We start from the raw sequence: 57,671 nt of genomic DNA, 5'->3' as shown, positions 1-57,671 counted from the left end.
GGCAAGTCTTTCGGTGGATGGGGTCTCTAAAACTCTATAATGAACTCTGTGATTTGTTTTTTGTTGGTTACTCCATCTACGTTTGTCTTTTAATCATCGTTCTTGCTCTTGCTCTTGCTCTTGCTTGCCCTCGTGATAGCGAAACGGCTGTGTCAGCAGCTTATCCAATCTTTGCTCGATCGCTTCCCTGATCTCAGGCACGCCAATCACGACATCGTTATGTCCAAGCGCTGGTTGTGCGCGATACGTTCCAAACCATCTATCCCAAACGGAAAGGAAAAAACCAAAGTTCGAATGGGTTTCCTTCACAATCACCGAATGGTGCACGCGGTGCATGTCTGGTGTCACAATGACTTTTCGCAGTTTCTTATCGATAGATAACGCAAGTTTTGCGTTACTGTGATTGAACATCGCACTCGCATTTAGAATGATCTCAAACACCACAATCGCGAGAGGTGAAACGCCAAGAATGAATACCGAGGCGATTTTGACAACCATCGAGATGATGATTTCAATTGGATGAAAACGCGCGCCAGTTGTGACATCGATATCCAAATCGGCATGGTGCATACGATGAATTTTCCATAGCGGTTTAACGCGATGAAAAACCAAGTGCTGAACATAGATGATGAGATCGAGAGCAATCACAGCAAGCAACACATTTAACCAACCGGGCAGGGACAGAAGATTGAATAGTCCCCATTGCTGATCATGAGCAATGGTCGCAGCTTGAAACGCAGCGATAGGCATCACTAATGCAATGATCGCGCTATTTAAGGCGACCAAAGAGAGGTTGTTTAACCAGCGAAAGGAACGTTTGACGGTGAGCGTCTTTCTTGGGAGCTTGTTTTCCCAAAGAGTACACAGCAACAATACGACAATAAAACAGCTAAGTCGCAACCAAGATGGGTCGGTAAACGTGTTTTCAGTCACTGATCTTTCCTTCTTCTACGCATTTGTCGCAATAGACCTTAACTAACGTGAGATTCTTTCAATGTTTGGTCTTTAGAGTAATAACGCTGCCGCCTTGTGAGCGAGCGGTTATACCAGTAGAATCGCGCTCTCGTTTTTATTTGGCATTTCCTTCATGAGAATCCACGCTTTCCATCGTTTATATCAGTATCGTCAATCCATCTCAACGAAGCCTTTCAATGCTCGTGGATGCAAAGTTCAGCGCTGCCCATTCTGTCAGGTTTCAGAGCAGCATTGTTTATGTGAATTGCAACCTGATATCGATAGCAATGTCGCGTGCATGCTGATTGTGTCTGAGAACGAAGTGTTTAAGCCAAGCAATACAGGCCGTTTGATTGCTGATACGGTGAAAGAGACTTACGTGTATCAATGGAATCGCACTGAACCTTCACAAGAGATGCTTGATCTTTTGTCCAACGATGACTACCAGCCTGTCATTGTCTTTCCTGCCGATTACGTTGATCAACCTGAGCGATTGCTAGATGGATTACACGCTGAGCACTTACATCACACTGATGGTAATAGCAAAAAGTGGTTGTTGATTTTTATCGATGGTAGTTGGCGTGAGGCGCGAAAAATCTTTCGTCGCTCTGAGTTTTTACAGTCTCTACCAGTCCTATCTATCGAGCCGGAGTGTTTATCTGAATACATCATGCGTCGTTCTGAGAACGAGCAGCATCTTTCAACAGCTGAAGTTGCGACTTTAGTTTTGAAACAAGCCGGTGAGAACAAAGCATCGGAATGCCTTCAATTGTGGTTTGAAGCCTTTAGAGAAACCTACATGCTAACCAAGACCCGAGTCAAAAACGATCCTAATCGACCGCATTTGAAACGTTTCAAAGAGTGGGTGAAAACCGAGAGCTGACTCTAAGGAATGAACTTTTGTTGATGGCATGTTGTTCAACTGACTTCAGCGAGGGGATAAATCTGCATTCGGTCACGGTTTGCAGGCGTACAGATATGGATAATGCCACTAGTTTATACTTTTGACTCCAGCCATTTTTGGAGTCGTTTAAGCATTTTTTAGGAGAGAAATACATGTATTACGGCTTTGATGTCGGCGGCACTAAAATTGAATTTGGTGCATTTAACGAGAAGCTTGAGCGTGTAGCGACGGAACGTGTACCTACACCAACAGACAACTACGAGCTGCTGGTTGATACCATTGCGGAATTGGTTAACAAATACGATGCAGAGTTTGGTTGCGAAGGCACCATTGGTCTTGGTCTACCAGGCATGGAAGACGCAGACGATGCAACGGTATTAACAGTTAACGTTCCTGCGGCGAAAGGCAAACCACTGCGCGCGGATCTTGAAGCGAAAATCGGTCGCAGCGTAAAGATTGAAAACGATGCGAACTGTTTTGCGCTATCAGAAGCATGGGACGAAGAGCTTCAAGATGAGCCTTCTGTACTTGGTTTGATCCTAGGCACTGGTTTTGGAGGCGGTTTTATCTACGATGGTAAAGTTTTCTCTGGTCGTAACCACGTAGCAGGTGAGGTGGGCCATACTCGTTTACCTATCGATGCTTGGTTCCACTTAGGCGAAAACGCACCTCTATTGGGCTGTGGCTGTGACAAGAAGGGGTGTTTAGACAGTTACCTTTCTGGTCGAGGCTTCGAGCTGCTCTACGCCCATTACTACGGTGAAGAGAAGAAAGCGATCGACATCATTAAAGCGCACGCAGAAGGTGAGGCGAAAGCTGTTGAGCACGTTGAGCGTTTTATGGAGTTGCTGGCTATCTGTTTTGCAAACATCTTTACAGCGACTGACCCACATGTTGTTGTGCTGGGTGGTGGTCTTTCCAACTTCGAATTGATTTACGAAGAGATGCCAAAACGTATTCCTAAGTACCTGCTTTCTGTCGCGAAGTGTCCGAAGATCATCAAAGCAAAACACGGTGATTCAGGTGGTGTACGTGGCGCTGCGTTCCTAAACATCAAGTAGTGACTGAAACCTTACTCGATATAAAGTAAGAAGAAATTTAAAGCCCCGTTTAGACCATCAAGGTAAAACGGGGCTTTTTACTTATATATCGAAGTAACTCATATACCTAAGTAATTTCGGTATGCTCGGGTATAGAGCACGAACAAAAATAGCATGTATAAAAAAACTCGCGACGAATCGCGAGTTTTCTGTTTGTAGCTAAGCTTATTTATTCTTTTTACCTACGCCTAGGTTTTCTTTTTGAGCTAGGGTAATTTTGCTAAAGCCTAATTTTCTGAAGTAGTTATCGCGGTAGTTGCGCACCGCTTTAGTGTCAGACACTGCTTCGATTTGTTGCTCCATCTTTAGGAACTCAGTGATATCGATACCTTCTGCTTCTGCAACCGCTTCTTGAATGTTGCGGTGCTGCTGGTATGAGAACGTCAGTTCTTTGTCTTGGTCTTTGTAAGTGTAAAGAATGGTGCGAGCCATAGCTGTCTCTCTGAAAAGGTTTCTGTATTAAACAAAAAGGCCAGACTCGCTGACCTTTGAATTTCTAGTTTGGGCTAGATTCTGCCTTGAAGTGGGATAATTGTCACGCTTTCTCCCGCTTTTACTGTATCAATAGCTGGGGAGATTTCGATCAAACAGTTCGCCTCACTCATTGAGCGCAAAATACCAGAGCCTTGCTTGCCTGTTGTGCGAACGGTTAAACGGCCAGTGTTATCCAGTTCATAGATTCCTCGACTAAACTCGGTACGACCTTGGCGAGAGCGAAGATTCTCAGTCGCGATGGCATTCACTTTCAGCGGCTTCCAGCCTTGTTCGCCTTGCATCTTACGCAGTGCAGGCTCAACAAAATTAATGAAAGAGACCATCACGGCAACAGGGTTGCCCGGCAGACCAAAGAACGGCTTGTTGTTGATTTGACCAAACGCTAATGGACGTCCCGGACGCATGTTGATTCGCCAAAAATCGATTTGACCAAGTTTATCCAAGGCAAGTTTGATGTAATCCGCATCACCAACGGATACGCCACCAGAAGTCATAACCACGTCCGCTTGCGCCGATGCGTTTTCCAACGCTTCAATCATTAACTGTTCGTTGTCTTCCAGAATACCGAAATCCAAGATCTCGCAGCCGAGCTTTTCAAGCATGCCCATGATGGTAAAACGGTTGGAATCGTAGATAGAATTCGCTTTTTGCTCTGTTCCCGGCGCTTGTACTTCGTCACCGGTGGAGAACACGGCAACTTTCAATTTGCGGAACACATTCGCTTCACCAAAACCAAGCGAAGCGATCATGCCCATTTCTGGAGAGGCTAGGCGAGTGCCTGCGGTAAAGACGTCACTGCCGATAGCGAGATCTTCACCTGCTTGACGAACGTTTTGGCCTGCTTTGATATTCGAACCGTTAAAGGTGACCTTGTCACCTTCTTGAGAGGCTTGCTCACGCATGACTACTGTGTCGCCGTTAAGTGGTGTTGGTGCGCCGGTCATGATTTTCACCGCTTGACCAACTTCAAGAGGCTGATCGTAAGCATGGCCCGCCATCACTTCAGCAACCACTTGGTAGCTATCGCGGTCTACATCATCACTGCGGATGGCGTAACCGTCCATCGCGGAGTTGGTGTACTGCGGCACGTTTACTGGTGAAATGATATGTTCCGCGAGAACGCGGCCATAGGCGTTTTCAATCTTGCATACTTCTATTTCCGAAACCGTGTTCACCAAAGAAAGGATTTTTTCTTGGCCTTGAACTACAGAAAGGAAAGCCGGAGAAAGTGTGTCGCAACATGCGGCGTCTTTCTCTTTAGATTTTGGTGCTTTTGCATCTTGAACGTATTGAAGAACAAATTGAGCGATGGCATCCAAATCATTGATGTTCATTTGAGGGAGCTCAGAATCTAACTCCGCAGTGTCGGAAGCGATAGCAATGATGTTGTCATCGTGAGGGTAAAGCCAAGGTTTGCCCACTTCTTCACGGTGCAATTCAATTTTAGGAAACGCGATGTTTTTACAGCCTTCGACCAAAACTACATCGAGCTTGTCTTCATCGAAACGTGTTAATAGGTAGTCAAACTCCGCTTCGGCTTCTGGCGTTTCTGTCATTAACGCAAAACGGTTGCGAGAAGCAATCAGCATTTGAGACGCGCCAGCTTTGCGTAAACGGTAGCTGTCTTTACCCGGCTTATCGACATCGAAGTTGTGGTGAGCATGTTTTAGCATGCCAATGCGTAAACCTGCTTCAGTCAGTTTTGGCAATAGGGCTTCAAGTAGCGTGGTTTTGCCTGTGCCTGAATAAGCTGCAAAACCAATAATAGGAATGTTTAGCGTGTGTTTCATGATTCTAATTGTCCAAATTGCGCCAGTTCTTCCGGAGTGTTCAAGTTGACGAAACAGTTTGGTGAGTCGCTAAAGTCAACGTAACTGGTGTTGCACTCTTTGTAGAGCAGAATGATTTTGCGGTCGCCACGTTCTAAAAATGCGGTGAGTTTTGGCAGTACGCGCTTGTGGTAGAGCGTGAAAACAGGTTGCTGATGGTCACCATCATGAGCGACCAAAATATCGCTGTCTTCTTTGACGGCCTGGCAGAAACGCTCGACAAGGTCGGTGTTAATTTGTGGACTATCGCAAGGTACAAATCCGACCCAGTCAGTTTCAGCATGCATCAAACCCGCGTGAATACCGCCCATAGGTCCAGGGAAATCTTTGAATTGATCACTAAATACGAAACCAAATTTGCTGTACGCATCTTGGTTTCGATTGGCATTAATTAAAATGCGTGGTGTTTGTGGAGATAAACGTTCAATAACGTGTTCGATGAGTGGCTTCTGATTTAATTCAATCAGACCTTTATCTTTTCCACCCATACGGCTGGCTTGGCCACCAGCCAAAATGACCCAACTAGTTTGTGTTGGTTGAAGCATATGCATTCTCTTGGGATGTTTCTTTTGGTATGACATACAACAGAGGAGACTCTATCAAAGTCTTGTCTTTAATCCACCACTGTTTTTTACATAAGTCGGTCAGTGCGTTGGTTTGATGGCTTGTCACCACGATACTGGAACCACGATCCAAAAGATCTTTCGCCATCACCACCAATCGCTCAATGGACTCTTGGTCTAAAGACGCACTTGGCTCGTCCATCAATAAAATCGACGGTTTTAAAATCCAAGCTCTTGCCATGGCAACACGCTGTTTTTCACCGCCGGACAACACGGAGATATGTTCGTCCGCTAATGTTTCTAAACCTACCATGCGTAGTGCGTGAATAACTTGAGCTCGCTTATCTTTTGGTGTGTCTTGTTGATATTTCACTCCATAGACTACGTTCTCATAAACAGTGCCGTCAAAAAGGTAAGGAGATTGATGGAGATAAATCACATCGACACGGCCATTGCGGCGCGTCAGTCTTTTTAACCAAGTATCTTTTGGCGCAACAACGTCGCCAGTAGAAGGTTTTAGCAAGCCAGCAAGGATTTTGAGTAGGGTAGTTTTGCCCACACCATTGTCACCCTTGAGATAAATGGCATCATTTGGGCCGATGGCTAACTCAGGGATGTGGAAAAGCACACGCTCTTTAAAGCGCATGGATAACTGCTCGGCGGTGATTTTTATAGTCATAATGCGCCTCTACATGGGGTTAATGGTGAGTCGTTTGTTTGCTTCATGTTCTATGTTCTGAGGTAGCCTTTGCCTCTCATGCTTGATAAGAAGAAGTTTAGTGCCAACGCTAAAGATAGTAATACAATTCCTAATGCAACTCCTTGCGCAAAAGCACCTTTGCTGCTTTCCATTGCGATAGCGGTCGGAATATTGCGCGTCACGCCCATAATGTTTCCGCCTACCATCATTGAGCAGCCCACCTCGGTTACGATACGTGAGAACCCGGCAATGATAGCTGCAAGTAGAGGAAAGCGGGTTTCCCAAATCATCGTAGCGGCCACGCGCGGAATGGAGACACCTAGGGTGATGGCGGTTTCCACTGCGCGACGGTCGCTAGATTGCAATGCGCCATGCATCATCGATACCAAAACAGGGAAGCAGATCACCATTTGGCCGAAGATCATCGCCTTCTGAGTGAACAGCATTTGCCAGTCTCCCCAAGGGCCAGCGCGTGATAGCAACATATACAGCAAAAGGCCAATCACAACGGTAGGAACCGCTTGCAGCGTATTCACGATCGACAGCAAAAACCATTTACCGCGAAAGTCGGTATACGCCAGTACAAAGGACATCAAAATAGCCGGCAAGACCACTAAGGATATTGCCGTGATAGAAACACTAAAGGAGACCGCAACGATCTCCCATAGGTCTGCATCAAAATTCACCAGTAAGCGAAGCGCTTCCAGTGTTGTATCAGCAAGATTCATATTGCGTTATTTGCTCTCAGCATTCGCAACAAACAGTTGTTTACCGTTCAGGCGGAAACCATTGATAAGTTCCTGACCGCGAGGGTTCACCAACCAATCACTGAAAGCTTTCGCGCCTTGGTAGTTGATTGTTGGGTAGCGCTCAGGGTTAACAAGAATAACTTGGTACGGGTTAAACAGTTTTTCATCGCCTTGGAACAGAATTTCTAGATCCAATTTGTTTTGGTAAGCCAACCATGTACCGCGGTCTGACATTGTGTAGCCTTGCATTTCAGACGCCATGTTCAGAGTTGGGCCCATACCTTGACCTACGCTGCGGTAGCCACCAAAGTTTGGTTCGATTTTAGTTTGAGCCCAAAAGCCCATTTCTTTTTTGTGCGTACCAGAATCATCGCCGCGAGAGATGAACGTTGCGTTTTTGTTCGCGATCTCTTTGAACACATCTAACACGCTTTCGTCATCTTTGATTTTTGCTGGATCTGCTTTAGGGCCAACAATCACAAAGTCGTTGTACATCAGCTTACGAGGTAGAACGCCGTAGCCTTTCTCAACGAATGTGCCTTCGGCTTTTGGTGCGTGAGTCATCACCAAATCTACGTCACCGTTTTCGCCCATTTTTAGCGCTTTGCCAGTACCGGCAGCAATAACATCGACTTTGTAGCCAGTGTCTTTTTCAAATTGTGGAAGTAGGTAGTCAAGCAAGCCCGAGTGGTAAGTACTGGTTGTAGTTGCTAGGCGGACGTGTTCAGCGTCTTGAGCAGAAAATGCAGAGTAGCTTACAAGCGTGATTGACGTTGCGGCCAATGTTAGCGCAATTTTTTTCATTTTTATGTGTTTCCTTTCCAATGATTCTTTGGCTTCTATCCGTCTAGGTGACAGCGAAGTCTCCGGAGCGATCTTGATTGCTCAAATCACAAGTTGCCTTAGGGTGTTGGAATAGCAAGTTCTCCAACATCCTGAGATCACTTGGATACCCCTTATAGCAAACAAGATGCCAACATTTTACAAGCCGAAAATGTTTGATTTATGCGCGGATTCATGGAGTTATTTGCACAAAAGTTTGCGTTGGTACAAAATGTCGCACTTTTTGTAGGGTATATCGTTTCAAACTTGGTACACTCTGTCCCATCCGAATCCATCTGGGGTAAATATGTCTACTCAATCCCATATTAGTACAAACCAACAATATAACGCCTTTTCCGTACTGGTCGTTGATGATGAATTGGGCATGCAAGCCATTTTAAAAAAGGCATTGGGAAAGCTTTTCTCACATGTCGACACCGCAGGCAGCATCGAAGAAGCAGAACAACTGCGCAATTCTCGCCATTATGATTTGATTTTGCTGGATATTAATCTGCCGGGGCGTTCTGGGATTGAATGGGAAGAAGCGTTTGAAGATGATGAAAAACGCGCCGATGTGATTTTCATGACGGGTTATGCGGATCTAGAAATTGCCATTCGAGCGCTGCAGCTCGGTGCTTCCGACTTTATCCTCAAACCATTTAACCTTGAGCAGATGTTAAAAGCGGTCAGCCGCTGTATGGATCGCCGTTTGAACGAGCGCATGCAGTACGCTATGAAGCGTGATTATCAGCGTCACAATACTTCCGAGATCATTGGTGGTTCAGAAAAAACGCGTCAGCTCAAACAACTTATCACACAGTTTGCTCCATCACGTGCCTCAGTATTGGTTGAAGGCGAATCAGGTACGGGCAAAGAGTTGGTCGCGCGAGGCATTCACCAAGCAAGTGGGCGAACGGGCCCATTTGTGCCTATCAACTGTGGGGCGATTGCGCCAGAGCTACTCGAAAGTGAGTTATTTGGTCACACATCAGGTGCGTTTACTGGAGCGAAAAAGTCACGCGAAGGTTTGTTCCGCGTAGCGAATGGCGGCACTTTATTCCTTGATGAAATTGGAGAAATGCCGCTTTCCATGCAGGCATCATTATTGCGCGTGTTAGAGCAGCGTACAATTCGTCCTGTCGGTTCAGAAAGAGAGATCAGCATTGATGTCCGTATCGTGGCGGCAACCAACCGTAATCTGCAAGAAGAGGTTAACCAAGGCAATTTTCGCAGTGACCTGTATTACCGTTTAAACGTTCTGAAAATTGAAGTGTGTCCGCTACGAGAGCGCAAAACCGACTTATTTGAGTTAGTGCCATTTTTCAGCAACATGCTGACGCGCGAGCTCGGTATGCCTGCGCCAAAATGGGCGCACGAAGACATGGAAGCCATGAGTGAATACGATTGGCCGGGCAACATTCGTGAGCTGAAGAACCTCATCGAGCGCTGCATTTTGCTTGGTAAGCCACCAGCACATTACTGGCGAGAGCTGAACGGAGGTCATTCTCTGCCTAATGTTTCGATTACCGTTTCTCACTCCGCCGAGTTACCAACTTTTAGAGAAGGCAAAGAATTTACTGGCGAAGGCTACCCAAACAATTGGACTTTAAAAGAAGTCGAGAAAGCGCACATCAAACAAGTTGTTAATTTGCATGAGGGCAATAAATCGGCAGCAGCGCGCGACTTAGGCGTTGCACGCAAGACGTTAGAACGCAAGTACAAAGAATGGGATTCTGAGGATGAGGGATATGCCGACTAACTGGCAGCAGCACAAAGGATTGTCGAAATGGACGCACCGTTTTAAAACCATGGTGCGTTATCGCTTATTGATTTTAACCTCTGCACCGATCTTCCTTACGTTGATAGCGCTGATCGGTATTACGATTTATTGGTCTATCCATTACACGTGGCAAAACGCGCTGCTGGATGTGTCAGAGCGTTTGGGTGTAGCAAATAACAGCGTGACGTTGTTACAACAAAAGCAAGCCAATTACGTGCGAGCGTTTGCTGACTCCTACGACTTCCGAACCCGAATCAATCAAGGGACACCACAAGACGAGCTACAAAAGTGGGTTACTGAACAGAAAAAACGTTACTCCCTAGACTTTCTCTCTTTCCAACGCGTTAATTCGATGGAAAACAAATTCCGTTTTATGGATCTCACCAAGCGCGAATCGTTTTTTGATGTACTCAATCGGGAACAGCTCGAACAGCTCGATCCGGAACTCGCCAAACGGGCCGAAGTGCCCATTCTGGCTGACGGTGGAATGGAAGCGCGCGGCTTGGTGAGCCGTACCGTTATTCCGGTATACAGCCAAGCGAACGATTTGATCGGCTTCCTTGATGGTGGTTTGCTCCTCAACAACAGTACTGTGCTGGTGGATCAAATCCGCGATCTCATTTATCTCAGTGATAATGACCGCCTTCGCCCTGTGGGTACGTTGACCGTGTTTCTTGATGATTTGCGTGTGAGCACCAACGTTCCTCTAGACAGCGACCATAGGCTAGGGCGCGCTATTGGTACGCGAGTGAGTGCAGAAGTGTATAACCAAGTGCTCTCTCAAGGTCAGCAATGGGTCGACCGCGCGTATGTGTACGACGCCTGGTACATCACCGCTTATCAACCAATCAAAGACCAGTACGATAACGTCATTGGCATGCTTTATACCGGCTACCTGATGTGGCCATTTGTGAAAGCGTACATGACCAACATCGCCGAAATCAGCCTTATTACCTTAATGCTATTACTGGTTTCTGGCGTCATGGTTTATCGTGGTTCGCGTGATTTGTTCCGGCCAATAGAGCGCATTCATAAAGTCGTTAAGCTCGTTCAACTTGGCAAAGAGAAACGTATTGGTCCACTGGGGCTGGATGATCATCATGAGTTGGCGCAGTTGGCTAGACAGTTCGACAATATGCTTGACGCCTTGGAAGATCGCAAAATCGAACTCAAAAATGCTGCGGCGCAGTTGGAGTGTAAAGTTCAAGAGCGAACGGCTAGCTTGCGAGAAAAAACTGAGGAACTCGAACTTCACATTCAGTTGCTCAACCAAACCCGCGATAAATTGGTAGTGCATGAAAAACTAGCGGCGCTCGGTGAGCTGACCGCCGGGATTGCACACGAAATCAATAATCCAACTGCGGTAATTCTTGGTAACGTTGAGTTGATTCACTTTGAGTTGGGTGAAGATGCGAGTCGAGTTCAAGAAGAAATTGATGCAATTCACGCGCAAATTGACCGTATCCGCAATATCACTCGCAGTTTATTGCAATACAGTCGCCAAGGCGGTGTTCAAGATGAAATCACTTGGCAACATGTCAACCCGATCATTGATGAGAGCATCACATTGGTCAAAACCGGTACTAAGAAGCGCGACGTCGAATTTGTTACCGATTTACAAGCGCATACGCCAGTTGAAATTAATCGCCATCACTTGCTACAAATTTTGGTTAACCTGCAAATGAACGCCATTCATGCGATGAACGGCAAAGGAAAACTGATCGTAATGAGTGAAGATTGGATTGAAGAAGGTGAAATAAAGGGCGCAGCGATTCATGTTATCGACGATGGTTGTGGTATCAAACCAGAAAACTTAAATCGAATTTTCTCACCGTTTTACACGACGAAACGCGACGGCACCGGATTAGGCTTGTCGGTTTCGCAAAGTATTCTTAGTCAAACCGGTGGCGAGCTGAAAGCCGAATCGGAGTGGGGTAAAGGAAGTACATTCAGCATCTATTTACCAAAGAAAGCCGAGCTACTGCTGGAAGTGACGAACATCGCGTAATGTAAACCAACGCCAGTTCCATCAAAAAAGGTCAGTGAAGACTGGCCTTTTTCTTATCTACTCATCTTATCCTTCGTTGCCACTTTAAGTACGACAAATGACATGGATTTTTCGCCTTTTCGTACAGAAAAACACAGGTAACGAAACATATTTCCCATTAATTAATAAAAACAAAACTTGAAGTATGTAGCTTGAAGCAGTACCGTTGCCCGGTTTTTTCTCAATACACTTAAATTGCTAAGGTAAAGGTTTTGATCTCCACAGCGAATATCACTCAACAATTTGGCGCTAAGCCGTTATTTGAAAACATCTCAGTTAAGTTTGGCGAAGGTAACCGCTACGGCTTAATCGGGGCTAACGGTTGTGGTAAATCAACCTTTATGAAGATCTTAAGCGGTGAGCTTGAGCCAACAGGCGGTAACGTAAGCTACGATCCAAACGAGCGTGTTGCAAAGCTAAACCAGGATCAGTTCGCGTACGAAGAATTCACGGTTATCGACACGGTAATCATGGGTCACAAAGAGCTTTGGGAAGTGAAGCAAGAGCGTGACCGTATTTACTCTTTGCCAGAAATGAGCGAAGAAGACGGCATGAAAGTGGCTGACCTTGAAGTTCAATTCGCGGAAATGGACGGCTACATGGCAGAAGCAAAAGCGGGTGAACTGCTTCTTGCTGTAGGCATCCCAATGGAACAACACTTCGGTTTAATGAGCGAAGTGGCTCCAGGTTGGAAACTGCGTGTGCTTCTAGCGCAAATCCTGTTTGCTGACCCAGACATCATGCTACTTGACGAACCAACCAACAACTTGGACATGGATACGATCCGTTGGTTGGAAGACACGCTAAACGCGCGTAACTGCACGATGATCATCATCTCGCACGACCGTCACTTCCTAAACTCAGTATGTACGCACATGGCTGACTTGGATTACGGTGAACTACGTGTTTACCCAGGTAACTACGACGAGTACATGACCGCGGCTTCTCAAGCTCGCGAACGTCTACTTAGCGACAACGCGAAGAAGAAAGCTCAAATCGCTGAGCTACAAACTTTCGTGGCGCGTTTCTCTGCAAACGCATCGAAAGCAAAACAAGCTACGTCTCGCGCTAAGCAAATTGACAAGATTAAACTGGACGAAGTTAAAGCGTCTAGCCGTCAAAACCCATTCATTCGTTTCGAACAGTCGAAAGAACTGTTCCGTAACGCTCTGATTGTTGAAAACCTAAGCCAAGGTTTTGAAGAGGACTTGTTCTCAGACTTCAATGCAATTTTTGAAGTGGGTGAGCGCGTTGCGATCATCGGTGAGAACGGTGTGGGTAAAACAACTCTTCTAAACACGCTTGCTGGTGTACTTGAACCTCGTGCGGGTGAGTTCAAATGGTCTGAAAATGCAAACATCGGTTACTACGCGCAAGACCACGCGCATGAGTTTGCAGATGACATGAACTTAACGGATTGGATGGGTCAATGGCGTCAAGAGGGCGACGACGAGCAAGTGGTTCGTGGTTTCCTAGGTCGTATGCTGTTTGGTCAAGACGACATTAAGAAGTCAGTAAAAGTGCTATCTGGTGGTGAGCAAGGTCGTATGTTGCTTGGCAAGCTGATGATGCACAAGCCAAACATGTTGCTAATGGACGAACCAACCAACCACATGGATATGGAATCGATCGAATCTTTGAACACTGCGCTTGAGCAATACAAAGGCACGTTGTTCTTCGTATCTCACGACCGTGTGTTCGTAGACTCGCTAGCAACACGTATTATCGAAATTCGCGATGGCAAGATTTCAGACTTCAAAGGTACTTACTCTGAGTTCTTGAAATCTCGTGGCGTTGACGCGTAATCACTCATACAGCGCTTGAAAAGTAAAAGCCTCGCTATTTAGCGAGGCTTTTTTAATTGGTCTTAATCCTTAAACTGACCGGTTAGATACGCATATATGCCGACGACACCAAATGTAATGATCATTGAGAGCATAATGCCACTGGGCGTGAGCAAAAAATTCCACAGTTGGTCATTGTCCATAGTTCACATCCTTTGTGAATGAGCTGTAGTTAGCATCAATTAAAACAAGTGTTGTTATTGCTACAACAAACGTTGCTATTTCTGGCTTATATCGCTTAGTTAAGCCTTCATAACGTGATGATTTACTTATCCCAATCGTTATAAGTTTACACTAATCGGCGGTTTTGTAATATGTTCTCGTTAACGAGATGCGCTTTCGCCTTTCACATCAAACTCAATCTTGTCCGCTCCGGTAAATACTTGGAATCGCAAACCTTTCGCACGCGCAATGGTCGTAATGCCAAATTGCTTCGCTAGATCTAACCCCATTTGAGTAACGCCAGAGCGAGAAAGTAGAACAGGAATGCCCATTTGAGCTACTTTAATCACCATCTCTGATGTAAGGCGACCTGTTGTGTAGAAAATTTTATCTTCACCTGTCTCTTCTTTGAGCCACATCTCACCTGCAAGCGTATCCACTGCGTTGTGACGGCCGACATCTTCCACAAATGACAATACCTCATTGCCTTTGCAAACCGCACAGCCATGCACCGCGCCCGCTTTTTTGTAGGTGTCGTTGTAATGAGTCAACGCTTCTAGTGCGGAGTAGATTTCTGATTGCTTAAGCGGAACTTGAGGCACTTGGTAGTTCTCAAGTTGTTTCATCACGTTGCCATACATGGTGCCTTGACCACAGCCAGATGTGACGGTTTTCTTTTTCAGAGCGCCTTCTAAATGTTCGGTATTTTCTTTAGTAATCACCGCTGCGGAATGCGTTTCCCAGTCAATAATGACGGATTCAATCGCTGCTGGATCGGACAGGAAGCTTTGGTTTTTTAAATAACCCAGTACTAGCGCTTCTGGACGCGAACCTAGCGTCATGAGCGTGACCACTTCTTTCCAGTTCAGCATGACCGTAAGAGGACGCTCGCAAGCGATTTGCTTCGTGAGCTTTTCGCCGTACTCGTCGTACACATCGACTTCAATGGTTTGCAGGGGATTTTCACTGGTTTTAATAATATTTGGTTTCAGCACAGTCGTGTCCTAGTGATTAAGAGCGTTAGGTTGCTACGCATTTAGCTTGCTAAGTGGTTAGCAAAGCAAATCTCGTTCCAAAATAGCGGTTCCCATAAAAATTGCGAGGTTTTATGTCAACAATGCATTAAAACTGCGATATCGCAGTAATGACACATCAATAAATTTGAGTTTCAACTACTTTGGTACTTGAGTATAGCGCTGCGTATAGGATTGATTTGGCGCGGTTATTGCTTTGTAGCGATGAAATGGATGAAAGCCAAGGTCAAAATGTCCTGTGAGTTTTCAGACCAAAATAGAAAAACTGGGTGAGTTATGTCGGATAAGAAAGATTTCGAGAACAATTACGAGAAGACTGAAGACGCATGGCCAATTGGCGTAGAGCTTGTTGAGCATGAGATCAGTACAGGGATTTGGGTGACAACCCAATGGCAGTTGACGGGATTTGCGCTAAATCCGACGGAAGAGACTCCAGATGTTTGTCTGTTGCAATTGCACAAAGACGAGCGTACAGACTACCGCTTTAACTTAAGCTCTCAGCAACCTAAACTTTTTTTAGTGATGGATAACGTCGAGTCTGGTGAAAAACCAGCGATACAGCTACTAACGGCTTCACAATCTGTCGCGGCGCAATATATGGATGGCGACAATCTTGTACTATCCAACGATATGCCGTTAGCCGTTCAGGCTTGGATGGAAGCCTTTATTGGTCGTCACGGTGAGTTATTAGAAGTAAGACGTAAGAAACGCAAAGGAGCGGGCAGAGCAAATGGCAACTAGTTTTTTAAGCCGTTGGTCGAAACGTAAATTAGAAGAATCTTCCCAACAGGATGAAGAGATCACGCCGATAGCAGAGACGGAGCAATCCGAAGATTGTGTCACAGCGCTTTCAAACGCTGACGAAAGCTCAGACGCTTTGAACGTCAACGAGGTTAGTCAGTCACCAGACATTACCGCGAGTGTAGAGACTGAAAAGCCCGAAGAAATGTCTGTGGCGCAACTGCTGGTTTCTGAAGCTTCAGAAAGCGTTAAGAAAGCCGCGCTGCGCAAAATGTTCTTGTCCGAAGAATTTAACGTGCGTGATGGCCTAGACGATTACGATGATGATTACAGTAACTTAAAGTCACTTTCTAAAGACGTCGCAGAGACGCTGCGTGATTGGGTTAAAGAAAAAGTGGAAGAAGAACCAGACACTGAAACGGCGCAAGGATCTGAACTTAACGCTGACCATATCGCATCTGAAGTGGTTGAAGACGCAGAACCAAATGCCGAAAAAAGTGCCGGAATTACCCAAGATGAAAATGAACTGTATATAAATACAGTGTCTGGTGAAAGTGATACTTTTGCTGAGGAGTCACCGCCTAACGAGGTGAGACAAAATATACCACACAAAGAATAGGTACATTTTGACTAAACACTCAATGAACCGGCTGGGACAAAATGTCTCAACCGGTTTTTTTATCCCTACTATTTGTCGGTAAAATATCTAAGTGATTGAATTTTAGTTGATATTTTATTGGCATGACATTTGCTATTTGTTGCTCAATACCAATCTGGTTGAAGTTAGTCCGGACGCACTGCGTAGTATTCATCGCCTATAGATGGCGGAATAAGAATGCTCATTGATAAGTTAATCAGCAGAATCTCCGGCGCTAACTACACTAAGAGATGGAAAAGACTATCCATGTTCATAAATGGAATTGAGCAATGCTGAAACAATTATTAGAACAAGCAACTTCCAATAACGGTAAAGCGAGGCTGTACGCTTTCGAAAATACCGTAGAGTTGACCAATCTTATTCCACCAACCGTAAGCTATGAAAGCGGCGGTAATACTTTGATTGTGGGTCCAACGGCAATCATCGAAAGTGCGGCAGCGCAATTGTCGCAAATGAACAGCCTAACGCTGCTTTCTACCGATGGCGAAAAGGGAACAAATCCCGAGCTTTACTACGCCAATTCGGTTCAGGTTTCAGGGTTCTTAGGTACGTTTGAAGTTCTCATTGAAAATCATGGTTCGACCAACAATCTTGCCAAGGTCGCGATCAATAGCGATTGTTTCGATATCGTACTCGATCTTTGCCTAAACAGCTGCATGTCGGAAGAAGTACCAGTACCGGGCTACTACCCAGTTGGTCGTGGCTATCCGAAACTGGCTGAAGCGTTGGAAGAAATTCCAACCTTGATGGGGACGTTCGATAAACCGAAATTCTTCCGTTTAGATACCGATCTATGTGCACACAGCTCTCGTGGCGTAAAAGGTTGCGAACGTTGTGTGGATGCTTGTCCGGCAGGGGCACTATCGAGTGAAGGCAGCGACAAAACGGGCCATCGCATCGAGATCAACCCATACCTGTGCCAAGGCGTGGGTACTTGTGCTACAGCGTGTCCGACAGAAGCTATTCATTACGCATTGCCAAACCCCGAAGATACGCAAAAGTTTATTGAACGTACGCTAGCCAACTATGAGCAAGCGGGTGGTTTAGATCCTATCGTATTGATTTGTAGTTCACGCCACGAGAGCTATAACGTGATGGCACTAAAAGCACTGCCAGATAATGTGATTCCAATTGTGGTGGAAGAACTGCCTTCGGTTGGTATAGATACTTGGTTTGCCGCGCTTGTGAACGGTGCCACTCAGGTGCTGTTTGCGGCTTCGCGTTTTATGCCTCAAACCATTATTCGTGTGCTTAATAGCGAAGTAGGTATTGCTCAAGAGCTGCTCGACCAGCTTGGTATCGCTAAAGAAACCATCGACATTTTGTATCTAGAGTCACTACGTGAAGGTGTTCCGACACTTTGTACCGAGTCTTTTGATTTGGCTTTAGGTGATTTGCAAGGTAACAAACGTCAGCGTCTATTTACGGCGTTGGATGCGTTGTCCGCATCACGTATTCCAGTTGAAAACATTGTTGAACTGCCAGCGAACGCACCTTACGGCACGGTCTCTTGTGAAAGCAAAGATTGTACGTTGTGCATGAGCTGTGTGGCAGTGTGTCCAACACGTGCATTGCATACGGACGGCCAATCTCCGTCACTTAAATTCGTCGAGCAAGACTGCATTCAATGTGGGCTGTGCGAGAAAGCGTGTCCAGAGAAAGTGCTGACGCTTACTCCTCGTATGAACTGGGTGAAAGAAGAACGCCAGAAAGCGGTTGTGATTCATGAAGAAAAGGCAGCCGAGTGCATTCGCTGTCACAAGCCTTTTGCTCCGCAATCGATGATCGACATGCTGCAAAACAAGCTTCGTGGTCATTCTCATTTCTCTGATGAAGCCGCCATTAATCGCATCGCCATGTGTGAAGACTGTCGTGTGATCGACATGTTTGAGTCGATGGCTGCTGATCCAATGAATCAATTGAAATACTAGGAGCTCGCAGTGGATACACAACAAGAACAAACACTGAGAACGGACATTTATCTCGTTCTATCCGCGCTTTTTCGTAGTGCGCCAAGTGAGGAAATGCTGGCGTTCTTGAAATCGCTAGAAATTGAACCGTCTGAGAGCGCGATGCAAAAAGCTTGGCTCGCACTGCAAGAAGCCGCGAACGAAGCGCAGCGAGAAGCGTTAGAAGAAGAATATCAAGATCTGTTTATTGGCATTGGACGTGGTGAAGTTGTGCCATTCGGGTCTTGGCATCGTACGGGCTCGATGATGGAAAAACCGTTAGCGGAAATTCGTCGCGATTTGGAACTTTTAGGCATCGAACGGGAAGAGAACGTGAAAGAGCCTGAAGACCATATTTCTGCACTGTGCGAAGTGATGGCAATGCTGACGGGTGAAGAGGAAGAACTTCAACAAGCGGTGTTTAACAAACACATCGCCCCTTGGTTCCAATCTTTTACGCGCCAACTAGAGAATGCAGAAAGCGTGAACTTCTACAAGCCAGCTGCGCAGCTTTGCGATGCGTTTTTAACGTTAGAGCAAGTGCGCTTTAGCGTGAACACCAAAAGCAGTAAGAGCAAATTAAAAATTGATGTGAAAAACGTCACTGATTACGAGTAATCGAGCAGTACTTGGTCATATCGATAGAGAGGCATGAGTCTCCAAAGATCTACCGTAAGGTAAGGAAGCAATGATGAAAGATAATAAAGAAATAAACACAAGCCGTAGGGATCTCCTAAAAGGCTTCACAACCGCTGCCGTTGCTGGTGCTGTTGTTGCGGGAACCACGAAAGTGGCCGTTGCTTCAGAAACGGTTGAGCCTTCTGAGAAAGACGTGAAGAAGAAAGGGTATCGTGAAACTCAACACATTCGCGATTACTACGACACACTTTAGGAGATAACGGATGAAACTTGTCAAACGCTCCGACAGTGTGAGCAAAGAAACGAACCAGCTTGGCGTATCTCGTCGTGCATTCATGAAAAACACTTCGCTTGCCGCTGGTGGCGCAGTGGTTGGTGCTAGTCTATTCGCACCGGGAATGATGAAAAAGGCGCAAGCAAAATCAGTCGATCCAGAAGCGAAAACAGAAGTAAAACGTACTATCTGTTCTCACTGTTCAGTGGGTTGTGGTATTTACGCAGAAGTTCAAAATGGTGTTTGGACGGGTCAAGAGCCTGCATTCGACCACCCATTTAATGCCGGTGGTCACTGTGCAAAAGGCGCAGCACTGCGTGAACATGGCCATGGTGAGCGCCGTCTTAAATACCCAATGAAGCTTGAAAACGGTAAGTGGAAAAAGCTTTCTTGGGATCAAGCGATCGAAGAAATCGGTAACAAGGTGATGGACATCCGTAAAGAGTCCGGCCCTGATTCGGTTTACTTCTTGGGAAGCGCAAAGCACAGCAACGAACAAGCGTACTTGTTCCGCAAAATGGCATCACTTTGGGGCACTAACAACGTTGACCACCAAGCGCGTATTTGTCACTCAACAACCGTGGCGGGTGTAGCAAACACTTGGGGTTACGGTGCGATGACCAACTCTTTCAATGACATGCACAACTGTAAGTCGATGCTGTTCATTGGTTCAAACCCAGCTGAAGCACACCCAGTAGCGATGCAGCACATTCTGATCGCGAAAGAGAAGAACAACTGTAAGATCGTCGTAGCGGATCCTCGTCGTACACGTACGGCAGCAAAATCGGATCACTATGTATCACTTCGTCCTGGTTCTGACGTAGCATTCATTTGGGGTGTGTTGTGGCACATCTTCGAAAACCAATGGGAAGATAAAGAATTCATCCGTCAACGTGTATTCGGTATGGATGAAATCCGTGCTGAAGTAGCGAAGTGGACGCCAGTAGAAGTTGAGCGTGTAACAGGCGTAAGCGAAGAAGACGTTTACCAAACAGCAAAACTGCTTTCTGAAAATCGCCCAGGCTGTATTGTTTGGTGTATGGGTGGTACTCAGCATACTACTGGTAACAACAACACACGTGCTTACTGTGTGCTTGAGCTAGCGCTTGGTAACATTGGTAAATCAGGCGGCGGCGCAAACATCTTCCGTGGTCACGATAACGTACAAGGCGCAACCGACCTTGGCGTACTTTCTGACACACTACCGGGCTACTACGGCCTTTCTGAAGGTGCTTGGCGTCACTGGTCAAAAGTGTGGGAAATCGATTACGAATGGATTAAAGGTCGTTTCGATGACAACGCTTACGGTGGTCAAAAACCAATGAACAGTGCAGGTATTCCTGTATCTCGTTGGGTGGATGGCGTACTGGAAAACAAAGACAACATTCGTCAACGCGAAAACATCCGTGCAATGTTCTACTGGGGTCACGCAGTGAACTCTCAAACACGTGGTGTTGAGATGAAAAAAGCGATGCAGAAGTTGGACATGATGGTGATTGTGGACCCATACCCAACTGTTGCTGCGGTAATGAACGACCGTACCGACGGCGTTTACTTGCTTCCTGCAACAACGCAGTTTGAAACATACGGCAGTGTTACCGCTTCTAACCGCTCTCTACAATGGCGTGATCAGGTGATTGAACCTTTGTTCGAATCAAAACCAGACCATGAAATCATGTACCTGCTTTCGAAGAAACTGGGCTATTCAGATCTTCTGTTCAAAAACATCCGTGTTGAAAACAACCAGCCGGTGATTGAAGACCTAACGCGTGAATTCAACAAAGGCATGTGGACGATTGGTTACACAGGCCAAAGCCCAGAGCGTTTGAAAGCGCACCAACAAAACTGGCATACGTTCCACAAAACCACATTGGAAGCGGAAGGTGGCCCTGTCAACGGTGAAACCTACGGTCTACCTTGGCCATGTTGGGGTACACCGGAAATGAAACACCCAGGCACACACATTCTATACGATACGTCTAAGACGGTTGCAGAAGGTGGCGGTAACTTCCGTACGCGCTTTGGTGTGGAATTCGAAGGCAAGAGCCTTCTTGCAGAAGACAGTTACTCGAAAGGCTGTGAAATCAAAGACGGTTACCCAGAATTCACTGACAAGTTGTTGAAACAACTTGGTTGGTGGGACGATCTAACGGCTGAAGAGAAAGCGGCAGCAGAGGGTAAAAACTGGAAGACTGACCTTTCTGGCGGTATTCAGCGTGTCGCGATCAAGCACGGTTGTATCCCATTTGGTAACGCGAAAGCGCGTGCGATTGTTTGGACGTTCCCAGACCGCGTACCACTGCATCGTGAACCACTGTACACACCACGTCGTGACCTTGTAACGGATTACCCAACTTGGGATGACAAAGATGCAATCTTCCGTGTTCCTACGTTGTATAAATCAATTCAAGAGCAAGACAAATCGGGCGAGTACCCAATCGTTCTGACTTCTGGCCGTCTGGTTGAATACGAAGGTGGTGGTGAGGAGACGCGTTCAAACCCTTGGCTTGCCGAGCTTCAACAAGAAATGTTTGTTGAAGTGAACCCGAAAGACGCGAACGATCTTGGCTTCAGAGATGGTGATGATGTTTGGGTTGAAGGTGCAGAGAAGGGACGCATCAAAGTGAAAGCGATGGTAACACGTCGTGTGAAACCTGGCTTGGCGTTCATTCCGTTCCACTTTGGCGGTAAGTTCGAAGGTGAAGACCTACGTCCTAAATACCCAGAAGGCACACAACCTTATGTTGTTGGTGAAGCTGCCAACACGGCAACCACTTACGGTTACGACCCTGTTACTTTGATGCAGGAAACCAAAGTAACCCTATGTAACATTCGTAAAGCGTAAGGAGTCTGACAATGGCACGAATGAAATTCCTATGTGACACCAAACGCTGTATCGAGTGTAACGGCTGTGTTACTGCATGTAAGAACGAAAACGACGATGCGCTTGAATGGGGCATCCAACGTCGTCGCGTTGTGACACTTAATGACGGTGAACCGGGTGAAAACTCGATCTCTGTTGCTTGTATGCACTGTACAGATGCGCCTTGTATGGCGGTTTGTCCGGCTGACTGTTTCGAGCATACAGAAGACGGCATCGTTCTTCACAATAAAGATCTGTGCATCGGCTGTGGTTACTGCTTGTTTGCTTGTCCGTTTGGCGCTCCGCAGTTCCCGAAACAAGAAGCGTTCGGTGAACGTGGCAAAATGGACAAATGTACGTTCTGCGCAGGCGGTCCAAACACTGAACCTGGTTCAGAAGAAGAACGCCAAAAATACGGTGCGAACCGTATCGCAGAAGGCAAACTACCGATGTGTGCATCGCTATGTTCAACAAAAGCACTACTTGCGGGTGACGCAGAGAAAGTCTCTGATATTTTCCGTCAACGAGTGGTAGAACGCGGCGCGAAAAACGCAGGTTGGACAGACGGAAACGATCTTTCTTACGATGCGACGAAAAGCTAAGTAAGGAGAGGCACATGTTAAACACTCTTAAACGTGCGTCTCTAGCAATGCTGTCAATGATGACGGCATTGCTGCTGACTTTCGCAATGCCTGCTTCAGCAGAGGAGCAATCTTCTAAAGTGGTTCAACAGGAGATAACGCAACTTGCAGGTGCAGATTATTGGCGTGAAGTCAGAGAGGGGCAAGAAGGTTATACCACGTCTAAATCGCCAGAACATGGCGTATTAATCAGTAAACCTGGTGAGACTTGGTACATTCTAAAAGAGAAATGGATGTCTCCTGCTGGTGCTGTCGCGATTTTCGGCAGTATCGCGATGGTTATCATGGCTTACGTATTTGTTGGCCCTTTGATGCTAAGTAAGCCTCGTACAGGCAAAAAGATGAAGCGCTGGTCTCGCTTGGATCGCGCTCTCCACTGGAGTATGGCGTTTACATTCTTAACGCTTGCATTCAGTGGTTTGATGCTGGTTTACGGTAAGCACTTTTTAAAACCGTATGTTCCTACCGAGTTTTGGGGCTTTATCGTCATGTTGGCGAAGCAGTACCACAACTACATGGGACCACTGTTCTTCATTTTGCTGATGTTTGTACTCTTGAAATGGTGGCGCAAGTCGATTCCAAACATGACAGATATTCGTTGGTTCATGAAAATGGGCGGCATGGTTGGTAAGCACAAAGGAACGCATCCATCGGCAGGGTTCTCAAACGGTGGTGAGAAAGCCATCTACTGGTTGTTGATTTTCTTTGGCGCTATTGTCGCGGTAAGTGGTTTAGTTTTGGATTTCCCAATCTTTGGGCAAACTCGCCGAGATATGGAACTTTCTAACCTAGTTCATGCCATTTCAGCCCTGATTCTGATCTGTGGCTTTATTTTCCACATCTATATCGGTCTATTCGGTATGGAAGGTGCGTTAGAAGGCATGGTGACTGGTGAAGTCGATGAAACATGGGCGAAAGAGCATCACGATCTTTGGTATGAAGAAGTGAAGTCTAAAGAAGCGATGGGCGAAACAGAATCAAAACCAACGACAGAGAAAGGAGCGAAAGCGAATGAACAAACATCATAACGGGATTTGGATTGCGTATATCCTGAGTTGTTTTACCCCGTTTACGTTTTTGATCTCAGGCGTTATCGCAATTATCTATGCGGGTTACCGTTTGGATAAGGGGGAAGACAGCGACGTAGTGATTTCTCATTACTACGGTCTGATTCGTACCTTCTTCCTCTACCTGACGTTTTTTGTGGTGCTGATTGTCACCGTAGCGACCTCTAACGGTGTGCTCGTCGGGGTAAGTGACTATTGGGTGAAAAGTACGTTGATCGAAGACATCGCTTACTTCATCCCTTGGGTCGGAATGGTATTCGCTGCGTTAGCTATTTTTGTCTGGTTCATCCGTATGTTCCAAGGCATGCAGCAACTGCGTAACAATCAACCTCATACTCCCTCTACAGGTCCAAACCTATAATTGAACCTCAACAACATCAAAGCCGCCTTATTTAGGGCGGCTTTTTTATTGCTTCGGTTATGCAATGGAGAGCCAGAAGCTTGTCGTGACACGCTGGACATGAGCATAACGTTCTATAGTTTGAGTCAACTTCTCTTGTGTGAGACACGGTATCTCAGTCATGCGACTATTGTGAATTTTCTTGGTGAATTTTGTTATCTGGGGAGCGAATCAAATTAACAAAAGAAATTGCTCTCTAAAAGGCAAATCGCTGAGACCTCAGTCTCACTCACACTATTGTTCATTTACTCAAGGCATTTTTAGCCGCTAGAGTACGCGACGCTCAGCAATTCTTTTTTAAAGAGCATCAAATTCGCCTTAGTGCATTCAAGTCAAGGAATAGTCGAATTCTGAAAAGGATCCGGCTTTCACACGTTTGCTTTGTATTCTCAGTACCTGCTAGATGAAAACAAAGCAAACTTGTGAAGTCAGTGGTAGGCAATAGGAAAGGACACACTCGTTACAACTATGATTCCTCAATTTGTTATCCCTCTCACCAACTGCCTTGGTCAAAGCTTTCATTTTTCCAGTCAGCCAATCCCAAAAGGTGAACACAAAAAGTTTGACTCAGAACAGAGTGCGAAGGCGTTTCTAGATGACTTCGTACCGCTTAGCTCAAGCCGTGTTGAAGAGTTGTATCATCTACTTGGTCAGTTTCCCCCAAACGTACCGGATGAAGAACTGACACCAGAGCTTTATGCGCCTGTATTTGCAAAAGCACTTGTGAATGGTTCTCTTTATGTCGCTAGTTTCCCTAAAACAAAGAAAAACGCGACAATATCCAGTGAACCAACACCGGTACCTAAGCAAGTAAAAGCAAAGTCTAAGCAGAACAAAGCACATACATCTTCTAAAACCCAAGCTAAGAATTCAGCCTCTGCAAAGCCTTTACATACGGGCAGCGAATGTCATGAAAAAGCGGGAGATCCGGTTTCTCTAGTAACGGGCGAAGAAATATTAACACTCAATGATGTAGAGCTTCCCAATGGCTTCGTTTGGTCAAGAACCTATCGTTCATCCAAAGCTTCCCGAAATCAAGGTCTTGGTTACGGTTGGCGACATGCTTTTCAATTTGAACTGAAAGAAGTCACAGATGAAAAGCACAACGTCACCTCATGGGAATTTATAAGCGATTCTGCAGACGAGATTGAATTTGAACCAGTTGAGCATGGTTCAACAAGTTATCAAGTCTATGTCGGAGCAAGCTGTCATTTCCTAAACCCAAATACACGAATTGTCACTCTCTCTAGTGGTGATCAATATCGTTTTGAGTTGGTAGAAGACATTTGGCTATTAAAACAAATCCGCAATGGAATCTTTTCGACGTTCCAACTTCGTTATTCGAGAAACCATCGTCTAATTGAAGTTGCACATAACAAGCGACCAGTTCTTGAGTGTCAATATGATAAACAAGGGCGCCTTGTTGAATTGTTGAACACAAAGACAGAACAAGTATTAACAACATATATCTATGACGAGCAAGACGATCTTGTTAGTGCGACGAATGATTTGGGTTTGACTGAGCGATATGAGTATCAAGACCAACATTTGATAGCCAAACGTGTTCGACCAACAGGGTTTACGCATCACTTTGAATGGTCGGGAGAAGGCTCGAGTGCTAAGTGCATTAGAAACTTTGGCGACTTAGGTATTTACGATTATCGATTCCATTATGAGGGCGCAAAGTCCTCTTATTCTGACTCTTTAGATAATGAGTGGACTTTCATTCATGATGAGCAAGGTCATCTGCTTGAAAAATCGAGCCCGACAGGAAGAACGTGGCAATGGCACTATGATCATTTAGGGCGTAAAGAGAAAGCGGTATTCCCAGATAACTCGACAACACAGTACCAGTACAATCAGCAAGGCCAATTAATTTCCAAACTGCACTCTTCCGGTGCTCAAATTCAATATGGTTATGACAGCTTAGGTAAGCTTGTAAAAACGGTATCTCCTGATGGTGATCTTGAAAAGGCCTATTACAACAGTCTTGGCCAACGAGTGTGGGATATCGATGCTCTAGGCTGCGTAACGGAGTATGAATACGATAAACATGGTCAAGTCGTAAAGAGAGAGTCTGAAGATGGTAAGAAGAGCCGTTGGTGGTGGGATAAACAACAAAGATTAGTCGCTCATGAAGTAGATGGCACTTTACTTCGCTACAGTTATGGCGCTACCGATTTAGTTAATGGGATTGCGTATCCCGATGGATGTGTTGCCCAGATTTCCTATGATGATTACGGACGCCGCACATCGATAAGATATTTCAACGACGAAGACCAAGTCGGTTACAGTGAAGAGTACGCTTATGACGAGTTTAGTCGTGTTGCACAGATACAGACACCAGAAGGTGTCACGTCTTATCAATGGGGAGCTTTGGCTCAACAAGAAGCGGTAATCTTCCCTGATGGCAGCCATATTTCCTACGAGTACGATCAACAACGTAACCTAACGAAATTAGTTCGAAGTGATGGTCTAGCGTTTGAGTTTTTGTACGACAGTGAAGGTTTACTATCAGGTACCGTTGGATTTGATGGGCTACACAGCCAATTCAAATACGACTCTATGGGAAGAATCATCCGAAAAGATGTTGCAGATAGGACCGTTTTATACCGCTATGACGATGCTGGCTTTCTTCAGCATATTAAAGCGGGAAATGGAAAAAATATTGTTGAGAATCACTTTAACTATACGTTAGGTGGAAGACTGACTTTAGCCTCTAATCGTCATCAAACTCTACAGTATCAATATTCCTCATTTGGACATTTAACTAAGCGTATTCAAGGTCAATTTGAAATCGGTGAAGAGTTTAACCGAGTCGGACAGCGTGTTTCGCAAACCTTACCTGACAAGACGTCACTTAACTTTTCATACGACACCAATGGTAGGCTTTCCGAAATCCGGTTTAGCGATGACTCATTACCAAAAATTGAGTTCCAATATGATGTTATGGGGAGGCTTTCTGTCACTGAAACTGAGAGTTTTAGAGAGAGCAAACTTTATGACGGTGTCGGTCGATTAGTCGAGCAGCAATGGTCAGGTAGAGAAAAAAAATACATATACAATGCACAGAACCGAATCTCTTCAATTTTAGATAATACTGCTGGGGCAACTCACTATCAGTACGATACCCTCGGGCACCTTACAAAGGTTAGTAAAGCCGGTTCGACTTCAACATTTGAATCAGATAGCTTTGGAAATCCTGCTTTGGCTGATTCTAAGGTAATAAGTGACCGCATTGAAGCTTATGCAGGTGTTCGTTACAAATACGACCAACAAGGTAATCAAGTTAAACGAGAAGGCGATGGCACGGTTCAAAAACGTGTGTTTGACGCATTAAATCAACTGGTAGAAGTACATGGTGATTCGAGTATTAGTCACTATGAATATGATGCATTAGGCCGTAGAACAAAGAAAATTACTCAAAATGGTATCACCGAGTTTCTTTGGGAAGGTGAGCGTTTGCTCGGAGAACGCACGGCCGATGGCTTTCGTTGGTACTTATATCAACCAGAAACCTACATCCCATTGGCTGTGTTAGAAAATGGCTCAATTTATTTGTATGAATGTGATCAGGTAGGTAAACCGGAGCGACTAAAAGACAGTGCCGGAAATATCGTTTGGAGTGCAAGTTATGATGTCCATGGATTTGCTTCTATAGACGTTGAAGAGGTGAGAAATCCACTGCGTTCTCAAGGGCAGTACTTCGACCAAGAAACCAACTTACATTACAACCTCGCTCGTTATTACGACCCTAAGCTAGGACGCTTTATCCAACAAGACCCGATATCTATTGCTGGTGGTATTAACCATTACCAATATGCAGTGAACCCTATCCAGTGGATTGACCCAACAGGTTTTCTTTGTGAAGAAGGGCTAAAACGCTTGCAGAAAATGCTGGCAGAGTATCAGGCGCAAAACAACGTTCCCCAAGAGGTTTGCGATCAGATTTTAGAGGCGGCAAAAGAGTCATCTGTCGGAGAAGATGGCGCTCGTTCGCAAGTCAAAATCCGAAAACCCAAAGGTAAAAATCATATTCGATATGAATACGACCTAGACCATATTGATTGCGAGAAAAACGAGATTACTTTTTATCGTCATATCAATCATTCAGATGGCAGCAGACACGAAGTGCAGTATGTTGTTGGGATTGAGGAATTTGTAAATGCGCATGTTTTTGACTCAGAGAAAGTTGGCGGGGAAGAAGGTTGCACGATCTTCACTGAGGATCTTGTGTTGAATAAAGCTGAGTATAAAGAAAACTCAGAACTCAATACGAGTGGTTATGAGCTAACAGAAAGAAACAAAGCAAAAATTGATGAATGTTTGAAAGAGCGTCAAAAGGCAATGGACGCTCGAACTGGCGAAGAGGGATATAACGCTCAAATTGGCAATATTAACCAACAGTCTGCAAAAATTGGTGAGTTGGCCGCGGATGACTTTGTCCGGAGTAAACGTCCTAATGCTAAGCTGCTTCATCCCAAAGATATTGGAACATCAATTTCGAAGCCGGGCGACTTTGATATGGTTTACGAGGTGGAAGAGCCACCACCAGGTGAAATTATCATTGTTGAGGCCAAAGGAGGGAGCAGTCCGCTGGGCACCCGCAAGATTGGAAATATGGCATATCAGCAAGGGACAACGGAATACACTGCAGAAATCACCAACCTAATGTCTGAAAAAAAAGAAGGAACGACTGAAAAAATAGCAGCAAGAAAAATTCAACATGCAGCTTCGTTCGGTATACCTATTCGATATATACATACTCAAGCGAACATCCCTGAAAGTGGGAATGTCACAGATGTAAGAGTAGAAGTGGCAGAATTTAAAATTAATTCCAAAGGACTAATTTAAAATGCAAAGTAAAGTTGTAGAACGCAAAGCAAATCCTGAGTTGAGTGAAAGTGGAGTTTCTTCTGAGAAAGAATTTATCAATAAGATATTAGATCAGCGCAAAGAAGGTCTTAAAATCAGGCGAGAAAACCTAGTTAGTTTTGGTGATTTTGCCATTGAACAGGTTCGCTGGTATACATGGTTTCAAACTTCACATGAAGATGAACAAATTTGTACATTACGTCTTTACGAAACTTCATTAATGGGGGCTTGTTATCATAGACTTGCTATGAATCCCAATGATGAATTAACTATAAAGATTCTCGACTATCCTGAAGTAAAGTGGGATGGGGAAGGTATTTTAAAAACGGGGTGCATAAATCCTAATAGATGGATTGATATTTATTTTATATCGACAATTGTGCGTGATAAACCAAGTTTAGACGCATTGGCAAGCTTTCCTATTTCTCTAATGAAGCAGAGCTCTACCAAAGCGGGTGAGCTGTCTTATATGCTAGTAGACGTCATTCAGTCGTTCCACAACCGTACATCGGATTATCCTGATAAGCTGGTTGCAGCAATGGACGCAGCGGTAGCTCAAGGAGATAACTGGGCGTTGGAAATTGCGATGGGGATCCTAGAAACCTTCGCTGCGCTAACTACTAACATTGGCTATGACTTTGAGGAAGTGCTAGTCAAAAACCTACAGTTCCAAGAGAAATATCATCTTCGAGAATTAGGACCAGATAGGATAGGCATCCGCACTTTCATTAATTTCCCTCTGCTTGGCATGGCTTGTATGTGGTACGACAAAGGTCATCGTTTATCTATTGAAACCGGTTGGCTTCCTCCATATCTCGTTGAAGGACGTTGGCTAGAAGATGTAAAAGCAGGGAAGATCACACGATAAATTATCATTTAGTTAGAAATTTAATGTATGAGCCATCTCTATATGAGGTGGCTTTTTTGCGTTTATGGTCAGAGTTTACTAATTAAACGCGTACATGTTGTGCGCATTATATTGGTGCATAAACCCTACATTGGTGCATTTAAATAGATAAAATCAATACAAATAAATGTTTTTGATTTTATTTAAGGCTTTATAAAACAATGAATTAAATCCTAATTGTTAGAAGAGTAAATTATGGAACGGTAATTGCTGTATTAGACGCTTTGTGAATTTCATTCACCAAATTGGTGATGACTTTAACTTTGATGCACAGGATGAGTGCGCTACAAATAACGGAGATAAACATAATGAGTGTAACTGCCGATCAGGTACATGGCGTTGTACAAACTCTCACACAAAGTTCCGATACACTTTTTCTATTATTGGGTGCCATCATGGTTTTTTTGATGCATGCTGGTTTTGCTTTTCTTGAAGTGGGAACCGTGCGCCAAAAGAACCAAGTAAACGCACTCGTTAAAATTATTGCCGATTTTGGTATTTCTGCGATTGCTTACTTTTTTATTGGTTATTGGGTTGCTTATGGCGGCACGTTCTTTTCTGATGCTCAAACCTTATCTCAAGATAATGGCTACGAGTTGGTTAAGTTCTTTTTCTTACTGACCTTCGCTGCGGCGATTCCTGCTATTGTTTCTGGTGGTATCGCGGAGCGAGCTCGTTTTTATCCGATTCTAATCGCAACATTTTTCACTGTCGGCATAGTATATCCGCTATTTGAAGGAATCATCTGGAATGGAAACTTTGGTGTTCAAGCTTGGTTTGAAAGTACCTTTGGTTATGGTTTTCACGATTTTGCAGGTTCGGTCGTTGTGCACGGCGTTGGTGGATGGATTGCGCTGGTGGCTGTTACTTTTTTAGGGATGCGTAGAGGTCGTATCCGCGCAGGAAAGCATACGAACTTCGCTCCATCTAATATCCCATTTTTGGCACTTGGGGCTTGGATTCTCTGTGTTGGTTGGTTTGGTTTCAACGTTATGTCCGCTCAAACTCTTTCTGGAATCAGTGGCTTAGTGGCGATGAACTCGTTGATGGCAATGGTTGGAGGTATCGTAGCTTCATTACTTGCGGGTAAAAATGACCCTGGCTTTATTCACAATGGCCCTTTGGCCGGTTTGGTTGCGGTTTGCGCGGGGTCAGATTTAATGCATCCGCTTGGTGCATTAGTGACAGGTGCTGTTGCCGGGGTTTTGTTTGTGTATCTGTTTACATACCTGCAAAACCGAACCAAAATCGATGACGTACTGGGTGTGTGGCCTTTGCATGGAGTATGTGGTGCTTGGGGCGGGATCGCTGCAGGAGTTTTTGGTCAAAGTGGATTTGGTGGAATGGGCGGTGTTAGCTTCGCGGTTCAAGTTTTAGGGACATTTCTTGGCATTTCCATTGCGGTTTTAGGTGCTCTTGTGGTCTATGGCGCAATCAACGCTCTAACAGGTTTAAGGCTCTCAGAAGAAGACGAGTTTAATGGTGCGGATTTAGCGATTCATAAAATATCGTCTACTAACGAAGATTAAATTAATCGAAAAAAGAGCGGCATCAAACCGCTCTTTTTAAACTATTTGCTTCAAACCGATATACAAGCCGTTTTAGCAGTTGCCTTTTTTAGCTTGACCAGGAGGGCAAAAGCCACCATTGCCGTGCGGCCCATGACTATCATCATTTGTGCTGACTTTTACTTTTACGTCGTCAATTTCACCTTCCACATTTGTCAGCTGACAGCCTGCTAAAGTCGTAAGTAATATAAGCGCCAGAGATACTTGTCTCATTGCGATTCCTCTCAAAATGTAATTCTAATAGTGACCATTACGACCATGGTCTAATCCATACTACTACAGTTGCTATTCTTTCAGTGTTAAGCTAATGAAAAAGAACAACAAGGATAAGTTATGAATTTCCCTTATAGAAATATTGTAGTACTTACTGGAGCAGGTATCTCGGCTGAATCTGGTATTCAAACATTTCGAGCCCAAGATGGCCTGTGGGAGAATCACCGAATTGAAGATGTAGCAACACCTGAAGGTTTTGCTCGAGATCCAGACCTTGTTCAGAGTTTTTATAATCAACGCCGTCAAAAGCTTCAGGATGAAGCGATCAAACCGAATGCTGCGCATCTTGCTCTTGGCCGTCTTGAAGCGGAATTAAAGGGAAAGGTGACGGTTATTACGCAAAATATTGATAACTTGCATGAAAGAGGTGGCAGCCAAAATGTGATTCACATGCATGGTGAGTTACTTAAGGCGCGATGTAGTGAATCTAACCAAGTTATTGAACATACCGAAGATATAAAAACTGGTGAGCTTTGCCATTGTTGTCAGATCCCATCACAAATGCGCCCACACATTGTGTGGTTTGGCGAAATGCCACTGAGAATGGGAGAGATATACGCAGCACTGGAAGAAGCTGATTTGTTTGTCTCTATCGGTACTTCGGGCGTCGTCTATCCGGCCGCTGGGTTTGTGCATGATGCTAAAATGCATGGCGCTCATACTATAGAAATTAACCTTGAGCCAAGTGCGGTTGAAAGTGAATTTGAAGAAAAACGCTATGGTAAAGCAAGCGTTGAAGTACCGAAGCTTGTTGATGAAATTCTTGCTTTGGACACGAAAGCATAAAAACTTAAACCCAACTATCAGATACAAAAAAGCGGCTCATGAGCCGCTTTTTCACATCTTTAAAACTAACGAATTAGTTGTTTACTTTTAGCTTTTGGAAGTACTCATCGTACATTACGCTCGCTTCGCCAACTTCATCTTGCCATGTACCGCTGTCCATTACTTCTTGCGGAGGGAAGATGCTTGGGTCGTTAGCAAACTCTTTTGGTAGCAGTTCATGTGCCGTCTTAACTGGAGTAGGGTAACCAATCTCTAGTGCAATCTTAGCTGCGTTCTCAGGGCGTAGTAGGAAGTCGATCATCTTATGAGCAGCATCTACGTTTTTCGCGCCAGCTGGAATTGCTAAGCTGTCCATCCAGAAAATGGTGCCTTTTTCAGGCCAGATGATGTCGATATTCGCACCTTCTTGACGAGCCATGTAAGCAGAGCCGTTCCAAAGCATACCAAGAGACACTTCACCTGCAAGGTAAGGGTTTGCAGGGAAATCAGAGTTGAATACCAATACGTTTGGCATTAGCTTTTTCAGCTCTTCATAAGCAGCTTTGATTTCATCTGGGTTCGTTGTATTTGGCGAGTAACCAAGCTTTGTTAATGCAATGTGGAAGACTTCACGAGAGTCATCCATCAGCATTAGTTGGCCTTCCCACTTGCTATCCCAGAAATCGTCCCATTTAGAAACAGACGATTTATCTAGCATATCTGCGTTGATACCAATGCCCGTCGCACCCCAAATGTAAGGGATAGAGTAGTTGTTGTTTGGATCAAATGGTTTATCTAGGAAGTTGGTGTCAAGATCGCTAAAGTGAGAAAGTTTCTTTTTGTCGATCTCTTGCAGCATACCTTCTTTACGCATTTTAGAAACGAAGTAGGTAGACGGTACTACCAAATCGTAACCAGAACCTTGCGTTTTTAGCTTCGCGTACATACTTTCGTTAGATTCGTATGTAGAGTAGATAACTTTGATGCCAGTTTCTTTTGTAAAGTCTTCAAGAACTTCGTTTGGAATGTATTCCGACCAGTTGTAGAAATACAGTTCTTGATCAGCCGCCATTGCAGGGGTAGCGATTAGCGTCGCTGCACATAGAGCGCTTGCGTAGAATTTACTTTTCATTTGTTTTCCGTTTTGTTTAGCGATTGGACAAATCAATACTAGTCGCAGTTATTAAGTTGAGCCAAATCGCAATAAGCACAATCCCGTTTATTTAAATCAATTTATACCGAGCCTTTTTAGAGAAGCGATAATTCTGTGAAACTGAGCTAAATAAACCTAGCAACGCATAATTATATCAGTCAATTACAAAAATAGGCAGCGTATCGCTGCCTATTTTCAGTTAGTCGATGCCTTAGTAGGCAAGATCAGATTATTGACCCGCTTTCAGCTTCAAGAAGTAGTCTTCATATTTCACTGTCATATCACCAACCGAGTCTTGCCATTCAACACGGTCAAGATCTTCTTGAGAAGGGAACAGCGGTGCTACGTCTTTAAACTTCGAGTTTGATTCTGTAACGGCGGTTAGGTAGCCAGTGTCACGAGAAATTTGCTCTGCGATTTCAGGGCGTAGTAGGAAGTCGATCATTTTGTGCGCTGCTTCTACGTTTTTCGCGCCAGAAGAGATTGCGAAGTTATCAACCCAGCCAATACCGCCTTCTTTAGGGAAGACTAGCTTAAGGTTTAGGCCTTCGTTTTGCGCCGCAGCCGCACTGCCGTTCCAAAGCATACCAACGCCAACTTCGCCAGACATGTATGGTGCACCCGGGTTATCAGAGTTAAATACTAAAACGTTTGGCATCAGCTTTTGCAATTCAGCGTATGCTTCGTCGATTTGCTTTGGATCTGTAGAGTTACCTGAGTAACCCAATTTACGTAGGGCAATGTGGAATACTTCACGAGTATCGTCCATTAGCATTACTTGACCTTCAAGCTCAGGCTTCCATAGGTCTGCCCAGCTTTGGAAGTCGTTTGGATCGTACATATCAGCGTTAACTGCTAGACCTGTAATCGCAACAACGTGTGGAATAGAGTAGTCGTTATTTGGATCGTAAGGCTTATCTAGGTAGTTCTTATCTAGGTTGCCGAAGTTTTTCAGCTTAGTCTTATCGATCTTTTGTAGCATACCTTCATCGCGCATTTTTGCTACGAAGTAAGTTGAAGGTACGACTAGGTCATAACCTTGGTTATGAGTTTTTAGCTTTGCGTACAAAGTTTCGTTCGACTCGTAAGTCGAGTAGATCACTTTGATACCTGTTTCTTTAGTAAATTGCTCTAGGATATTACTGTTGATGTAAGGACCCCAGTTCATAAATACCAATTCTTTATCGTCCGCTGCCGCTGAACCTGAGAACAGAGAAAGCGCACATGCACTACCAGCTAATAGAGTAGCCCATTTTTTCATTGACGTTAGCTCCAAACCAAACGTTGTCCAAATCATTTTGGACGGTAGATAGAAAAACAGAATGGCATGTAACCATTCTGTTTCGTGATGTTAACGGATGCGGATTTTACTTTACTTTTTCTCTTGCTAGCAACTGAGAAATTACTACAAGAACCAAAGATACAATCAACATGACCGTTGCTAAGGCATTCACTTCCGGTGAAATACCCACCTTAACCATCGAGTAAATTTTCAATGGTAGGATTTCGTATGTTGGGCCTGTTACAAACGAGCTGATAATTACGTCGTCTAAAGACAGAGTAAAGCTTAGTAACCAACCTGCAGCAACCGCTGGCTTCGCAAGAGGAAGGATGATCTGTTTTAAGATAACCCATTCACTTGCACCAAGGTCTTTTGCTGCTTCCAACATTTTCACATCAAAGCCGTTCAAGCGGCTGTAAACGGTTACCACAACAAACGGTAAACAGAATGTGATGTGTGCAATCAATAGAGTAAAGAAACCAAGCTGCGCGCCTAAAACTAAAAACAGCGCCAACAATGAAATTGCCATCACGATGTCTGGTGACATCATTACAACAAACAGCATGCCGTTTACCGCACCTTTACCTTTAAAGGAGTAACGGAATAGGGCAACGGCCGTCAAACTACCAATAATAGTAGCAGCTGTTGCAGAAAACACCGCGACATTAAGTGAATGCCACGCTGCTTGCATAAGGCTGTCATTGTTAACTAGGGTTTCGTACCATTTGGTTGTAAACCCGCCCCATTTCATACCAAATTTGTTGGCATTAAATGAGTTTACGATCAATACGATGATTGGTAGATACAAAAATGCATATACCAGCGCCATAAAGCTAAATCTAACTGTACGTCCCATTAGTCTAGCTCCACCTTCTTATTCAATAGTTTGCCTGCTCTGTAGTAGGCGTACAGCATGATTGCCATTGCAATAGTAAGTGCGATACTGGTTGCCGCACCGAATGGCCAATCACGAGCGTTTAATACTTGGCTCTTAATTACGTTACCAATTAATAGGTTCTTCGCTCCGCCTAGAAGGTCGGAGATGTAGAACATACCTAACGCAGGAAGAAGTACCAACAAACAACCACCAATAATGCCAGGCATCGTTAACGGCAAGATCACTTTTGTGATGGTTTGCAGTTTGCTTGCGCCTAAGTCTTTTGCAGCCTCAATGTAGGTGTTGTCTAGCTTCTCGATTGCCGAATACAGAGGCAGAATCATAAACGGAAGCAAAATGTAGACAAGACCAATCATTACCGCTGTTTCGGTATACATAAGACGCAATGGCTTATCGATAATATCCATTGCCATTAATGACTTGTTCAAGATGCCCTGTGTGCCAAGAACAATCTTCAAACCGTAAGTACGGATAAGTGAGTTTGTCCAAAATGGTACAATCACAAGAAACAGCATAAACGGGCGCCATTTCTCAGGCATTTTCGCCACGATATAAGCAAATGGGTAGCCGATGATTAAACACAACAACGTCGCAATGATTGCCATGTAGAAAGAGTGCATCAGCACTTTTGCGTACAATGGATCAAGTAAGCGAAGGTAGTTGTCGAAAGTAAAAGTCAGTTCAATTAAGTTCGCTTCATCACGCGTTAAAAAACTTGTACCGATAATCATTAGGTTTGGAACCAACACGAAAAGTGTTAGCCAACCAACAATTAGGGTAATGATTGCGTTCTGAAGATTAATCTTCTTGCTTATCATTGAGTACTACCTCCCAGCTCTCAACCCAAGTGATAGCGACTTTTTGGCCGAGAGAGTGGTCCACATCTGGATCATCTTCGTTAAAGAACTCGCTAACCATCACGCGCATGCCTGAGTCCAGTTGGACAACAGAGTCTAGCGTCATACCTTTATAGGTACGTTCAGTGACGTGACCAACAATGCCTTTTTCTTCAGACTCTTTGATCTCTTCGATACGTAAGTCTTCAGGGCGAAGCAGCACTTGTAGTTTGTCACCTGCTTGTGCTTCTTTGTCGTAGTAAACGACGGACTCAACACCTTCGATTTCCGCACGGATGCGTTTTTCATCAATGCGTTCAAGCATTGTTGCGCTGAAGACATTAATCTCGCCGATAAAGCGAGCAACAAACAAGTTTTTAGGTTCTTCGTAAATTTCACGTGGTGAGCCATCTTGTTCGATAACACCATCGCGCATAACGATAATGCGGTCAGACATCGATAGAGCTTCTTCCTGATCGTGAGTAACAAAGATAAAGGTAATACCAAGTTGACGCTGAAGTTGTTTCAACTCAATCTGCATTTGTTTACGAAGTTTGTAATCAAGAGCAGAAAGCGATTCATCAAGTAGCAGTACTTTTGGCTTATTTACAACCGCACGCGCGATCGCGATACGTTGTTGCTGACCACCAGAAAGTTGGTGTGGCTTACGCTGCGCCATTTTTTCTAGACGGACCATACGTAGCGCTTCCATTACGCGTGGTTCGATTTCTGCCGCAGGCGTTTTTTGCATGCGTAGGCCAAATGCCACATTTTCGAATACGGTCATGTGAGGGAATAATGCGTAACTCTGAAATACCGTGTTGACGTGCCTATGCTCTGCAGGAACTTGCGTTACATCTTGGTCATCTAATACGATTTGACCGTTATCTGCCGTTTCAAAACCAGCGATCATGCGTAAAACCGTCGTTTTACCACAACCAGATGGACCAAGAATCGTCAGAAACTCACCATGATTAACATCAAGATTTAAATTACCGATGATTTCCTTTCCATCGAAACTTTTGCTGATACCAGATAAACGAATAACTGGCTTTCCTGCTTGCTGTTTAGCGTTCAACGTCTGTATTTCTCCCACGTTAAAATTGGGTTTACGCCAATTAGTGTGACATAAGTCATTCACTTTTGAGGCGCGCATCATAATCACCAAAATTGTGAAATTAAAGCATTTTCTTATCTTGAAACAGAAAAAATTTTGCAGGCAAAAGTAATCATTCCTTACCATACTGTTTTTAAGAGGTTATTTGCCTTTTAAACACAGTTTGGTAGGGCTTTGTCATTAGCAACAATTGCTTTCAATTTCATAGTTTTGTGAGTGGTCAATTATCAACCAAATAGTAGATATTGCAAGGATAGAACGTCAGTTCTGATTTTAGACGTGGAAAGATTTCTTTATAATGTTGGCCACTTTAATTGACTGGTATACCAGTAAAAAATTCACAAGTTAATCTTGGATAATATATGAATAACGATTTTGAAAAAGATTTCAATCTTGGGGGGAGTGTAGAGCGAGCTTTGTCTGGCGACTACGAACTAAAAGCGAGTGCTGTATTTAGTGAAGCTTGGCGCGCAACCATTCAACACTTTTTATCGTTCTCACCAGCGATTATTCTTTTGCTTTTTGTCCAGTTGGGGATTTTCTACATTGCACTTCAACTTCAATTGGGCGACCCAAGTGTCATTCTCGAGGCGATAGAAAATCCGGAAGTATTCACCGCTAATATCGTTTCTGCTATTTATATCGCTAACTTTAGTTATGAAGTGATCAGCGCACCAATTTATGCTGGGATCAGTTTGATGGCGATGAGTCACGTAGCAGGGCTAAAAACCAAAGTTCGTCATGTCGGTAAAGGTCTGCAATTTACCGTCCCTGTTATTATTGCAACGCTGTTCAGTTTAACGTTGCAAGGTGTCGCGGGAATGATCCTTCCACCGCTTTCATTATATTTAGCAATGGCGTTTAGTCACTCTATCTTACTGATTTGCGAGAAAAGAGTGCCACCTATGCAATCGTTATTATTATCACTACGTGCGATCAATAAGAAGATTTTTGTTGTGGCAGGGCTTTACATGGGCGTTATGTTGATGTTTATTGTTGCGGCTATGTTCTACGGTATTGGCTTTATTTTTGTCTTGCCATTCTTCTTCCATTTGAAGGGCATCCTTTATCGAGAAATGTTTGGCATCAAACTTAAGATCGTAGCAACACAAAAAAATGATAACGATCACGATGGTAAATCTCAGGTGTTTAATGCCTAAATCTTTAAAATTAATGACTTTACGAGTGGCGGCTGCCTGTATAGCCGCCACTTTTATTTCGGTAGGTCCATATTTGCATTACGACCGCCAGTTCAAAAGCGCGAATGATCCTAATGTTGTTCAAGGTCCGGTGAAACATCCTGATTTGTCGCACTTGCCCTACATTGGGGACATTCCAGACTTTAACTCTATCAAAGACGCCAAAGAAAAAAAGGCGGCATTTTTCGATTTCTTACGGCCTAAAATCGCACTAGAAAATCACAGGATTGAAAAAGAACGTGCTTTTCTAAGCTCTCTTGAGATTGGAGAAGTGTCGCCGGACGAAGAAGCTTACGCAGAAAGATTAGCGCAGTTATATGGGTTTCCTCTTCATGATGGTCATGTTGATGAAGCTTGGCTGACTGAAATGTTAAAGCGAGTCAATGTTTTACCAGAAGCATTAGTGCTAACTCAAGCTGCCAATGAATCCGCGTGGGGTACTTCTCGTTTTGCTACTCAAGCAAACAACTTGTTCGGCCAATGGTGTTATAAACAGGGTTGCGGAATTGTGCCTGCTCAGCGTGCTGCAGGAAAAACTCACGAAGTTCAAAAATTCGATTCAGTTCAGCAGTCAATTCATGGCTACTTTATGAATGTGAATCGCAATCCAGCTTACGCTGACTTACGTGATATCCGAGCTATGTTGGCAGATAAGCACAAAAACTTGTTATCCGTGGCGACAGCATCAGAACTCACTCATGGACTGTTGTCTTACTCAGAGAGGGGCATTGCATACGTTAATGACTTACGCTCGATGATTCGTCACAATAACGCCTACTGGACTCAATAAAATAATAATCGAATGAAAAAGTTAAGCTTAATTTTAGGAAGTGCAGCACTCTTGCTCTCGTCACCGATAACGCATGCTCAAGAGTATATGTTTACGTATTCCAAACTGTATACTCAGTTAAAAAATAACACTAAAGAAGGGCATGATGACGTTAAAGTCGGTGTGTTCTTCGTCGATGCCAGAACTAAGCAGCTGTGTACGATTGAAAAAGCGTGGATGGAAAAGGAAGAACACTACGAAGAGTTTGTGATTCCAGCGTCGAAAGAGCTGCCATTACCGATCGACAAAAATCTAAAATCCGCAAATCCTTTGGTATTCGTACATACCCCTAAAGATAGCCGATGTGATTATTCTTTAGTTGTTATGACGAAAGAGCCGTTACAGGGTAGCGTTTCTTACGAGCAACTGAAGCCATTAATGCCTCAAATGCAAAGCATGTTAGAGGATTTAGGGGGGATGTTTGCTGGATGGTTCACACCTGAAGTGCAGGGCGTCACAATGGAGTTTGACAACGAACTGAACGGTAAGATCGTTTTTTCAAATGGACAAGAGAAGGCGATTGTTAACGGTAAAGTGCAGGTTGCTTTGAGTGAAATTGGCGAAGGTGGAACAATAACGTTACCGGAACCAACGATGAGAGTGCTTCCTTATTTGCCCCAAGCAAAGAAATAGCACTATCTTCACGAAAGAGCCGCATTCGCGGTTCTTTTTCTATTCTATGATGATAATTCAGCGCACTTATTTTCTTATCCTTCAATACAAACATTTAATCCTGCTGCAAAAGCCCGTATAATCCACGCCCCAAAGAAACCCATGTTAGGAAGTCCTACTGTCGATTTTATCGGCGATGTGAGAGCCCGCAATGAACCAGAAAGATACAAGAAAAGAAACCCTTGAATTCAACAAGCTTCAAAAACGTTTGAGAAGAAATGTTGGAAATGCCATTACAGATTACAACATGATCGAAGAAGGCGATGTTGTCATGGCATGCATAAGCGGTGGTAAAGACTCATTTGCGATGCTCGATATCCTGTTGAATCTACAAAAAGCGGCACCAATCAAATTTGAAGTGGTTGCTGTTAACCTAGACCAAAAACAACCTGGTTTCCCAGAGCATATTTTGCCTGAGTATTTTGAGACGCTGAATATTCCTTACTACATCGTAGATAAAGACACATACTCAGTAGTTAAAGAAAAAGTGCCAGAAGGTAAGACAACGTGTGGTCTATGTTCTCGTCTACGTCGTGGTACGCTTTATTCATTTGCTGAGAAAATCGGCGCAACAAAACTTGCACTTGGTCATCATATGGATGACATCGTAGAAACGATGTTCTTGAACATGTTCCATGGTTCTCGTTTGAAGGCAATGCCACCAAAACTACGCTCTGATGATGGTCGTAACGTGGTTATTCGTCCGCTGACTTACTGCCGCGAAAAAGACCTGATCAAATACGCAGAGCACAAAGATTTCCCAATAATTCCTTGTAACCTATGCGGTTCTCAAGAGAACTTGCAGCGCCAAGCAATCAAGGCAATGCTGATTGATTGGGATAAGAAGACGCCAGGACGCGTAGAAGCGATTTTCAAATCAATTCAAAACGTAAGCCCAAGCCAATTGGCAGACCGTGAGTTGTTTGATTTTGTGAACTTGCCGCTAGATCGTGACGGTAGCCGCGAAGAGTATGAGTTTAGTGAAGCAGTCGTTTCTTCAACTAACATCGATGAATCTCTATTCATCGATGTAACGAACATCTAGTAAATAGGAGGCAACGATGCCTCCTATTTTGTACTTGCTGAAACCGAAAATAAAACGCCCCAAAAGAGGGGCGTTTTTATATTTGATTATTTGCTCTACGTTGCGGTATTTGGATCGAGAGGGCTGATATAACCTTTTGGTTTTAATGCCAGTACATCACAGTTAATCTTATCGATCACATGCTCTGCCGTGTTACCGATAAAGACCGCTGAAAGCCCCGTACGACCAGTCGTACCCAAAATCACCATTGCTGCATTTAATCGCTCCGCTGCGGCAGGAATGACGTCTTCTGGTAAACCTTGTTCAACGATGGTTTGTTCTTCGTCGATGCCATGTTTTTGTCTCAATGCTTTCATTGCGGTGAGATGGTGCCCCCGAACCGCATCCGTGTAGGTCGTTGGGTCAAATTCAGGCAATTCAATCGTAATGTTAGCCGGCGTAACAGGATAAGCGTTGACGAGATACGGTTCAGCATCGAGACGGTTTGACATCTCTTTGAGGCGTTCAACCATCGCGTCGTTCAAATCAATGTGAGTTGGGTTTTCTGACCCCACGTGTACAGAAGCGAGAATATTAGCTTGCTCCGGCCAATCCGAGTTCTTGATCAAAAGTACAGGAATAGGGCATTTACGTAATAAATGCCAGTCTGTTGGCGTGAAAATCACAGACTCTAAAACATCGTGTTTACGTGTCCCTTTGATTAGAAGATCGTGCCCACCAGCATACACTTCAGCAATGATTGCTTCGTAAGGACGGTTGTGCCACACAACGCAAACATCAAAATCGAAGCTATCGTTTAAGTACGGTTGAGCAATCTTACGCATCCACTGCTCACGTTGATGGATAACGCCGCGACGCATCGCATCTCTTTCATCGACTGACAGCATTGAGGTCATGTCATAGGAAAAATCGTAGATGGATAAGAAGAAGGTGATTCGGCTTCTGGATACACTCTTTTGAGCTAATTGAACCGCTCTAGCGAGTGCAGGCTGTTCATCATTATTGATGTCAGCAACAACAAGAATCTTACTGTATATACTCATAACTAAGCCCACTTATGTTGCGAAACCAAATACTGAAAACAAGTTAAATCAGTAAATTGGAGACTCTTCGTATATTTTTACTGTAGCTTAGTTTGGGGAACTTTTTGAGGACTTTCGAAGGGATTTTATGAGAAACATGATGTAGCTCATTTTCGAGCTACATCAATAAGTAAGCGAGATTACTCTTTTGTTACACCGGCAAGTTCCATTAGCGCATCATGATCTAAGATGGTGATGTACTTACCTTTAACACTCAGAATTTCAGATTTTTGGAAACGACCTAATAGGCGGCTGATGGTTTCAACCGTTAGGCCTAAGTAGTTACCAATATCGCCACGAGTCATGGTCAAACGAAATTCTCTTGGGCTGAAGCCACGCTGAGAGAAGCGAGTTGACAGGTTGTACAAGAAAGCAGCTAGACGCTCCTCAGCATTCTTCTTAGAAAGCAGAAGAATCATTTCTTGGTCGCCTTTAATTTCGTTACTCATTAGACGCATGATTTGCTGACGAAGTTTAGGCATTTTGCCTGATAGGTCGTCAAGGATCTCGTAAGGGATTTCACAAACCATTGATGTTTCAAGAGCTTGAGCGAAACTAGGGTGGCAGTCACCAGTAATAGCGTCAAAACCAACTAAGTCACCAGCTAAGTGAAATGCTGTGATTTGCTCATCACCTTGTTCTGTGATTGTGTAGCTCTTAATCGTGCCAGAACGGATAGCGTACAAAGATTTAAGCTCATCACCTGCTTTAAATAGCTCTTGTCCTTTTTGGATAGGCTTTTTACGCTCGATGATTTGGTCCAACTGGTCAAGTTCAGATTCATTCAGAGTGAATGGGATACACAGTTGGCTAATGCTACAATCTTGGCAATGAATCGCGCAACCGCCTGATTGGATACGCTTTGTTGCAGGTTTTTCAGAAATCATAACAACCTTTCACTATTTGATATACATCAATATTTTAGCACCGCTTAATCCTAAAGGATAGCAAAAATATCGGTGGTATAGAGTTTTGCGTTATATGAAACCAAGCATCTGCATGGCACCCGCGGCAGTATACGCGCCATAGACAATTAAGATTAATGCTGAGATGTTTCTAAATATTAATGATTTTTGCAGTTTCTGAAAATGGCTAGCTCCGTAACCAACAGCGAGCATGGATGGCAGCGTTCCCAAACCAAAAGCTAGCATGATTAGGCCGCCATTTACTGCGCTACCGGACACCGCCGACCATGTTAATGCCGAATAAACTAACCCGCATGGTAACCACCCCCAGACAAAACCAAAGGGCAGTGCGTGTATTGGCTTTTTAAGTGGTAAAAGGCTTTTTCCAGCTTGAGAGATAAACTTCCAAAGGTGCTGGCCCATCTTTTCTACGATGAGTAAACCTTGCCACCATTTCGCAATATATAACGCAACCAAAATCATGAAGATTGCGGCAACAAAACGCAGCCACGCAAGAGATTGAGCTAAGCCGCTGAGTTCCGATAATCCTGATATTGCACCTCCGACAAGTGCACCTATTAAGGCGTAACTGCTGAGTCGTCCAAGGTTGTAGAATAAAGGTATGGTTGGGGAGGATTTTGAGCTTGAACTACCTAAGGAAAGTAGGGATGCGATACCACCACACATCCCCATACAATGGCCGGCCCCGACAAGGCCGATAAGCAAAGCACCTAAAAAATCAGGATTCATAAAATACACTACGGTTTCTTATTGTCTGATTGCTCTTCTTCATCTAATAAAATGTTGTGTCCTTGTCGCTCAAGATCTTCAAACTGGTCGCTTCGAACCGCCCAAAGAAAAATAGCGACAGCAACGCAAACAAGAACAATCGCGATTGGAATTAAAATATAAAGGCTTTCCATAAGTGTTCTCTTGTTTACTTCTCTTTTAGAAGTCGCAGTGAGTTAGATACAACAATGATTGAACTTGCTGACATCCCAACAACTGCGATATAAGGCGCAACTAATCCTGCAACCGCTAACGGCAAAATTAACAAGTTGTAGCCTAATGACCAAGCTAAGTTTTCACGGATAATCTTTCTTGTACGAAGAGCCAATAGGCGAGCTTCCAATAACTTTTCTAAGTTATCTCCAAGAAGCGTCATATCTGCTGATGCCTTTGCAACGTCAGTACCACCGCCCATAGCCACGGATAAATGGGCTCCGGCTAGAGTAGGCGCGTCGTTTATGCCATCACCAACCATCATGGTGATATCACTGCTATCAAGGCTCTTAAGATACGCGAGTTTGTCTTCTGGTTTTGCAGATGCGATCACATGCTCGATACCAATTTCGTCAGCAACAGGCTGTGCGTTTTGAATAGAGTCACCAGTAAGTAAGGTTGTTTTGATGCCAGCTTCAGCAAAACGTTGAATAAACGCCTGACTTTCTTTGCGAATAGGGTCGTGATAATAAAAAGTTGCAGCGTGTTCGTTGTTTATTGATAAGTAAATGGCATTGCTTTCTTTAGTGCTCGAATCTAGCACAAACGAGGAGCTGCCAATTTTTACCGTCTTACCATTCCAAACCCCTTCGATTCCTGAGCCAATCACGTTTTTAACATCTGTTACAATAATCTCGTCATTACTGAAACAGGCAAATGAACGCGCGATAGGGTGGTTTGCGTGAGCTTCAAGAGCAGATGCAAGGGCAAGACTTTCCGTTTCGGAAAGCTCTTTGAATGTACTCGTACGGCTAATCTCGATGTCACCTTTCGTTAATGTTCCCGTCTTGTCGACGACGAGATGATTAACTTTGCAAAGCGTTTCGAATACATGGCCTTTTCGCAACAGAATGCCAAAATTGCCCATTCGTGAAGTCGCACAAGTTAGTGCGGTCGGTGTAGCAAGGGATAATGCACAAGGGCATGTAGCGACAAGAACCGAAAGCATAATCCAAAAAGCATCATCTGGTTTGGTTTGGTGCCAATAAAACCAGGTTCCAGCTGAGATGATAAGAATTACACCAACAAAGTAGCGTGCTACAACGTCAGCAACTTCTGCAATTTTTGGCTTCGAATGCTGTGCTTCATCTTGAAGGCGCACAATATTTGAAATCATCGAGTCTGCTTTTGAATTGGTGACTTCCAACTCAAATGATTCATCTCCGTTTAATGTACCTGCATAAACAGCATCACCTTCTTTTTTTACGACATGAATAGACTCACCAGTCAGCATTGATTCATCAATATGAATACGGCCAGAAATCACTTTGCCATCAGCAGGGATATGTTCGCCAGGGAGAACGCGAATGCGATCACCAATCTTCAGCGTTTTAACTGGAATTTGTTCGCCGTCTAGTGTTGTTGCAATGGCAGGGATAAGCTTGAGCAAGTTACCGCTAGCAGCAGCAGCTTTGCGGCGAGCGCGCATTTCTAAGAATCGACCCACTAACAAAAAGAAGGTAAACATCGAGATAGATTCAAAGAATACTTCGCCTTGCTCAGTTACTGTCGCAACTAAACTCGCAACATAAGCGAAAATCAAAGCGATCGAAACTGGGACGTCCATGCCTAGAGTTCGCCCTTTAATGCTTCGCCAAGCATTAAGGTAAAATGGTAGGGCAGAGTAAAGAAGAACTGGTGTAGCGAAAATCAAACTTACCCATCGGAAGTAGTTTTTAAATTCAGGTTCCAAATCGCCAAACACTTCTAAATACAACGCCACAGCAAGCATCATTACTTGCATCGTCGCTAAGCCAGCAATACCCAATCGGTAAAGGTACTGCTTCATCATTCGATGATAAGATGCTTCTTGTTTGTCTGCTTCAAATGGCGCGGCTTTATAACCAAGCTTATGAATAACTGAAAGCAGTTCACTTAACTTAACTTGAGTTTTGTCCCACGCAAGCAAAGCTCGGTTTGTTGTCGTATTTACCCGTATGGAGACTAAACCTTTAGCGCTGGATACTTGCTTTTCAATAAGCCATGCACAAGCGGCGCAGGATACACCTTCGAGAGATAATGTTACTTCAGATACATTGTCATGGTTACGTACAAATTCTGATTGAACATCTTCATTGTCATAGTGGATCAGGGCTTGAAGTTGTTCTGGAACGAGGTCTGCTTTTTCAGCGGGTGCGGTTCGGTACTGGTAGTAAGAAACAAGACCGCTATCTACGATAGTTTGTGCGACAGTTTCACACCCCGGGCAGCACATCTCACGAACTTCGCCAAGTATTTCTACTTTAAAATCCGTGTTTGCTGGTACATCTTCACCACAGTGGTAACAGGATTTGCACATAAAATTACTTCATTAATGAAACAGAAACTGCTGGAAATTCGACTTTGCCTTGAATCATCCATTGCTTATCGTGTGGTTGAAGTTCAACAAACCACGGGCCTTGTATAGCGTCTTCAGTGGTAAAACGATAGTTGCCAGATGCATCTGCGGTAACTAGCTTCGTAAAATCACGATCGGGTAATGTACGGTGAGTAAACGTTGCTGTAAGCGCTGGGTAGTGTGTTAACGATCCTTTCGTAAAGCCAATTACGATATTGTTATCTAGAGAAGAAATGTTCGCATTAAGACCAAGGTCTCGAGCGACGTTCATTTTACTGATGTCGATATTTATGCCTTTGCCTTTTTTATAGTAATCCTCAGCAACAAGAGAAACAGAGTTGTTTGAAAAGACGACTACCGTGGCGATTGTCCAAACGACTACAGTAAGAGGAAGGATGATTAGGAACCACGGCCAGAATTGTTTATACCAAGGCTTTACCATAAAAAAGTTCTCAACAGCTAAATGAAAAAATGTAAGGCATTAAATTTAAAGGAAAGACAGCCCCTGTGAAAGGGGCTGTTATTGAAATGTTACTTATTGTCCGAGTTGCTTAAACTCCAGACATAAGAGGCAACAAGTTGAACCTTATCTTCACCTAGAATGTCCTTCCATGCTGGCATAACACCAGAGCGGCCATTCATTACGGTTTCAGTTACGGCAGCACGCGAGTCACCAAATAGCCAGTCTTGGTCAGTTAGGTCAGGTGCACCAACTGCTGGGTTACCTTTACCATCTGTACCATGACACGCTGCACACACAACAAAGCGAGCTTTACCTGCTGCAGCTTCACGAGCGTTAACTTTACGACCCGATAGACTTAATGTGTAACTTACTACTTCTTGGACACCTTGCTCACCAAGCGCATCTTTCCATGCTGGCATTTGACCAATACGGCCATGCATGATGGTTGTTACGATTGCTGCTGGCTCACCGCCATATAGCCATGCGTCATCAGTTAGGTTAGGGAAACCTTTTTGACCGCGAGCATCTGAGCCGTGACATTGTGAACAGTTTTGCAAGAACAAACGTTGACCAACTTTTAATGCTTCTGGGTCTTGCGCGATCTCAGGAACAGGGCGTAGACCATTCGCATTATGAGCAAGTTTACGGAATGCTTCGCCGAAGTAGGCATCCGCATCATCCAGTTCTTTTGCGTATTGGTTGAGTTGTTTATTTTCTTGTGCCTGTGCAATAGCTTCTTTTGACTCTTCAAGCGAACGAACGGTTTGAGCCGAACTTTGCCAGTTTAAAAAGCCTTTAAAGCTACCTAGACCTGGGAACAGGGCTAGATAAACTGCAGCAAACACAAACGTGCTTACGAAAAGGTAAGTCCACCATTTCGGTAGAGGGTTGTTTAGCTCGCGAATACCATCGTACTCGTGGCCCATGTCTTCCCCTTCCTCGACGCCCATTTTATCTTTGGCGCACCAAGTCAGGAGGATCGCACAGCCTACTAGCGTACCGATAGTAATCACGATAATCCAGAGACTCCAGAATGTAGTCATTACTTCTTCACTCCTTGGTTATTTGGGGTCGTTTGTTCTTCGTCAGCAAACACCAAGTTGGCATCTTCTTCGAAGCGTGCTTTACGCTTCTTGCTAAATGCCCACCATACGATGCCGATAAAACTCGCGAAGAGCACTACGGTATAAATACTATGAATTGTACCGAAATCCATATGATCCCCTTACTTCATTGCATGACCAAGAGACTGAAGGTAAGCGATGATTGCATCCATCTCTGTTTTACCTTCTACTTCTTTAGCCGCATTCGCGATTGTTTCATCTTCGTATGGAACACCAAACTGATCGCGGAACACTTCAAGTTTCTTCTGAGTCAGCTTGCCATCTAATACGTTCTCAGCAAGCCAAGGGAAACCAGGCATGTTTGATTCAGGTACTAGTTCGCGAGGGTCAAGTAGGTGTACTCGGTGCCACTCATCAGAATAACGACCACCGACACGAGCCAAATCAGGACCTGTACGCTTAGAACCCCATAGGAATGGATGTTCCCACACACTTTCACCAGCTACAGAGTAGTGGCCGTAGCGTTCCGTTTCAGAGCGGAAAGGACGAACCATCTGGCTGTGACAAACGTTACAACCTTCACGGATATAGATGTCACGACCTTCCATTTCCAGAGGAGTGTAGACTCGTAAGTTTTCTACACTTTCTGTGGTTTGCTTTTGGAAAATCAAAGGAGTGATTTCAACAAGAGCACCCCAGCTGATTGCAAAAACAATAAAAATAGCCAACAAACCGACATTACGTTCTAGAATTTCATGGCGATTATTAGAATTATTACTCATTCTTAAATCTCCTTATGCCGGATGAGGGATAGCCTTGAGGCTTTCTTTTGGCGCACTTACCGTTTTGTACGTGTTGTATGCCATTAAGAACATACCTGATAGGAAGATGAAACCTCCTAGGAAACGTACAAAGTAGAATGGGTAAGATGCTTCAACTGACTCTACGAAGCTGTAAGTCAGGGTGCCGTCAGAGTTAACTGCACGCCACATCAAGCCTTGCATCACGCCAGAGATCCACATTGCTACGATATAAAGAACCGTACCAATTGTTGCTAACCAGAAGTGGACGTTGACCAGACCCACAGAGTACATGCGCTCTTGGCCAAACAGGCGAGGGACTAAGTGGTAAACTGAGCCGATTGAAACCATTGCAACCCAACCTAGCGCACCAGAGTGAACGTGACCAATGGTCCAGTCTGTGTAGTGAGATAGTGCGTTTACTGTCTTAATCGACATCATCGGACCTTCGAAAGTAGACATACCATAGAAAGACAATGAAACGATTAGGAATCGTAGAATAGGGTCGTAACGAAGCTTATGCCAAGCACCAGACAACGTCATAATACCGTTGATCATACCACCCCATGAAGGAGCAAATAGAACGAGAGACATCACCATACCCAGAGACTGTGTCCAGTCTGGTAGCGCAGTATAGTGAAGGTGGTGAGGACCTGCCCAAATATATAGAGAGATCAATGCCCAGAAGTGAACGATAGACAGACGGTAAGAATAAACAGGACGTTCAGCTTGTTTAGGTACAAAGTAGTACATCATACCTAGGAAACCAGCGGTGAGTAGGAAACCTACCGCGTTGTGTCCGTACCACCATTGCACCATTGCATCCACCGCACCGGAATAAATCGAGTAAGATTTACCCAGTGATACAGGGATAGCCATGCTGTTCACGATGTGAAGTACTGCTACTGTGATGATAAATGCACCGAAAAACCAGTTCGCCACATAAATGTGGGAAGTGTTTCGTTTCACTAACGTTCCAAAGAACACCACTGCATATGAAACCCATACAATCGCAATAGCGATATCAATAGGCCATTCTAGTTCAGCATACTCTTTACCTGAGGTAAAACCTAGAGGTAGAGAAATCGCTGCGGCTAGGATAATTGCTTGCCAACCCCAGAAGGTGAAGGCAACGAGTGGGCCACCAAAAAGACGTGTTTGACATGTACGCTGAACAACATAATAAGATGTTGCAAACAGGGCACTAGTACCAAACGCAAAAATTACCGCATTAGTATGCAGTGGACGTAAACGACTGTACGTCAACCACGGCGTATCAAAGTTTAGCTGTGGCCAAACTAATTGAGCGGCAATCAAAACACCAACAGCCATACCAACTATGCCCCATAAAATGGTCACAAGGGTAAATTGGCGAACGACTGTATAGTTGTAGTTTTGTTCAAGCTGCTTTACTTGGCTCATTTGCATGCTTCCAATTTCTAATTAACTACACTTTACTTCCAACACGACTTGCGTCGTAACACCACCCAAGTAAACTCTAGAACTCAAGTGTTATCATCACCTTATTTCTATTGCTGACTTTAATAAAAAGTGGCATTTTCAGCGTGACACTATACTTGAATTAACAATTCAATGACAGAGTAGTAACCTTACTGGAGCTCTGGAAATCATTTTTTATTTAAAAAGTTTGAAGTTTGTAACAAGGATATTAGTAATTATGCCTGCACAAAAGTTAACAAAGGCGAGACTTGCACAAATCTTAATCATGCTCAGTCTTTTAGTTGGTGCGTTTTTCTGGAGAACCTTTACGCACGAGACCAGCACAAGCGTTGACTGTTCACAAAAAGAGCGATGTGATGTAACAATTGGTGAAGATAAAATCACGATTAATCGTGATTCGAGTGGGATTTTGATTGAAACAACTGAAAGTACAGGTCTAAAAATTGATCTGAATCAATCTGGTGTGTTTGATAGTATATGCGACAATCATTATAGAGCTGAATGGAATGCTATATCTGCAACCAAAACGATTAAGCTCAAAATAAACCAAAATATTGTCTTAGTGCATTTATAAATTAGATCTGACACGAGATAATGGCATCTTCTTTGTGAAATTCGAACCTTCTAGCCTAACGATAATTTGTCGTAATGGTATAACAGTAACGTGACAAACAATAATAAAAGCGTATGCAGTGCCAATCAGTATTTACCCATATTACCGACGAATATTTAGCAGTAGAGAGGCTTCGTTCAGATCTGAGGCAAGAACACTTGTCTTATATCATCTGTTATTACACAGAAGAGTACGACTTCAGAGCCATTCGCTCTGCCTTTCTTAGATATTTCCCTGGTGTTCCATTCCACGGTTCAAGTTCATGCCAAGCCATTATGACCGATCAGGGTTTTCACGTTGGGCCAGTCATAGCGGCTATGGCTATCTATGACTCAGGCCCACATGCTTATGGAACCGGTATTTCTAATTGTGAAGAAAATGAGTGTGTCTCCGTCGCTCTAGATATGGCTCTTCAAAATGCTAATCGAATTGGCGAAGTACCTAACTTAATTCTTCTTCATGCAACTCCTGGGAAAGAAGAAAAGATTATCGAATCGATCGACGAACGCTTCGGCACACTTGTTCCTATCATTGGCGGCTCTGCAGCAGATAACCACATCGAGGGAAAATGGTCAGTGATTACAGCGCAAGGCCATGAAAAGCAAGGGATTAGCCTCACACTATTTTACTCCTCTAATCCCGTTGATATTGCTTTTAGTGCAGGTCACACACCAACCAACATCAAAGGCATTGTTTCCAAAGCAAAAGGACGGTGTTTACTGGAAATAGATGGTGAATCAGCACTAGATACTTATCGAAAGTGGACTCGTCATCAAGAAAACCTAACTAGCAAAGAAAACCTACTCTTTACCAACTCCAGCGCTTATCCCTTGGGAAGAGTTGCCGGACATTTGTACGATAGACCTTATTACAAGCTTTCCCATCCAATACGTGAGACCGAAGATGGGGGGATTGAGCTATTTACCCAGATTTCGGTAGGAGAAGAGCTTACTTTGATGAAAGGGAGTAGGGAGCATTTAATCGCTCGAGCGGCAAAAGTCGTGAATGCTGCATTTAACCAAAAATTAGAAGAATCTCGAAAAATTGGTGTCATAAATATATTTTGTGCAGGACCGATGTTGCACTTAATGCAAGACATGAATAGCGTTTGCGAACAAATTAATCAGGAACTGGAACACTTGCCATTTATATGCCCATTTACCTTTGGTGAGCAGGGAAGATTTATCGGCGGCGAAAATGGACATGGAAACTTGATGATCTCATCAGCGATTTTCCATAAACCTTATGAAAGATAAATATTTAGACACATACCAACAAGAAGCATTACAAGAAGCGTTAGTTGAGCTAAAGCAGACCAAACAACGGGAAAAATTGCTTGCCGATGAAAACAAAGCGATTCTTTCAGCAATCTCTGCAATGAGCGAGGCAAAAAATCGTAATGAAATTTTTTCGGGGCTAAACAGCGTTCTAAAAAAGTACATCAGTTTTGAAGACTTTATTGTCATCACCCGCGATGACAGCCGTTATCCGTTCAAGACGTTAATCTCAACCAATAGCGTGTTTGATAAGGTAGAGTGGTTACACGGTAACACAATGGATCGCGCATTAAACGGCGAGTGTATTCTATTATTCGAGCCAACGAAATTGTTAGAGTTTGAGAACTTAAATAGCTTTGTTAAAACACATGTTAACTCCGTAATTTTAACGGGCATTCGTTCGGAAGTAACACAAAGCATCATACTATTAATTGGAGCTCAAAAAGGGCATTTTAGTATTGAAAACAAAGAGACTTTAAGGCGCTTTAGACCCCTTATAGAACGTGCTGTGATCGACATAGAAACAAAGGAAAAGTTACAACGTATTGTTGAGGTAAGAACGACTCAACTTGCAAGAGCTCGTGAAGAAGCAGAACTAGCCAACCAGTCAAAATCTGAGTTTTTGGCAATGATGAGCCATGAGATCAGAACGCCTCTTAACTCAGTTTTAGGAATGCTAGACATCCTGAGACAATCTACCTTATCAGATGAACAATTTGATGCCCTCAATCAAATGGAATGCTCCGCTGAGCTTCTTCTAGCCATCATTAGCGACATTCTCGATCTTTCAAAAATTGAATCCGGTAGCTTCCAATTAAACGAACAGTGGATACATTTAAATGACACTGTAACTTTTGTAATTTCTCAGCAAAAACAAGTAGCTATAACTAAGAATCTTTCTTTTAACTTTGATTGTCAGATCTCATCAGACAAACAGTATTGGATTGATTCGACGAGGCTGTCACAGATTCTCTTTAACTTGATTGGGAATGCCATCAAGTTTACGGACTCAGGAAGTGTGTCTGTTTCTGTCGCTGAAGAAAATGACGAAGTTGTAGTTTCTATATCTGACACCGGAATTGGAATCTCGAGAGCAAAACAAGCCCATTTATTTACGGCATTCCATCAAGGTGATCGCTCAATTACTCGACGGTTTGGTGGTACAGGCTTAGGGCTTGCTATTACCAAGCACTTAGTTGAAATGATGAGAGGTGAAATCTCTGTAAAAAGCCGCGAGAATGAGGGTTCTGACTTCACCATTCGAATTCCAGTTCTAACACGTTACAACCAAAGCCGTCCTGTAAAAATTGAGCATAATAGACCAAACAAAGCTCTAAACTTGCTTATCGTCGAAGACACTCAATCAAATCAACTTGTGATTAAATTGATTCTTAACAAGCTTGGCCATAATGTGCATATTACAAGCCATGGCGCAGAGGCGCTTACATTTCTTGAAGAAAACGATAACCGAATTGATATGATCTTGATGGATGTCTCGATGCCAGTAATGGATGGAATAACAGCAACTAGGCTGATTAGAAAGAAAGGAATTACAATTCCAATCGTCGCTTTAACAGCGCACGCGCTAGAAAGCGATAAAGATAAGTGCTTAGACGCTGGCATGGATAGTTTTGTATCAAAGCCAGTTCGCAGGCAAGATATCTATGAAGCTATACAATCATTAATAGAAACGGCGTAGTCATTAATATAGATCTTAACAATCGATAGATTATTAAGATCTATATTAAGTATTTTATGGTAAATACTGATTATGTTTAATCAGCTTCCTAAAGTTAGCTCAAATTTAAAATCTGAAAGAGATAGGAGAGCAAAGTAGAAAGAATCTGACGTATGGTTCACTCCATTTAACATAATATACATAATGCGCACTGATATAGTGATTCTTTAGGACTTGCAATCACTAAGGCCAATCCAGCACAAGCCATTGAAATGCTTGATAATCCAAGTCCGTTAAACTTTTTTCCTATGTTCTGCCACAGTGTCTGCGCTTCGTGCGTTTTTGCTTTATCCATAGCCAAGCCAATCAGTGCCTTTTCTTTGTCTTCACCAATAGTTTCAGCAAGCATAAGTATCTGATTTTCATTGAGATAACTTCGACCTTTTCTTACTTCTGTGAGCATTTGAGGGCTTACACCTAGGTCATGAGCAATCTGCTTGTATTGAATGTAGTTCATTTGCTCTTTATAAGCATCAATGAGCTTGTTTGTGTACATTTCTGCTTTTCCTCTAATCACGCTATTGGACTGATTTTAGTCTTTTAGTACAGATTTTGCTGTGTTGACGGTACAGAAATATCTGTATTTAATCACTACAGAATTTACTGTATCAGACCGCCTTAGCTTTGGGCGTTTGCCCTTGACGCTTTCGCGCTTGGCTTTGGCGGTCACTCTCTCAACTAGTCAGGTGGTTGTAATGATCGTATTAGAAACTGAAGTTCAAAACGTCAATGTTAAAACGTTAACGCTCCGTCACTTCGCAGTGTCTCACGTTCCAGCTTTCAAACTTTGTTACATCACTACAACTGACATCTTTGAAGAAGTCGTCGTTCCTTTCAATCACTTTGGCTACTGCATTAGCACATTCGAAAACAACCAAGAGTCCTTTGGTTATCTCTCGGTTGGCGATTACGAGTTTCGCTTTGAATCTGACGAGCATGAAGTTCTATGTCGTTTCTTAGGCATGACACCTTCAAAAGCGACAGCTTTAGAGGCTCAGTAATCATGAATGAAGCTCAAATCATCTATTACGACTTGCTGCCTGACTACACAGTTTCTGTGTTGGTCAAAGGTTGCGACGAATGGGATTTGCTTAAATCCATGTCTCATCTTGAGTCTTGGGCTTCGTCTCAGTTCGCTTCTTATGAGTTGGTGTCCATCACCAACACGACTGTTGAACAACGTATCAATATGGGGGTGTTCGATGACTACTGCAACTAACATCCTTAAAAGTTTCGATGAGCAAAGCGTTCATATTGATTACCTGTGTTTTACGTTTGCCGTGAAAGACTTACGTCATTGTCATGATGCCGTTCGTCGATTGCACAAGCATGAAGAATACAAAGGCTTTGCCAAATCTGGACTGTTACAGCGTCACTGTCGTGCGCCTAAGTTCCCTGCTCCACCTGTGTTTAATCCGACGGTCGCTCAGACTTCCGACGAGATTGATGCGTACAACAAAGCGTTTGATATCTGTTATCGCAATTACTTGGAAGACTGCTTGCGCATCTTCACCAACCAAGTGCTTGGTTTGTCGCTGTCAGCACCTCGCGGTTTGGGTTTCCAGTTCTACACCGAATCCATGAAACTGACTTCGCCAGATGGTGAGGACTTCTGCGGCTTCGTTGGTATCGGCGGTAACAATGACACGGTGCATTTCCAAATCAACGGAACGGGATGCAAGCATGTATTTGCCCGTCGTCCTACGTGGTCGCTACATGACTGGCTGACCAATGTACTTGGTGTGCAAACTCTGGCGCGTGTTGACTTGGCCTATGACGATTACGACGGGATTTTCGATTGCGAATACGCTTACAAGGCGTGGCGTGATGACTGTTTCCGCACTGCTGAACGTGGCCGTGGTCCTGTACTTCATGAGGACATGACCATTGCCAGTATCGGCAAAGACGGCAAACCGATTTACACCAAAGAGCAATACTCGATTGGTTCGCGTACCTCGCGCATTTACTGGCGTATCTACAACAAGGCTCTTGAGCAGAAGCTCGCGAACACGGGTCTTGTCTGGTACCGCTCTGAAGTTGAGCTGAAAAAATGGAATGTTGATGTGTTGCTGAATCCGGCTGGCGCGTATGCCGCGCTCAATGATTTCGCAGCCTCGATTTCTACTGCAAAGAAATTCAATACCAAACCTGTCCCGACTAAACGCGCGGCGTTAGACCTGTTGGCCTCTGCGCACTGGATGCGCCGCCAGTACGGGAAAATCCTTAATTCACTTATTGAATTCCATGAGGGCGACATTGAAACCGTGGTCGGTTCCCTTGTCCGTGATGGAACGAAATTCACCTTCCCCGATACCTACGGCAAGTTGGTGACTCACATATTGGAGACTTAACAAATGGCTAAATCCGTTTTTGTACTTGGCATGGATATCACTTGGAACTCAGCACGTGGCGACAGTGCTCAACTGAACGTGTCACGACCTCTACGTGAAATCAACTCGGAGAAATTCAAACGCCGCACTATCGGTGAATCCGGTGATGTGAATCCCCAATGGGATCAACCTTTGATGATTGACCAAGAATATGCCCTGCTTCTTGAGCGCACTGGCGCTCTCGTTCCTCGCCGTGAATACCAATTGCGCTTGGAGATTAACCCAGAAGACCCATTGGCAGGCGCTATCGTGACTGAGCTTATTCCAGTCGACCAAGAAATTAAGAAGCACTTCGAGGCTTCAATGAAACCCGTTCAAGGCTAAAAAATGTCTGTATGCGTCACCGTCGTTAACCAGTATGGCAATTTGAAAGCAACGAAAACGCCTGTTGCGGATTGCCAAGAATACGTGCTGATTTCGGCGGTGGACTACCAAGAATATAAGGAGCCAGTCCTCTTCAACGGTGACTTGTTCCTGTATGTCAGTGGCGTGCTCTTGATCAACATGGTCGTTGGTCACTGGGTGGGTCGTGTTGTTCGCCTTATGAGTAAAAGGTAAATCTTATGAAAAAACTAGAACTTGTTGTAACTAACGTAAAACACGCAGTCGTAAACAAAAAGACCGCAGCTGGTGCTGCACTGATGGCCGCGTCTGTCTCTCCGGCGTTCGCTGAAGTCGATATCACGGGCGCAATCAACTCTGCGGTATCCGGTGGTCAAGCTAACGTATCACTGGTTGTGGCGGGTCTGATTGGTATGGCTGCACTGGGCTTTGGTGTGACCATGGTTGTTGGCTTCTTACGCCGCTAACGGCTCACCTCTATGCCTCCTTTATCGGGTAATTTACTTGGAGATGTTCTCGCTATCGTTCTAGGTGTTGCCTTTGCGGGGGCATTCCTCCACGG

At 44.1% G+C, this 57,671-nt stretch carries 56 protein-coding genes; 31 read left to right on the top strand and 25 right to left on the bottom strand.

The window, feature by feature from the left end; all coding sequences use genetic code 11:
* Positions 1-93 precede the first annotated feature (93 nt).
* The gene (locus NL646_RS05720; protein ID WP_253663963.1) at positions 94-933 is read right to left on the bottom strand and encodes a sterol desaturase family protein; all 840 of its coding nucleotides are present in this window, start codon (positions 931-933) and stop codon (positions 94-96) included.
* Between the two features lie 154 nt (positions 934-1,087).
* Between NL646_RS05720 and NL646_RS05715 the strand changes: the two genes are divergently transcribed.
* A complete protein-coding gene (locus NL646_RS05715; RefSeq protein WP_029999663.1) occupies positions 1,088-1,837 on the top strand; it encodes a tRNA-uridine aminocarboxypropyltransferase in 750 nt (249 codons plus the stop codon).
* A gap of 173 nt (positions 1,838-2,010) precedes the next feature.
* On the top strand, positions 2,011-2,919 hold the full coding sequence (gene nagK, locus NL646_RS05710; protein ID WP_005495063.1) for an N-acetylglucosamine kinase: 909 nt from the start codon (positions 2,011-2,013) through the stop codon (positions 2,917-2,919).
* A 204-nt stretch (positions 2,920-3,123) separates the two neighbouring features.
* On the opposite strand, the gene NL646_RS05705 is transcribed toward nagK, so the two are convergent.
* From NL646_RS05705 to NL646_RS05680, 6 genes are all read right to left on the bottom strand, one after another.
* Positions 3,124-3,390, bottom strand: coding sequence for a DUF2960 domain-containing protein (locus NL646_RS05705; protein WP_005377584.1), 267 nt, complete (start codon positions 3,388-3,390; stop codon positions 3,124-3,126).
* Positions 3,391-3,464: 74 nt separating this feature from the next.
* On the bottom strand, positions 3,465-5,243 hold the full coding sequence (locus NL646_RS05700; protein WP_253663962.1) for a bifunctional molybdopterin-guanine dinucleotide biosynthesis adaptor protein MobB/molybdopterin molybdotransferase MoeA: 1,779 nt from the start codon (positions 5,241-5,243) through the stop codon (positions 3,465-3,467).
* Positions 5,240-5,827 carry a molybdenum cofactor guanylyltransferase MobA gene (mobA, locus tag NL646_RS05695; RefSeq protein WP_005453897.1) on the bottom strand — a complete coding sequence of 196 codons (588 nt, stop codon included), beginning with the start codon at positions 5,825-5,827 and terminating at the stop codon, positions 5,240-5,242. Before mobA ends, NL646_RS05700 begins: the two co-directional genes overlap by 4 nt.
* Entirely contained in the window at positions 5,805-6,524 is a 720-nt protein-coding gene (locus tag NL646_RS05690) for an energy-coupling factor ABC transporter ATP-binding protein (RefSeq protein ID WP_005396189.1), read from the bottom strand. Before NL646_RS05690 ends, mobA begins: the two co-directional genes overlap by 23 nt.
* 50 nt (positions 6,525-6,574) lie before the next feature.
* Complete coding sequence (locus tag NL646_RS05685; RefSeq protein WP_005396188.1) at positions 6,575-7,273, bottom strand: ABC transporter permease; 699 nt, start codon at positions 7,271-7,273, stop codon at positions 6,575-6,577.
* A gap of 6 nt (positions 7,274-7,279) precedes the next feature.
* The gene (locus NL646_RS05680) at positions 7,280-8,098 is read right to left on the bottom strand and encodes a substrate-binding domain-containing protein (RefSeq protein WP_005479446.1); all 819 of its coding nucleotides are present in this window, start codon (positions 8,096-8,098) and stop codon (positions 7,280-7,282) included.
* Positions 8,099-8,423: 325 nt separating this feature from the next.
* Here NL646_RS05680 and NL646_RS05675 point away from each other — a divergent pair, with 325 nt between their 5' ends.
* The 3 genes from NL646_RS05675 (at position 8,424) to NL646_RS05665 (ending at position 13,748) form a co-directional block, all read left to right on the top strand.
* Positions 8,424-9,875, top strand: coding sequence for a sigma-54 dependent transcriptional regulator (locus NL646_RS05675; protein ID WP_005453875.1), 1,452 nt, complete (start codon positions 8,424-8,426; stop codon positions 9,873-9,875).
* Positions 9,865-11,904: a cache domain-containing protein gene (locus tag NL646_RS05670; RefSeq protein ID WP_025606087.1), complete on the top strand. Its 2,040-nt coding sequence runs from the start codon at positions 9,865-9,867 to the stop codon at positions 11,902-11,904. Before NL646_RS05675 ends, NL646_RS05670 begins: the two co-directional genes overlap by 11 nt.
* A gap of 251 nt (positions 11,905-12,155) precedes the next feature.
* Positions 12,156-13,748: an ABC-F family ATPase gene (locus NL646_RS05665; RefSeq protein WP_253663961.1), complete on the top strand. Its 1,593-nt coding sequence runs from the start codon at positions 12,156-12,158 to the stop codon at positions 13,746-13,748.
* 362 nt (positions 13,749-14,110) lie between these two features.
* Here NL646_RS05665 and NL646_RS05660 read toward each other — a convergent pair whose 3' ends face one another.
* The gene (locus tag NL646_RS05660; protein WP_005396179.1) at positions 14,111-14,944 is read right to left on the bottom strand and encodes a formate dehydrogenase accessory sulfurtransferase FdhD; all 834 of its coding nucleotides are present in this window, start codon (positions 14,942-14,944) and stop codon (positions 14,111-14,113) included.
* A gap of 315 nt (positions 14,945-15,259) precedes the next feature.
* On the opposite strand from NL646_RS05660, the gene NL646_RS05655 reads away from it, so the two are divergent.
* From NL646_RS05655 to NL646_RS05600, 12 genes are all read left to right on the top strand, one after another.
* Positions 15,260-15,724 (top strand): DUF3305 domain-containing protein, encoded by a 465-nt coding sequence (locus tag NL646_RS05655; protein WP_005396177.1) that lies wholly within the window; start codon positions 15,260-15,262, stop codon positions 15,722-15,724.
* Positions 15,714-16,343, top strand: a complete 630-nt coding sequence (locus tag NL646_RS05650) for a DUF3306 domain-containing protein (RefSeq protein ID WP_253663960.1) — start codon at positions 15,714-15,716, stop codon at positions 16,341-16,343. Before NL646_RS05655 ends, NL646_RS05650 begins: the two co-directional genes overlap by 11 nt.
* 308 nt (positions 16,344-16,651) lie before the next feature.
* Positions 16,652-18,313 (top strand): 4Fe-4S dicluster domain-containing protein, encoded by a 1,662-nt coding sequence (locus tag NL646_RS05645; protein WP_253663959.1) that lies wholly within the window; start codon positions 16,652-16,654, stop codon positions 18,311-18,313.
* Positions 18,314-18,322: 9 nt separating this feature from the next.
* Positions 18,323-18,949, top strand: coding sequence for a molecular chaperone (locus tag NL646_RS05640; protein WP_023625034.1), 627 nt, complete (start codon positions 18,323-18,325; stop codon positions 18,947-18,949).
* A 73-nt stretch (positions 18,950-19,022) separates the two neighbouring features.
* The gene (locus NL646_RS05635) at positions 19,023-19,223 is read left to right on the top strand and encodes a twin-arginine translocation signal domain-containing protein (protein WP_005396171.1); all 201 of its coding nucleotides are present in this window, start codon (positions 19,023-19,025) and stop codon (positions 19,221-19,223) included.
* Between the two features lie 10 nt (positions 19,224-19,233).
* On the top strand, positions 19,234-22,089 hold the full coding sequence (locus tag NL646_RS05630; protein ID WP_077280450.1) for a formate dehydrogenase subunit alpha: 2,856 nt from the start codon (positions 19,234-19,236) through the stop codon (positions 22,087-22,089).
* Positions 22,090-22,100: 11 nt separating this feature from the next.
* Entirely contained in the window at positions 22,101-22,709 is a 609-nt protein-coding gene (gene fdh3B, locus NL646_RS05625) for a formate dehydrogenase FDH3 subunit beta (RefSeq protein ID WP_005453840.1), read from the top strand.
* Positions 22,710-22,723: 14 nt separating this feature from the next.
* Complete coding sequence (locus tag NL646_RS05620) at positions 22,724-23,776, top strand: formate dehydrogenase subunit gamma (RefSeq protein ID WP_021449075.1); 1,053 nt, start codon at positions 22,724-22,726, stop codon at positions 23,774-23,776.
* Positions 23,760-24,176, top strand: coding sequence for a hypothetical protein (locus tag NL646_RS05615; RefSeq protein ID WP_253663958.1), 417 nt, complete (start codon positions 23,760-23,762; stop codon positions 24,174-24,176). The genes NL646_RS05620 and NL646_RS05615 overlap by 17 nt, the downstream gene beginning before the upstream one ends.
* A 507-nt stretch (positions 24,177-24,683) precedes the next feature.
* Positions 24,684-29,069, top strand: a complete 4,386-nt coding sequence (locus NL646_RS05610) for an RHS repeat-associated core domain-containing protein (protein ID WP_253663957.1) — start codon at positions 24,684-24,686, stop codon at positions 29,067-29,069.
* Between the two features lies 1 nt (position 29,070).
* Positions 29,071-29,958, top strand: coding sequence for an immunity 49 family protein (locus NL646_RS05605; protein ID WP_140263647.1), 888 nt, complete (start codon positions 29,071-29,073; stop codon positions 29,956-29,958).
* Between the two features lie 347 nt (positions 29,959-30,305).
* A complete protein-coding gene (locus tag NL646_RS05600) occupies positions 30,306-31,526 on the top strand; it encodes an ammonium transporter (RefSeq protein ID WP_005495037.1) in 1,221 nt (406 codons plus the stop codon).
* A 72-nt stretch (positions 31,527-31,598) separates the two neighbouring features.
* Here NL646_RS05600 and NL646_RS05595 read toward each other — a convergent pair whose 3' ends face one another.
* On the bottom strand, positions 31,599-31,778 hold the full coding sequence (locus NL646_RS05595) for a hypothetical protein (protein WP_021453411.1): 180 nt from the start codon (positions 31,776-31,778) through the stop codon (positions 31,599-31,601).
* Between the two features lie 120 nt (positions 31,779-31,898).
* Between NL646_RS05595 and cobB the strand changes: the two genes are divergently transcribed.
* Positions 31,899-32,624, top strand: a complete 726-nt coding sequence (gene cobB / locus NL646_RS05590; protein ID WP_020840628.1) for a Sir2 family NAD+-dependent deacetylase — start codon at positions 31,899-31,901, stop codon at positions 32,622-32,624.
* Between the two features lie 73 nt (positions 32,625-32,697).
* Here cobB and NL646_RS05585 read toward each other — a convergent pair whose 3' ends face one another.
* The 5 genes from NL646_RS05585 to potA all read right to left on the bottom strand — a co-directional run bounded on the left by NL646_RS05585 (position 32,698) and on the right by potA (position 37,928).
* Entirely contained in the window at positions 32,698-33,735 is a 1,038-nt protein-coding gene (locus NL646_RS05585) for an extracellular solute-binding protein (RefSeq protein WP_005453907.1), read from the bottom strand.
* Between the two features lie 250 nt (positions 33,736-33,985).
* Positions 33,986-35,017, bottom strand: coding sequence for an extracellular solute-binding protein (locus NL646_RS05580; protein WP_017448550.1), 1,032 nt, complete (start codon positions 35,015-35,017; stop codon positions 33,986-33,988).
* 106 nt (positions 35,018-35,123) lie between these two features.
* Positions 35,124-35,894, bottom strand: coding sequence for a spermidine/putrescine ABC transporter permease PotC (gene potC / locus NL646_RS05575; RefSeq protein ID WP_005389180.1), 771 nt, complete (start codon positions 35,892-35,894; stop codon positions 35,124-35,126).
* Positions 35,894-36,754, bottom strand: coding sequence for a spermidine/putrescine ABC transporter permease PotB (gene potB / locus NL646_RS05570; protein ID WP_005457403.1), 861 nt, complete (start codon positions 36,752-36,754; stop codon positions 35,894-35,896). The genes potC and potB overlap by 1 nt, the downstream gene beginning before the upstream one ends.
* Entirely contained in the window at positions 36,735-37,928 is a 1,194-nt protein-coding gene (gene potA / locus NL646_RS05565) for a spermidine/putrescine ABC transporter ATP-binding protein PotA (protein ID WP_253663956.1), read from the bottom strand. The genes potB and potA overlap by 20 nt, the downstream gene beginning before the upstream one ends.
* A gap of 323 nt (positions 37,929-38,251) precedes the next feature.
* Between potA and NL646_RS05560 the strand changes: the two genes are divergently transcribed.
* From NL646_RS05560 to ttcA, 4 genes are all read left to right on the top strand, one after another.
* Complete coding sequence (locus NL646_RS05560; RefSeq protein WP_253663955.1) at positions 38,252-39,049, top strand: hypothetical protein; 798 nt, start codon at positions 38,252-38,254, stop codon at positions 39,047-39,049.
* A complete protein-coding gene (locus NL646_RS05555) occupies positions 39,042-39,878 on the top strand; it encodes a glucosaminidase domain-containing protein (RefSeq protein ID WP_005495027.1) in 837 nt (278 codons plus the stop codon). The genes NL646_RS05560 and NL646_RS05555 overlap by 8 nt, the downstream gene beginning before the upstream one ends.
* 12 nt (positions 39,879-39,890) lie before the next feature.
* Positions 39,891-40,550: a DUF2987 domain-containing protein gene (locus NL646_RS05550; RefSeq protein WP_253663954.1), complete on the top strand. Its 660-nt coding sequence runs from the start codon at positions 39,891-39,893 to the stop codon at positions 40,548-40,550.
* Between the two features lie 190 nt (positions 40,551-40,740).
* A complete protein-coding gene (gene ttcA / locus NL646_RS05545; RefSeq protein ID WP_005477636.1) occupies positions 40,741-41,634 on the top strand; it encodes a tRNA 2-thiocytidine(32) synthetase TtcA in 894 nt (297 codons plus the stop codon).
* Positions 41,635-41,729: 95 nt separating this feature from the next.
* Here ttcA and uspE read toward each other — a convergent pair whose 3' ends face one another.
* From uspE to ccoN, 10 genes are all read right to left on the bottom strand, one after another.
* Positions 41,730-42,677, bottom strand: coding sequence for a universal stress protein UspE (gene uspE / locus NL646_RS05540; protein ID WP_005495023.1), 948 nt, complete (start codon positions 42,675-42,677; stop codon positions 41,730-41,732).
* Between the two features lie 179 nt (positions 42,678-42,856).
* Positions 42,857-43,603, bottom strand: a complete 747-nt coding sequence (locus NL646_RS05535; protein WP_005477663.1) for an FNR family transcription factor — start codon at positions 43,601-43,603, stop codon at positions 42,857-42,859.
* A gap of 90 nt (positions 43,604-43,693) precedes the next feature.
* Positions 43,694-44,371, bottom strand: coding sequence for a sulfite exporter TauE/SafE family protein (locus NL646_RS05530; RefSeq protein WP_253663953.1), 678 nt, complete (start codon positions 44,369-44,371; stop codon positions 43,694-43,696).
* An 8-nt stretch (positions 44,372-44,379) separates the two neighbouring features.
* On the bottom strand, positions 44,380-44,544 hold the full coding sequence (ccoS, locus tag NL646_RS05525) for a cbb3-type cytochrome oxidase assembly protein CcoS (protein WP_005457379.1): 165 nt from the start codon (positions 44,542-44,544) through the stop codon (positions 44,380-44,382).
* 14 nt (positions 44,545-44,558) lie between these two features.
* Complete coding sequence (locus tag NL646_RS05520) at positions 44,559-46,922, bottom strand: heavy metal translocating P-type ATPase metal-binding domain-containing protein (protein ID WP_058964442.1); 2,364 nt, start codon at positions 46,920-46,922, stop codon at positions 44,559-44,561.
* 4 nt (positions 46,923-46,926) lie between these two features.
* Positions 46,927-47,403, bottom strand: a complete 477-nt coding sequence (locus NL646_RS05515; protein WP_023585869.1) for a FixH family protein — start codon at positions 47,401-47,403, stop codon at positions 46,927-46,929.
* An 89-nt stretch (positions 47,404-47,492) separates the two neighbouring features.
* On the bottom strand, positions 47,493-48,467 hold the full coding sequence (ccoP, locus tag NL646_RS05510; RefSeq protein WP_005477628.1) for a cytochrome-c oxidase, cbb3-type subunit III: 975 nt from the start codon (positions 48,465-48,467) through the stop codon (positions 47,493-47,495).
* Complete coding sequence (locus NL646_RS05505; RefSeq protein ID WP_005396487.1) at positions 48,467-48,640, bottom strand: CcoQ/FixQ family Cbb3-type cytochrome c oxidase assembly chaperone; 174 nt, start codon at positions 48,638-48,640, stop codon at positions 48,467-48,469. Before NL646_RS05505 ends, ccoP begins: the two co-directional genes overlap by 1 nt.
* Positions 48,641-48,649: 9 nt before the next feature.
* On the bottom strand, positions 48,650-49,270 hold the full coding sequence (gene ccoO, locus NL646_RS05500; RefSeq protein WP_005457377.1) for a cytochrome-c oxidase, cbb3-type subunit II: 621 nt from the start codon (positions 49,268-49,270) through the stop codon (positions 48,650-48,652).
* Between the two features lie 12 nt (positions 49,271-49,282).
* On the bottom strand, positions 49,283-50,710 hold the full coding sequence (ccoN, locus tag NL646_RS05495) for a cytochrome-c oxidase, cbb3-type subunit I (protein ID WP_005477654.1): 1,428 nt from the start codon (positions 50,708-50,710) through the stop codon (positions 49,283-49,285).
* 256 nt (positions 50,711-50,966) lie between these two features.
* On the opposite strand from ccoN, the gene NL646_RS05490 reads away from it, so the two are divergent.
* From NL646_RS05490 to NL646_RS05480, 3 genes are all read left to right on the top strand, one after another.
* Positions 50,967-51,323, top strand: a complete 357-nt coding sequence (locus tag NL646_RS05490) for a hypothetical protein (RefSeq protein ID WP_253663952.1) — start codon at positions 50,967-50,969, stop codon at positions 51,321-51,323.
* Positions 51,324-51,436: 113 nt separating this feature from the next.
* A complete protein-coding gene (locus tag NL646_RS05485) occupies positions 51,437-52,618 on the top strand; it encodes an FIST signal transduction protein (RefSeq protein WP_023625056.1) in 1,182 nt (393 codons plus the stop codon).
* Positions 52,608-54,338: an ATP-binding protein gene (locus NL646_RS05480; RefSeq protein ID WP_023585872.1), complete on the top strand. Its 1,731-nt coding sequence runs from the start codon at positions 52,608-52,610 to the stop codon at positions 54,336-54,338. Before NL646_RS05485 ends, NL646_RS05480 begins: the two co-directional genes overlap by 11 nt.
* Before the next feature lie 166 nt (positions 54,339-54,504).
* Here the strand turns inward: NL646_RS05480 and NL646_RS05475 are convergent, their stop codons facing one another.
* On the bottom strand, positions 54,505-54,873 hold the full coding sequence (locus NL646_RS05475; RefSeq protein WP_005488202.1) for a DUF3693 domain-containing protein: 369 nt from the start codon (positions 54,871-54,873) through the stop codon (positions 54,505-54,507).
* 199 nt (positions 54,874-55,072) lie between these two features.
* Here NL646_RS05475 and NL646_RS05470 point away from each other — a divergent pair, with 199 nt between their 5' ends.
* From NL646_RS05470 to NL646_RS05445, 6 genes are read left to right on the top strand one after another with little or no spacing between them, the layout of a single operon-like run.
* Positions 55,073-55,378 carry a hypothetical protein gene (locus tag NL646_RS05470; protein WP_012842283.1) on the top strand — a complete coding sequence of 102 codons (306 nt, stop codon included), beginning with the start codon at positions 55,073-55,075 and terminating at the stop codon, positions 55,376-55,378.
* Positions 55,379-55,380: 2 nt separating this feature from the next.
* Entirely contained in the window at positions 55,381-55,596 is a 216-nt protein-coding gene (locus NL646_RS05465) for a hypothetical protein (RefSeq protein ID WP_005488200.1), read from the top strand.
* Positions 55,580-56,728: a replication initiation factor domain-containing protein gene (locus NL646_RS05460; protein WP_005477651.1), complete on the top strand. Its 1,149-nt coding sequence runs from the start codon at positions 55,580-55,582 to the stop codon at positions 56,726-56,728. The genes NL646_RS05465 and NL646_RS05460 overlap by 17 nt, the downstream gene beginning before the upstream one ends.
* Before the next feature lie 3 nt (positions 56,729-56,731).
* Entirely contained in the window at positions 56,732-57,091 is a 360-nt protein-coding gene (locus NL646_RS05455) for a DUF1293 family protein (RefSeq protein WP_253663951.1), read from the top strand.
* 3 nt (positions 57,092-57,094) lie between these two features.
* The gene (locus NL646_RS05450; protein ID WP_005477619.1) at positions 57,095-57,325 is read left to right on the top strand and encodes a hypothetical protein; all 231 of its coding nucleotides are present in this window, start codon (positions 57,095-57,097) and stop codon (positions 57,323-57,325) included.
* 5 nt (positions 57,326-57,330) lie between these two features.
* A complete protein-coding gene (locus tag NL646_RS05445; RefSeq protein WP_005477614.1) occupies positions 57,331-57,576 on the top strand; it encodes a hypothetical protein in 246 nt (81 codons plus the stop codon).
* The last annotated feature ends 95 nt before the right edge of the window (positions 57,577-57,671 follow it).

It is taken from the genome of Vibrio sp. Y20_XG_PY13 (assembly GCF_024181925.1).
Lineage (GTDB): Bacteria > Pseudomonadota > Gammaproteobacteria > Enterobacterales > Vibrionaceae > Vibrio > Vibrio parahaemolyticus.
Note: the sequence above shows the minus strand (reverse complement) of the source record. Positions and strands in the feature narration are given on the sequence as shown.

What these genes read in the sequence shown, in the direction of transcription:
- NL646_RS05635 (WP_005396171.1), top strand. Translation starts at nt 19,023, where the DNA reads ATGAAAGATAATAAAGAAATAAACACAAGCCGTAGGGATCTCCTAAAA.
- NL646_RS05595 (WP_021453411.1), bottom strand. Translation starts at nt 31,778, where the DNA reads ATGAGACAAGTATCTCTGGCGCTTATATTACTTACGACTTTAGCAGGC.
- NL646_RS05685 (WP_005396188.1), bottom strand. Translation starts at nt 7,273, where the DNA reads ATGAATCTTGCTGATACAACACTGGAAGCGCTTCGCTTACTGGTGAAT.
- NL646_RS05550 (WP_253663954.1), top strand. Translation starts at nt 39,891, where the DNA reads ATGAAAAAGTTAAGCTTAATTTTAGGAAGTGCAGCACTCTTGCTCTCG.
- potC (WP_005389180.1), bottom strand. Translation starts at nt 35,894, where the DNA reads ATGGGACGTACAGTTAGATTTAGCTTTATGGCGCTGGTATATGCATTT.
- NL646_RS05700 (WP_253663962.1), bottom strand. Translation starts at nt 5,243, where the DNA reads ATGAAACACACGCTAAACATTCCTATTATTGGTTTTGCAGCTTATTCA.
- NL646_RS05520 (WP_058964442.1), bottom strand. Translation starts at nt 46,922, where the DNA reads ATGTGCAAATCCTGTTACCACTGTGGTGAAGATGTACCAGCAAACACG.
- NL646_RS05610 (WP_253663957.1), top strand. Translation starts at nt 24,684, where the DNA reads ATGATTCCTCAATTTGTTATCCCTCTCACCAACTGCCTTGGTCAAAGC.
- NL646_RS05445 (WP_005477614.1), top strand. Translation starts at nt 57,331, where the DNA reads ATGAAAAAACTAGAACTTGTTGTAACTAACGTAAAACACGCAGTCGTA.
- ccoS (WP_005457379.1), bottom strand. Translation starts at nt 44,544, where the DNA reads ATGGAAAGCCTTTATATTTTAATTCCAATCGCGATTGTTCTTGTTTGC.
- NL646_RS05600 (WP_005495037.1), top strand. Translation starts at nt 30,306, where the DNA reads ATGAGTGTAACTGCCGATCAGGTACATGGCGTTGTACAAACTCTCACA.
- NL646_RS05490 (WP_253663952.1), top strand. Translation starts at nt 50,967, where the DNA reads ATGCCTGCACAAAAGTTAACAAAGGCGAGACTTGCACAAATCTTAATC.
- NL646_RS05585 (WP_005453907.1), bottom strand. Translation starts at nt 33,735, where the DNA reads ATGAAAAGTAAATTCTACGCAAGCGCTCTATGTGCAGCGACGCTAATC.
- ttcA (WP_005477636.1), top strand. Translation starts at nt 40,741, where the DNA reads ATGAACCAGAAAGATACAAGAAAAGAAACCCTTGAATTCAACAAGCTT.
- NL646_RS05690 (WP_005396189.1), bottom strand. Translation starts at nt 6,524, where the DNA reads ATGACTATAAAAATCACCGCCGAGCAGTTATCCATGCGCTTTAAAGAG.
- NL646_RS05580 (WP_017448550.1), bottom strand. Translation starts at nt 35,017, where the DNA reads ATGAAAAAATGGGCTACTCTATTAGCTGGTAGTGCATGTGCGCTTTCT.
- NL646_RS05455 (WP_253663951.1), top strand. Translation starts at nt 56,732, where the DNA reads ATGGCTAAATCCGTTTTTGTACTTGGCATGGATATCACTTGGAACTCA.
- NL646_RS05615 (WP_253663958.1), top strand. Translation starts at nt 23,760, where the DNA reads ATGAACAAACATCATAACGGGATTTGGATTGCGTATATCCTGAGTTGT.
- mobA (WP_005453897.1), bottom strand. Translation starts at nt 5,827, where the DNA reads ATGCTTCAACCAACACAAACTAGTTGGGTCATTTTGGCTGGTGGCCAA.
- NL646_RS05655 (WP_005396177.1), top strand. Translation starts at nt 15,260, where the DNA reads ATGTCGGATAAGAAAGATTTCGAGAACAATTACGAGAAGACTGAAGAC.
- NL646_RS05650 (WP_253663960.1), top strand. Translation starts at nt 15,714, where the DNA reads ATGGCAACTAGTTTTTTAAGCCGTTGGTCGAAACGTAAATTAGAAGAA.
- ccoN (WP_005477654.1), bottom strand. Translation starts at nt 50,710, where the DNA reads ATGAGCCAAGTAAAGCAGCTTGAACAAAACTACAACTATACAGTCGTT.
- NL646_RS05450 (WP_005477619.1), top strand. Translation starts at nt 57,095, where the DNA reads ATGTCTGTATGCGTCACCGTCGTTAACCAGTATGGCAATTTGAAAGCA.
- ccoP (WP_005477628.1), bottom strand. Translation starts at nt 48,467, where the DNA reads ATGACTACATTCTGGAGTCTCTGGATTATCGTGATTACTATCGGTACG.
- NL646_RS05620 (WP_021449075.1), top strand. Translation starts at nt 22,724, where the DNA reads ATGTTAAACACTCTTAAACGTGCGTCTCTAGCAATGCTGTCAATGATG.
- NL646_RS05605 (WP_140263647.1), top strand. Translation starts at nt 29,071, where the DNA reads ATGCAAAGTAAAGTTGTAGAACGCAAAGCAAATCCTGAGTTGAGTGAA.
- NL646_RS05480 (WP_023585872.1), top strand. Translation starts at nt 52,608, where the DNA reads ATGAAAGATAAATATTTAGACACATACCAACAAGAAGCATTACAAGAA.
- NL646_RS05515 (WP_023585869.1), bottom strand. Translation starts at nt 47,403, where the DNA reads ATGGTAAAGCCTTGGTATAAACAATTCTGGCCGTGGTTCCTAATCATC.
- fdh3B (WP_005453840.1), top strand. Translation starts at nt 22,101, where the DNA reads ATGGCACGAATGAAATTCCTATGTGACACCAAACGCTGTATCGAGTGT.
- NL646_RS05485 (WP_023625056.1), top strand. Translation starts at nt 51,437, where the DNA reads ATGCAGTGCCAATCAGTATTTACCCATATTACCGACGAATATTTAGCA.
- cobB (WP_020840628.1), top strand. Translation starts at nt 31,899, where the DNA reads ATGAATTTCCCTTATAGAAATATTGTAGTACTTACTGGAGCAGGTATC.
- NL646_RS05670 (WP_025606087.1), top strand. Translation starts at nt 9,865, where the DNA reads ATGCCGACTAACTGGCAGCAGCACAAAGGATTGTCGAAATGGACGCAC.
- NL646_RS05560 (WP_253663955.1), top strand. Translation starts at nt 38,252, where the DNA reads ATGAATAACGATTTTGAAAAAGATTTCAATCTTGGGGGGAGTGTAGAG.
- NL646_RS05475 (WP_005488202.1), bottom strand. Translation starts at nt 54,873, where the DNA reads ATGTACACAAACAAGCTCATTGATGCTTATAAAGAGCAAATGAACTAC.
- NL646_RS05705 (WP_005377584.1), bottom strand. Translation starts at nt 3,390, where the DNA reads ATGGCTCGCACCATTCTTTACACTTACAAAGACCAAGACAAAGAACTG.
- potA (WP_253663956.1), bottom strand. Translation starts at nt 37,928, where the DNA reads ATGCGCGCCTCAAAAGTGAATGACTTATGTCACACTAATTGGCGTAAA.
- nagK (WP_005495063.1), top strand. Translation starts at nt 2,011, where the DNA reads ATGTATTACGGCTTTGATGTCGGCGGCACTAAAATTGAATTTGGTGCA.
- NL646_RS05680 (WP_005479446.1), bottom strand. Translation starts at nt 8,098, where the DNA reads ATGAAAAAAATTGCGCTAACATTGGCCGCAACGTCAATCACGCTTGTA.
- NL646_RS05630 (WP_077280450.1), top strand. Translation starts at nt 19,234, where the DNA reads ATGAAACTTGTCAAACGCTCCGACAGTGTGAGCAAAGAAACGAACCAG.
- NL646_RS05715 (WP_029999663.1), top strand. Translation starts at nt 1,088, where the DNA reads ATGAGAATCCACGCTTTCCATCGTTTATATCAGTATCGTCAATCCATC.
- NL646_RS05465 (WP_005488200.1), top strand. Translation starts at nt 55,381, where the DNA reads ATGAATGAAGCTCAAATCATCTATTACGACTTGCTGCCTGACTACACA.
- NL646_RS05555 (WP_005495027.1), top strand. Translation starts at nt 39,042, where the DNA reads ATGCCTAAATCTTTAAAATTAATGACTTTACGAGTGGCGGCTGCCTGT.
- NL646_RS05645 (WP_253663959.1), top strand. Translation starts at nt 16,652, where the DNA reads ATGCTGAAACAATTATTAGAACAAGCAACTTCCAATAACGGTAAAGCG.
- NL646_RS05470 (WP_012842283.1), top strand. Translation starts at nt 55,073, where the DNA reads ATGATCGTATTAGAAACTGAAGTTCAAAACGTCAATGTTAAAACGTTA.
- NL646_RS05505 (WP_005396487.1), bottom strand. Translation starts at nt 48,640, where the DNA reads ATGGATTTCGGTACAATTCATAGTATTTATACCGTAGTGCTCTTCGCG.
- NL646_RS05460 (WP_005477651.1), top strand. Translation starts at nt 55,580, where the DNA reads ATGACTACTGCAACTAACATCCTTAAAAGTTTCGATGAGCAAAGCGTT.
- ccoO (WP_005457377.1), bottom strand. Translation starts at nt 49,270, where the DNA reads ATGAGTAATAATTCTAATAATCGCCATGAAATTCTAGAACGTAATGTC.
- potB (WP_005457403.1), bottom strand. Translation starts at nt 36,754, where the DNA reads ATGATAAGCAAGAAGATTAATCTTCAGAACGCAATCATTACCCTAATT.
- uspE (WP_005495023.1), bottom strand. Translation starts at nt 42,677, where the DNA reads ATGAGTATATACAGTAAGATTCTTGTTGTTGCTGACATCAATAATGAT.
- NL646_RS05535 (WP_005477663.1), bottom strand. Translation starts at nt 43,603, where the DNA reads ATGATTTCTGAAAAACCTGCAACAAAGCGTATCCAATCAGGCGGTTGC.
- NL646_RS05530 (WP_253663953.1), bottom strand. Translation starts at nt 44,371, where the DNA reads ATGAATCCTGATTTTTTAGGTGCTTTGCTTATCGGCCTTGTCGGGGCC.
- NL646_RS05675 (WP_005453875.1), top strand. Translation starts at nt 8,424, where the DNA reads ATGTCTACTCAATCCCATATTAGTACAAACCAACAATATAACGCCTTT.